Annotated in this window: 47 protein-coding genes and 3 pseudogenes; 40 read left to right on the top strand and 10 right to left on the bottom strand. The window is 71.0% G+C overall.

Features of this window, described 5'->3' with window-relative positions:
• The first annotated feature begins 201 nt into the window (after positions 1-201).
• From IE226_RS38840 to IE226_RS38825, 4 genes are all read left to right on the top strand, one after another.
• Positions 202-492 carry a hypothetical protein gene (locus tag IE226_RS38840; RefSeq protein WP_190086232.1) on the top strand — a complete coding sequence of 97 codons (291 nt, stop codon included), beginning with the start codon at positions 202-204 and terminating at the stop codon, positions 490-492.
• A 166-nt stretch (positions 493-658) separates the two neighbouring features.
• Complete coding sequence (locus IE226_RS38835) at positions 659-997, top strand: hypothetical protein (RefSeq protein WP_190086231.1); 339 nt, start codon at positions 659-661, stop codon at positions 995-997.
• Positions 998-1234: 237 nt separating this feature from the next.
• Entirely contained in the window at positions 1235-1513 is a 279-nt protein-coding gene (locus tag IE226_RS38830; RefSeq protein WP_190086230.1) for a hypothetical protein, read from the top strand.
• A gap of 109 nt (positions 1514-1622) precedes the next feature.
• The gene (locus tag IE226_RS38825) at positions 1623-2330 is read left to right on the top strand and encodes a DUF2637 domain-containing protein (protein WP_229871834.1); all 708 of its coding nucleotides are present in this window, start codon (positions 1623-1625) and stop codon (positions 2328-2330) included.
• A gap of 139 nt (positions 2331-2469) precedes the next feature.
• Here IE226_RS38825 and IE226_RS38820 read toward each other — a convergent pair.
• Both IE226_RS38820 and IE226_RS38815 read right to left on the bottom strand, forming a co-directional pair.
• Positions 2470-3798: pseudogene (locus IE226_RS38820) on the bottom strand (PP2C family protein-serine/threonine phosphatase); the annotation flags it as partial.
• A complete protein-coding gene (locus IE226_RS38815; RefSeq protein WP_190086227.1) occupies positions 3795-4349 on the bottom strand; it encodes an RNA polymerase sigma factor in 555 nt (184 codons plus the stop codon). The pseudogene IE226_RS38820 and the gene IE226_RS38815, both read right to left, overlap by 4 nt.
• 591 nt (positions 4350-4940) lie before the next feature.
• On the opposite strand from IE226_RS38815, the gene IE226_RS38810 reads away from it, so the two are divergent.
• The 9 genes from IE226_RS38810 to IE226_RS38770 all read left to right on the top strand — a co-directional run bounded on the left by IE226_RS38810 (position 4941) and on the right by IE226_RS38770 (position 12545).
• Positions 4941-5102 carry a hypothetical protein gene (locus IE226_RS38810; protein ID WP_190086226.1) on the top strand — a complete coding sequence of 54 codons (162 nt, stop codon included), beginning with the start codon at positions 4941-4943 and terminating at the stop codon, positions 5100-5102.
• Between the two features lie 182 nt (positions 5103-5284).
• Entirely contained in the window at positions 5285-6646 is a 1362-nt protein-coding gene (locus IE226_RS38805; protein ID WP_229871833.1) for a helix-turn-helix domain-containing protein, read from the top strand.
• Positions 6647-6748: 102 nt separating this feature from the next.
• Positions 6749-6913, top strand: coding sequence for a lysine biosynthesis protein LysW (locus IE226_RS38800; RefSeq protein ID WP_190086224.1), 165 nt, complete (start codon positions 6749-6751; stop codon positions 6911-6913).
• Positions 6910-7776: a RimK family alpha-L-glutamate ligase gene (locus tag IE226_RS38795; protein WP_190086236.1), complete on the top strand. Its 867-nt coding sequence runs from the start codon at positions 6910-6912 to the stop codon at positions 7774-7776. The genes IE226_RS38800 and IE226_RS38795 overlap by 4 nt, the downstream gene beginning before the upstream one ends.
• Positions 7764-8795 carry an N-acetyl-gamma-glutamyl-phosphate reductase gene (gene argC, locus IE226_RS38790; RefSeq protein ID WP_190086223.1) on the top strand — a complete coding sequence of 344 codons (1032 nt, stop codon included), beginning with the start codon at positions 7764-7766 and terminating at the stop codon, positions 8793-8795. Before IE226_RS38795 ends, argC begins: the two co-directional genes overlap by 13 nt.
• Before the next feature lie 30 nt (positions 8796-8825).
• The gene (locus IE226_RS38785; RefSeq protein ID WP_190086222.1) at positions 8826-9647 is read left to right on the top strand and encodes a [LysW]-aminoadipate kinase; all 822 of its coding nucleotides are present in this window, start codon (positions 8826-8828) and stop codon (positions 9645-9647) included.
• Positions 9644-10717 carry a M20/M25/M40 family metallo-hydrolase gene (locus IE226_RS38780; protein ID WP_190086221.1) on the top strand — a complete coding sequence of 358 codons (1074 nt, stop codon included), beginning with the start codon at positions 9644-9646 and terminating at the stop codon, positions 10715-10717. Before IE226_RS38785 ends, IE226_RS38780 begins: the two co-directional genes overlap by 4 nt.
• Positions 10714-11583, top strand: coding sequence for a transketolase (locus IE226_RS38775; RefSeq protein ID WP_190086220.1), 870 nt, complete (start codon positions 10714-10716; stop codon positions 11581-11583). Before IE226_RS38780 ends, IE226_RS38775 begins: the two co-directional genes overlap by 4 nt.
• Entirely contained in the window at positions 11580-12545 is a 966-nt protein-coding gene (locus tag IE226_RS38770) for a transketolase family protein (RefSeq protein ID WP_190086219.1), read from the top strand. The genes IE226_RS38775 and IE226_RS38770 overlap by 4 nt, the downstream gene beginning before the upstream one ends.
• A 109-nt stretch (positions 12546-12654) precedes the next feature.
• On the opposite strand, the gene IE226_RS38765 is transcribed toward IE226_RS38770, so the two are convergent.
• On the bottom strand, positions 12655-14004 hold the full coding sequence (locus tag IE226_RS38765; RefSeq protein ID WP_190086235.1) for a DegT/DnrJ/EryC1/StrS family aminotransferase: 1350 nt from the start codon (positions 14002-14004) through the stop codon (positions 12655-12657).
• A gap of 273 nt (positions 14005-14277) precedes the next feature.
• Here IE226_RS38765 and IE226_RS38760 point away from each other — a divergent pair, with 273 nt between their 5' ends.
• The 13 genes and pseudogenes from IE226_RS38760 (at position 14278) to IE226_RS38700 (ending at position 36725) form a co-directional block, all read left to right on the top strand.
• Positions 14278-16125 (top strand): condensation domain-containing protein, encoded by a 1848-nt coding sequence (locus IE226_RS38760; protein WP_229871831.1) that lies wholly within the window; start codon positions 14278-14280, stop codon positions 16123-16125.
• Between the two features lie 2 nt (positions 16126-16127).
• Complete coding sequence (locus tag IE226_RS38755) at positions 16128-24296, top strand: non-ribosomal peptide synthetase (RefSeq protein ID WP_190086217.1); 8169 nt, start codon at positions 16128-16130, stop codon at positions 24294-24296.
• Positions 24297-24581: 285 nt separating this feature from the next.
• Positions 24582-24758 (top strand): annotated as a pseudogene (locus tag IE226_RS45320) (response regulator transcription factor); the annotation flags it as partial.
• A gap of 77 nt (positions 24759-24835) precedes the next feature.
• Positions 24836-25048 (top strand): MbtH family protein, encoded by a 213-nt coding sequence (locus IE226_RS38745; RefSeq protein WP_190086216.1) that lies wholly within the window; start codon positions 24836-24838, stop codon positions 25046-25048.
• A 3-nt stretch (positions 25049-25051) separates the two neighbouring features.
• The gene (locus tag IE226_RS38740; RefSeq protein WP_190086215.1) at positions 25052-25828 is read left to right on the top strand and encodes a thioesterase II family protein; all 777 of its coding nucleotides are present in this window, start codon (positions 25052-25054) and stop codon (positions 25826-25828) included.
• Positions 25829-25838: 10 nt separating this feature from the next.
• Positions 25839-29912: a non-ribosomal peptide synthetase gene (locus IE226_RS38735; protein ID WP_229871829.1), complete on the top strand. Its 4074-nt coding sequence runs from the start codon at positions 25839-25841 to the stop codon at positions 29910-29912.
• Entirely contained in the window at positions 29909-31255 is a 1347-nt protein-coding gene (locus tag IE226_RS38730; RefSeq protein ID WP_190086214.1) for an MFS transporter, read from the top strand. The genes IE226_RS38735 and IE226_RS38730 overlap by 4 nt, the downstream gene beginning before the upstream one ends.
• Positions 31256-31374: 119 nt before the next feature.
• Positions 31375-32364, top strand: a complete 990-nt coding sequence (locus IE226_RS38725; protein ID WP_190086213.1) for an aspartyl/asparaginyl beta-hydroxylase domain-containing protein — start codon at positions 31375-31377, stop codon at positions 32362-32364.
• A 115-nt stretch (positions 32365-32479) separates the two neighbouring features.
• On the top strand, positions 32480-33256 hold the full coding sequence (locus IE226_RS38720; RefSeq protein ID WP_190086212.1) for a 2OG-Fe dioxygenase family protein: 777 nt from the start codon (positions 32480-32482) through the stop codon (positions 33254-33256).
• Positions 33257-33365: 109 nt separating this feature from the next.
• Positions 33366-34166 (top strand): phytanoyl-CoA dioxygenase family protein, encoded by an 801-nt coding sequence (locus IE226_RS38715; RefSeq protein WP_190086211.1) that lies wholly within the window; start codon positions 33366-33368, stop codon positions 34164-34166.
• Positions 34163-35665 carry an AMP-binding protein gene (locus tag IE226_RS38710; protein ID WP_190086210.1) on the top strand — a complete coding sequence of 501 codons (1503 nt, stop codon included), beginning with the start codon at positions 34163-34165 and terminating at the stop codon, positions 35663-35665. The genes IE226_RS38715 and IE226_RS38710 overlap by 4 nt, the downstream gene beginning before the upstream one ends.
• Before the next feature lie 191 nt (positions 35666-35856).
• Positions 35857-36015, top strand: coding sequence for a hypothetical protein (locus IE226_RS38705; protein ID WP_190086209.1), 159 nt, complete (start codon positions 35857-35859; stop codon positions 36013-36015).
• Between the two features lie 257 nt (positions 36016-36272).
• The gene (locus IE226_RS38700) at positions 36273-36725 is read left to right on the top strand and encodes a hypothetical protein (protein WP_229871828.1); all 453 of its coding nucleotides are present in this window, start codon (positions 36273-36275) and stop codon (positions 36723-36725) included.
• 27 nt (positions 36726-36752) lie between these two features.
• On the opposite strand, the gene IE226_RS38695 is transcribed toward IE226_RS38700, so the two are convergent.
• Entirely contained in the window at positions 36753-37835 is a 1083-nt protein-coding gene (locus IE226_RS38695; RefSeq protein ID WP_190086207.1) for a helix-turn-helix transcriptional regulator, read from the bottom strand.
• A 307-nt stretch (positions 37836-38142) separates the two neighbouring features.
• On the opposite strand from IE226_RS38695, the gene IE226_RS38690 reads away from it, so the two are divergent.
• Positions 38143-38478, top strand: coding sequence for an SH3 domain-containing protein (locus tag IE226_RS38690; RefSeq protein ID WP_190086206.1), 336 nt, complete (start codon positions 38143-38145; stop codon positions 38476-38478).
• A 434-nt stretch (positions 38479-38912) separates the two neighbouring features.
• Here the strand turns inward: IE226_RS38690 and IE226_RS38685 are convergent, their stop codons facing one another.
• The gene (locus tag IE226_RS38685; RefSeq protein WP_190086205.1) at positions 38913-39971 is read right to left on the bottom strand and encodes a hypothetical protein; all 1059 of its coding nucleotides are present in this window, start codon (positions 39969-39971) and stop codon (positions 38913-38915) included.
• A 259-nt stretch (positions 39972-40230) separates the two neighbouring features.
• Here IE226_RS38685 and IE226_RS38680 point away from each other — a divergent pair, with 259 nt between their 5' ends.
• From IE226_RS38680 to IE226_RS38670, 3 genes are all read left to right on the top strand, one after another.
• On the top strand, positions 40231-40419 hold the full coding sequence (locus IE226_RS38680) for a hypothetical protein (RefSeq protein WP_190086204.1): 189 nt from the start codon (positions 40231-40233) through the stop codon (positions 40417-40419).
• 831 nt (positions 40420-41250) lie between these two features.
• Entirely contained in the window at positions 41251-41874 is a 624-nt protein-coding gene (locus tag IE226_RS38675) for a DUF2975 domain-containing protein (RefSeq protein WP_190086203.1), read from the top strand.
• Positions 41874-42101 (top strand): helix-turn-helix domain-containing protein, encoded by a 228-nt coding sequence (locus tag IE226_RS38670; protein WP_190086202.1) that lies wholly within the window; start codon positions 41874-41876, stop codon positions 42099-42101. Before IE226_RS38675 ends, IE226_RS38670 begins: the two co-directional genes overlap by 1 nt.
• A 445-nt stretch (positions 42102-42546) precedes the next feature.
• Here the strand turns inward: IE226_RS38670 and IE226_RS45150 are convergent.
• Positions 42547-42975, bottom strand: a pseudogene (locus tag IE226_RS45150) (nucleotidyl transferase AbiEii/AbiGii toxin family protein); the annotation flags it as partial.
• 137 nt (positions 42976-43112) lie between these two features.
• Between IE226_RS45150 and IE226_RS38660 the strand changes: the two are divergent.
• Positions 43113-43682 carry an SMI1/KNR4 family protein gene (locus IE226_RS38660; RefSeq protein WP_229871826.1) on the top strand — a complete coding sequence of 190 codons (570 nt, stop codon included), beginning with the start codon at positions 43113-43115 and terminating at the stop codon, positions 43680-43682.
• Positions 43683-43776: 94 nt separating this feature from the next.
• Here IE226_RS38660 and alc read toward each other — a convergent pair whose 3' ends face one another.
• Both alc and IE226_RS38650 read right to left on the bottom strand, forming a co-directional pair.
• Positions 43777-44898, bottom strand: coding sequence for an allantoicase (alc, locus tag IE226_RS38655; RefSeq protein ID WP_190086200.1), 1122 nt, complete (start codon positions 44896-44898; stop codon positions 43777-43779).
• A gap of 821 nt (positions 44899-45719) precedes the next feature.
• The gene (locus IE226_RS38650; RefSeq protein WP_229871825.1) at positions 45720-46352 is read right to left on the bottom strand and encodes a ScbR family autoregulator-binding transcription factor; all 633 of its coding nucleotides are present in this window, start codon (positions 46350-46352) and stop codon (positions 45720-45722) included.
• A gap of 148 nt (positions 46353-46500) precedes the next feature.
• On the opposite strand from IE226_RS38650, the gene IE226_RS38645 reads away from it, so the two are divergent.
• The 3 genes from IE226_RS38645 to IE226_RS38635 all read left to right on the top strand — a co-directional run bounded on the left by IE226_RS38645 (position 46501) and on the right by IE226_RS38635 (position 48668).
• Positions 46501-47496, top strand: coding sequence for a ScbA/BarX family gamma-butyrolactone biosynthesis protein (locus IE226_RS38645; RefSeq protein WP_190086198.1), 996 nt, complete (start codon positions 46501-46503; stop codon positions 47494-47496).
• A 42-nt stretch (positions 47497-47538) separates the two neighbouring features.
• On the top strand, positions 47539-47865 hold the full coding sequence (locus tag IE226_RS38640) for a LysR family transcriptional regulator (RefSeq protein ID WP_190086197.1): 327 nt from the start codon (positions 47539-47541) through the stop codon (positions 47863-47865).
• A gap of 113 nt (positions 47866-47978) precedes the next feature.
• Complete coding sequence (locus IE226_RS38635; RefSeq protein ID WP_190086196.1) at positions 47979-48668, top strand: HAD family hydrolase; 690 nt, start codon at positions 47979-47981, stop codon at positions 48666-48668.
• A gap of 56 nt (positions 48669-48724) precedes the next feature.
• Here IE226_RS38635 and IE226_RS38630 read toward each other — a convergent pair whose 3' ends face one another.
• Complete coding sequence (locus IE226_RS38630; RefSeq protein ID WP_190086195.1) at positions 48725-49315, bottom strand: TetR family transcriptional regulator; 591 nt, start codon at positions 49313-49315, stop codon at positions 48725-48727.
• Positions 49316-49475: 160 nt separating this feature from the next.
• Here IE226_RS38630 and IE226_RS38625 point away from each other — a divergent pair, with 160 nt between their 5' ends.
• From IE226_RS38625 to IE226_RS38600, 6 genes are all read left to right on the top strand, one after another.
• Positions 49476-50606, top strand: a complete 1131-nt coding sequence (locus IE226_RS38625) for an acyl-CoA dehydrogenase family protein (RefSeq protein WP_190086194.1) — start codon at positions 49476-49478, stop codon at positions 50604-50606.
• Between the two features lie 261 nt (positions 50607-50867).
• The gene (locus IE226_RS38620) at positions 50868-51278 is read left to right on the top strand and encodes an SRPBCC family protein (RefSeq protein ID WP_190086193.1); all 411 of its coding nucleotides are present in this window, start codon (positions 50868-50870) and stop codon (positions 51276-51278) included.
• A gap of 312 nt (positions 51279-51590) precedes the next feature.
• Positions 51591-51839, top strand: coding sequence for a hypothetical protein (locus IE226_RS38615; RefSeq protein WP_190086192.1), 249 nt, complete (start codon positions 51591-51593; stop codon positions 51837-51839).
• Positions 51840-52322: 483 nt separating this feature from the next.
• Positions 52323-52739, top strand: a complete 417-nt coding sequence (locus IE226_RS38610) for a hypothetical protein (RefSeq protein WP_190086191.1) — start codon at positions 52323-52325, stop codon at positions 52737-52739.
• 133 nt (positions 52740-52872) lie between these two features.
• Positions 52873-53904 (top strand): DMT family transporter, encoded by a 1032-nt coding sequence (locus IE226_RS38605; protein WP_308429589.1) that lies wholly within the window; start codon positions 52873-52875, stop codon positions 53902-53904.
• Positions 53905-53974: 70 nt separating this feature from the next.
• Positions 53975-55156: a M20/M25/M40 family metallo-hydrolase gene (locus IE226_RS38600; protein WP_190086190.1), complete on the top strand. Its 1182-nt coding sequence runs from the start codon at positions 53975-53977 to the stop codon at positions 55154-55156.
• Between the two features lie 54 nt (positions 55157-55210).
• Here IE226_RS38600 and IE226_RS38595 read toward each other — a convergent pair whose 3' ends face one another.
• Positions 55211-56203 (bottom strand): helix-turn-helix transcriptional regulator, encoded by a 993-nt coding sequence (locus tag IE226_RS38595; RefSeq protein WP_190086189.1) that lies wholly within the window; start codon positions 56201-56203, stop codon positions 55211-55213.
• Positions 56204-56610: the final 407 nt, after the last annotated feature.

Below are 56610 nucleotides of genomic sequence, written 5' to 3'. Positions count from 1 at the left end.
CCTGAAGGGACGAAAGAGCTGGCCAGGCGAGCGCGAGGCCCGACTCGACGCGTTCAGATGGCTGCACCGCTACAACACCCGGCGCCGACACTCCCGCCTCGGACAACGATCACCGATCGCCTTCGAGAACGCCTTTCACCTCACACCAACTACGCTGACACCAGCCGCATAACCCGTGTTCAGGATTCGGGGTCAAGGCCCGTGCCATGGCTGACCCGTGATGAGGCCGGCCCCGAATCCGGTCACTGGGTGTCCGACGACGGGATGGGCTCCTGGGACCTGACCGAGCCGCCGGAAGGCCCGGCCCAGTTTCCGTCGATGGCCGGCTACTTCGACGAAGTGTTCTGCACCCTCACCGAGGGGCCGGCCGACCGGATGGGATCCGATGTGCCCGGTCTGGTGTGGGGCTGCCTGATCTGGGACGATCCGACGCGGCAGCAGCCGTTCCGGACTCTGGACGAGGCGTCCGCCCACTGGCGGCCGGTGCACTGAGCCCACGGTGGGGCGGCTTTGGCGAGACGGCGGCCGTCGCCAACCGAGTGGCAGCTCGGGCGGTAGCCGGCGACCATCATCCGGCTCTCCTCGGAGAAATGGCCCAAATCCGGCGAAAACTGGTTCTGTGGCCCATGGGTGCGCAGCGGGTCGTACGCTCAGAAGCATGGCAACGAAAGGCGCCGAGCTCGCCGATGAACCCGGGATCGTCCCCACTGCCCGTCTGCCGTACGCGGCCCTGTTCGGGGCGGTGCGGTGTCTCGGGCTCGCTCAGGGCACCCGTGGCGAGGCCGAGGAACTGCAAGGCACGCTGTGGCACTACATGCAAGCTGCCGAGGCCTCGGCCTCCCGGGAAGCGGTCGTGCCTTGCGACGTACTCCGGGCAGCCACGCTCTGCCTGCGCAAGTGGCGGGCTGTGACCGACACGACCTTGTGGGGCGACAGGGACGACGCCGAACTGACCATCGCCTGGAGAGAAGGCCTGAAAGCACGCCGTCCGAAGTAGGCCCTCAGTCGGCTGTCGCGTCGGCGCACAGAGCAGCCGACGACATGACTTTATGTATGGGTCATTGATGCGTGCACCCGGTTGTCCGCGAAGCTGATTAATCATTAGCCCGACAGACCCATCATGCGAAATGGCTGCCACCCATTCGCCGCGCATCTTACGTAATGCTCGCCCGTTGGACGGAGCATGACGAAAGCAAGGCCAGGGTTTCTTCCGGAGAACCTCTTGGTCCACAATATGAACAGTGGCACAAGCGCGGTCCACATGGGGGAATGGGTCTATACGCCGGCCGACGCCGCCGGTGGAGCGAAGGCGACCCTGCATGACCAGTACCAGTCCGTCGACCTGAGGTATTCGGCCGCTCTGCTCGAAGACTTCCTGGCGGAACTCGGCCGTATCGAGGCCACGTTCGCCTCTTCGGCCTCCGCCTCTTCGGTATTCGACCCTTCGGCATTCGGCCCCAGAGGGCGCGGCACTCGCTCGGGCGGGCTTCGTCGGCAGATCTCCTATGTATGAGACGCCGGGCCGCCACAGCCCTATGGAGCCGGCCGACCGGGGAAGCCAAGGGACAGTCGGCGACTCCGGTACGTGGGAGCAGCCTCTGGCGCCCCTTGACCCGCTGGACATGCACTGGGATCCGGAACAGGAACTCGTCCATCTGCTGCACGAGGCCGCCGAGAACGAGTGGGAGGGCGTTCCGGCCCCCGGCGGGCCGGTCGAAGCGCCGCTCGCCGAGTCACTGAGCCGCGAACCGCTCGCCGATGCACCGAGCCGCGAACCGCTGGACGAGCTGCGCCCGCTGCGCGCCGCGCCACCGCCTCGCAGACGCCGCGCGCGTTCACGTTCTCGTTCGCGTAAGCGCGGGGGCGGTGCCCTGCACAACATCAGCCTTTTCCTGGCGGGGCTGGCTGCCGTCGTCGTATCCATGGTCTGTGTCTTCGGCGGCATGGTCAGCTATGACCCGCTGAGCCACCTGGCGAGGTACCGGACCTCCGCCAACGCGGGCTGGTGGCCCCTTCTTGTCTACGGCCCCTGGCTGGTCGCCAGCCTGTCGATCCTGCGTGCTGCCCTCCACCGGCGCCGCGCCGCCCACTCCTGGGCGGTCGTCCTGGTGTTCTCCACCGTCTCCATGCTGCTGTGCGTCGCACAGGCCCCGCACACACTGATCGACGCGGCAGCGGCCGCACTCCCCACCCCGGCCGCACTTGCCTGTTTCCAGCAGCTCGTACGGCAGATCACTCTCACCCGCCCTCCGCGCCAGGCCAATCCACGCCACCGCACCCGCCCCCGGCCCGAGCCTCCGGCCCGCCCCGCAAACCCCAAAAAGGTGTAACCGAAATCGAACCCTGCCCGCCCCCTGCCCGCCTCCTGCCCGTCACCAAGGCGGGCAGCCACCAGGCAGGGAGCCACCAAGGCAGGCAGCCAGCAAGGCGGGCCGTCACCTACTGGTGAGGTGGCGCTGACGGGGCGGCGCTGTCCGTGCTCGTGCGCTGGAGGACCAGGATGGCCGCGTCGTCGTCGTTGTCGCCCGTGACGCCTGCCGCGCGGAGCAGCCGGTCGCAGATCACCTGGGGACCTGCACCCGCGCCGCTTTCCAGCGCCGGCGCCCGCGCCGTCGCCGTCGCCAGCGCCCGCGCCAGAGCGGTGATCGCCTCGTCCGGGTCCCGGTCGCGGTGGTTGGTCAGACCGTTGGTGTAGAGGACTGCCGTAGAGCCGGGGGCGAGGTCGAGCGAGCCGGCGGTGTACGTCCAGCCGCCCGTGCCCAGGGGCGGGCCCGTCGGTTCGTCGGCGCGCAGGACCATGCCGTTCTGGTCGCGGACCAGGATGGGCAGGTGGCCGGCCGAGGCGTAGACCAGGCCGCCCTGCTCGGGGTCGTGGACGGCGTACACACAGGTGGCGATGTGGTGGGGGTCGATTTCCGTGAGCAGGGCGTCCAGGAGCTGAAGGATCTTGGGCGGGGGCAGGTCCAGACTGGCGTAGGCGCGGACGGCGGTGCGGAGCTGTCCCATGACCGCTGCCGCGCGGATGCCGCGGCCCATGACGTCGCCGATGACCAGGGCGGTGCGGGCGCCGCCGAGGTTGATCACGTCGTACCAGTCGCCGCCGACCGCGGCCTCCGTGCCGCCCGGCTGGTAGGTGGCGGCGATGCGCAGGCCCTCGGGCTGTTCCAACTCCTGTGGGAGCAGCGAGCGTTGCAGGGTCATGGCCGTCTCGCGCTGGCGGCGCTCGCTGGCCCGCAGGCGTTCGGCCGCCTCGGCGTGGTCGGTGACGTCGGTGGCGAACACCATCACCTCATCGCCGCCTTCGGTCACCCGGGTGCAGGTGACGGTGTACCACCGGCCGCCTGCCGCCTTGCGGGACTTGACCGTGCGCGGCTTGCCGCTGCGCAGAACCTGGTCCAAAAGGGGCAGCAGGCCCAGTTCTTCCAGCTCGGGGAGTCCGTCCCGGGCCGGTACACCCGCAGGGCGTACGCCGAAGGCCTGTGTGTAGGCGTCGTTGGCGTATGCCAGACGGTGTTCGGGGCCCTGGACCAGGGCGACGAGAGCCGGGACACGGTCGAGGACGGTGGCCGCCGCCGGGGCAGGCTCCTGCTCCAGACGCTGCTTGAGGGCCGCCAGGGACTGTTCGACATCCACGATCGGTCCCAGCGCGTGATGGACCGCGTCCTCGGTGCTGCGGACCGTGTCGCGCAGGCGGGCGTCGTCGATGTCCTTCGCGCCCGCGCGATCGTCCGTGGCCGGGCGCCGCAGCCGGCCGGCCAGGCGGTGCCGGATGGTGGTGTGGTCCGAGCTGTCACTCATCGCGCCCCGCCTTCCCGCTGGTCGTCGAAGATCCCCAGGGAATCGAACTCCGCCCACAGGGGTCCCAACGTCTTGCGGGCTCTGCTCAGGTGAACGCGCACCGTCGGCGCCTCAACGCCCATCACTGCCCCCGCCCGCTTGGCATCGAGGTCCGCCATGCAGCACAGCGCGACAGCCGCACGCTGCTGCTCGCTTAACTGAGCGATCGCTCTGCACACCCGACGATACGCGTCCTTGAGATCCAGGTGTGCCGCCAACTCCGGCGTGGTGGCGGAGAAGTCGCGGCCTTCCAGGGGGAGGGTGCCCGGCAGGTGACGCAGGGCGGCCAGGCATTCGCGTACGACCACCGTGGACAGCCACGCATGCCAGTTCTCCACCGGCGGGCCGTGCGCATCCTGCATACGCCGCCAGCACCGGATGAAGGCTTCCTGCACCGCGTCCTGGGCCACGGCGGAGTTCCCGCCGCACACGACGATGCCCTTGGCGAGCATCCTGCGGTACGAGGCCCGGTAGAGCTGGTCGAAGGCGGGCCCGATGCTGTCACTCGACATGCCCGGCGTTTCTCACCCTCTGTACTCGGCCGTCCGCCGGGCATTCCGGCTGCTGCGCCCGCGACGCCCGCATGGTCCACGACCGGCCGTCCCGGTCGACGGAGTGGTCGACGGAGTGAGCGAATCCCCCCTGCTGGTCGAGGTGTTGGAGTACGGCGGTGATGGTCTTGCGTCTGCCCCGCTCCCGGATCCGGTAGGCGTACGCCCGCACCACAGCTGCTGCGCTGAAGCAGACCGCAGCAGAAGTCCAAGCCCACACAGTGTGCACCGTCTGCTCGTCCTCCTCCGTCAGACGCCGGGAACGCCCCGGCTACTCAAGGAGAGGGCGGGAGCCGCAAGAACGCTTACAGGGGCATCGCATTCCCGGTACCGGCGGTTCAGGACAGACGAACGGTCCGCATTGTCGCCGACTGGTGATGTATGGGCGTTTTGCTCACCCCCCAGCTTCGGTGTCGGGGAACTTGGTGAATGGCGCCTTCCATGGATTCCGGCAGGTGCACCCATGATCCTGGAAGAGCGGAAGGGAAACGGCCGGACAACGCCGGACGGGACTTTTCAAGCACAACTCGCCCTCGTATTCCGGGAGAAACCATGAAGTCTGTCCGCGCGTTCGTCGTCGCTGTTCTCTGCCTGCTGGCGGCCGGTACCACGGCCGGGACGGCCGCCGCGGAAACCAGCGGCGTCGCCGGCGCGGGCGCCACCGCCAGGGCGTCGTCCCCCGTCCTGCTCGACGGCGACAGCGGCTGGGGCTGAGCGGCCGGGGATGACCTGCACATTCGTACGGGGGAAGCGGAACGCGGGAACCGTACAGAGAAAGGGCGTCCGGAGGCGTGAGAGACACCATTCGGGAAACCGTCCGGAACATCAGTGACCGGGAAAGAGAACCGCTCGGACACGGCGGCCGCGGGGGAACTCACGGCCAGGTGACCCGGCACATGAAGGTCAGTACGCTCCATGAACGCGCTGCCGGCCAGCCGGTCCCGTTCGCCGAACTCCTGCGGCGCCACCGCGATCGGTCCGGGCTGACCCAGCAACAGCTCGCGGACTTCGCCACGTTGAGCGTCCGGGCGATACGGGACCTGGAGAGCGGCCGGGTGCGACGGCCCCGCCGGGACAGCGTGGGACTGCTCGCCGACGCGCTGCGCCTCGGCGAAGCCGAACGGCGGCAGCTGCACGCCGCCGGGGGGAGCCCGGTGGACCCGCGGGCGCCGCTCGCCGAACTACCCGAACCGCCCGCGCCGCCCGGCGCGCTGGTGGGCCGGGAAGCGGAGTTACAGGTGCTGCTCGACCAGGTCACCGTGCACGGGCACCGCCTGGTGACGGTGGTCGGGATCAGCGGCATCGGCAAGACGCATCTGGTGCTCGAAGCGGCCCGCGTGCTGCGCGCCCGCGGCTGGCGGGTCGGATGGCACGCCCCGGGCGGAGATCCGTGCCGCTGCGGTGCGACCCGCGCGACCCGTGAGACCCGTGAGACCCGTGCGACTCCCGCGGTCGGCTCCGGTTTCGGCGGCATGGCGGCGACCGGCGCAGACGTGACCGACGACCTCGCCAGGGCGATCGGCGACCGGCACGAGCTGCTTGTGATCGACGGTGACGACCCGCCGGGCATCGGCGGAGTGGACGTAGCAGAACTGCTGCGGCGCTGTCCGGGGCTGCGCGTCGTGGTGACCGGTCTGGCGCCGCGGCACCTGCCCGACGAGCGTGTCCTGCCGCTCACCGCGACCGCCGTGCCGGCCGAGGCACCGGACGTGGACCTGGACCTGGACCACGCTCGCCTGAGCGAGGTCCCGTCCGTGGCGCTGTTCCTGTCCCACATCCGCCGGTCACGGCCGGGATTCCGGCTCCGTGACGACAACGCGCAGGCGGTGCTGCGGTTGTGCCGCTGGCTCGACGGCGTCCCCAGGGCGCTGGAGTACGCGGCGGGCTGGTGTCTGGTGTATCCGCCCGAACTCCTCCTTGCCCGGGCCGGCCGCGACTCCTCACTCCTCTCGCCGCCGACGGGCTGCACCTGCCACAACCTGCTGCGTTCGCTGGCCCGCAGCGTGGACGGCCTCGCCGAGCGCCACCGCCACGTGCTCGCCGAGGTGGCCCACCGCCCGCACTGGACCCTCGCGGACCTCGCCCTCCTCGTCCCGGACCCGGCCGCCGCCCTGCACGCGCTGCTCGTCCAGGGCCTGGTGCGGCCGGTGGGAGCCCACCGGCCCGAGTGGTTCACGGTCCTCCAACTGGTGCGGCTCCTGCACCAGTCCGAGCGGACCGTGGCGGGGCCCCTGACGGCGGCAGGCCGGGCCGCCTGAGACTGCCGCCCGTTCTGCCGGTCGCGGCCCCGAACCGCCCTTACGTTTACCCGTGCCTTTCAACTCCCCGTGCCTTTCGGCGAACGATGAAAAGGACTGGACATGGTCACCTGCCCGGAATGCGAGAACTCGGTGGTCCCCGCGGGACCGCCGGTGATCGGTGAAATCGTGGAATGCGGTGAATGCGCGAGCGAATTGGAGATCCTCACCCTGGATCCGATACGGGCCGCGCTCGCCCCGGAGATCGAAGAGGACTGGGGCGAGTGAGTCGTACCGTGCCGTTCGCGGTCCTCGCATCCCGGGTGCGGACCGACGAGAAGGCCCTGTTCGCAGCCTTCGACCGCAGAGCGATCGGCTGTCAGCACATCGACAGCCGGGGGTGGTGGCACCAGCTCGGTGACCGCGGCCCCCGCCCGATCGTCCTGAACCGGGAGATCGGGCTCGCCCGTGCGACCTACGCGGCCCGGGCGCTGGAAGCGGCGGGCGCCACGGTGGTCAACTCGGCCCGGGCGACCGAACTGTGCGGCGACAAGTGGCGCACCTCCGCCGCCCTGGTCGAAGCCGGCATCCCGACCCCCCGCACGGCCCTGGCCCTGACCCCGGAAGCGGCGCTGACGGCACTGGACACGATCGGCTATCCGGCCGTCATCAAACCGCTGCACGGATCGTGGGGGCGGCTGATCGCCGCGCTGCCGGACCGGCCGACCGCGGAAACCATCCTGGAGTACGCCGCCGCGCTGCCCGCACCGCAGGCACGGATCGTCTACGTACAGGAGTGGATCGCCAAACCGGGGCGGGACATCCGGGTCGTCGTGGTGGGCGGCGAGGCGGTGGCGGCGACCTACCGGCGCGCCGAGGACTGGCGGACCAACGTGGCGCGGGGCGCCGTGAGCGAACTGTGCCCCCTGACACCGGACCTCGCCAAGCTCGCGGTGCTCGCCGCGCAGGCCGTGGCGGCCGACATCGCCGGAGTCGACCTGATCGAGGACGAGACAGGTGAACTCCTGGTCCTCGAGGTCAACCACGGCGTCGAGTTCTCCGGACTGCAACAGGCCCTCGGCGACACGGTCAGCGTCGCCGACCGGATCGTCGACCACCTCGTGGACGGGGCCCGCTCATGCTGCGCGTAGCGATCGTCGGGGCCTCCGGCTACATCGGCGGCGAGCTGCTGCGGCTGCTGCACGGCCATCCGCGGGTCACCGTCGTGGCCGCCACCTCCGACCGCCTCGCCGGGCGCCGCGTCGACGGCCCCCACCCCAACCTGCGCGGCCTCACGGACCTGTGCTTCATCGGCCACGACGCGCTGGAGAGCGTCGACGCCGACGTGCTCTTCCTGGCCGCACCGCACCGGGAGACGATGGGAAGGATGGCCGGCTTCCTCGAACTGGCCGGGACCGTCATCGACCTGTCCGGCGACTTCCGCCTGCAAGACCCCGAGATCTACGCGTCCTACTACGGCGTCCCGCACAGCGCGCCGCAGCTGATCCCCGAGTTCACCACCGGCCTGCCGGAATGGCACCGAGACCGGCTCACCGCCAGCGACCGGATCGCCGTCCCCGGCTGCATGGCCACCGCCGGCATCCTCGCGGTCCGCCCGATGGCCGACGCGGGCCTGATCGAGGGCACCGTCCACGTGGACGCCCGCACCGGCTCCAGCGGGTCGGGGGTCTCCGGCGGGCCCGCCGCGGCCCACGCCGAACGCAGCGGCGCCCTCAGGGTGTTCGCGCCCTCCCGGCACCGCCACGAGGCCGAGATCGCCCAGGCAACCCGGCACACCGTGCGGATGAGCGCCACCGGCGTCGAGGCCGTCCGCGGCGTCCAGGTGCTGTGCCGCGCGACGCTGGCGCCCGGCGTGAGCGAGCGGGACGTACGGTCCGCGTTCCGCAAGGCGTACGCGGATGAGCCGTTCGTCCGGGTCATCGCCCAGCGCCAGGGCCTCTACCGGCTGCCCGAGCCGAAGATCCTGACCGGCTCCAACTTCTGCGACGTCGGCTTCGCGGTGTCCGCGGACGACGGCACCGTGCTCCTGATCGGCGCCCTGGACAACCTCGTCAAGGGCGGCGCGGGCGGCGCCGTGCAATGCCTGAACGTCCGCTTCGGCTGGCCGGAGCGCACAGGCCTCGAATTCCCCGGACTGCACCCGAACTGAAACCCGAACTGACGTGAGGCTGATCAAGCGATGCGGGACATACTTGTGGTCAAGTGCGGCGGCAACGCCGCCGTACGGGCGGAGGCGATCTGCGCCGACGTCGCCGCCGTCCACCGCGGCGGCACACCGGTGATCCTCGCCCACGGCGGCTCGGCGGACATCGACTCCCTCGCCGAACGTCTCGGCGTGCCCTCCCGCCGGCTCGTCGCCCCGGACGGCGTGTCGACCCGGTACACCGACGCGCCGACCCTCGAAGTGGTGCAGCTGGCCCTCGCCGGATCCGTCAAACCCCGCCTCCTGTCCGCCCTGCGCACCCACGGCGTGAACGCCGTCGGTCTGACCGGCCTGGACGCCGGACTCCTCGTGGCCGCCCGCAAGTCGGCGCACCGCGCACTCGTCGACGGACGGCGGATCATCGTCCGCGACGACCACAGCGGACGCATCATCGAGGTCAACGACGACCTCCTGTCCACGCTGCTCGCCTCCGGGCTGCTGCCCGTCGTGTCGCCCCCGGCCGTCGCCGAGGACGGCGGCGCGGTCAACGCCGACGCCGACCGCGCCGCCGCCGCCGTCGCGGGCGCCCTGCGGGCGAGCACCCTGCTGCTGCTCACCGGGGCGAGCGGCGTCCTCGCCGACCGGCACGACGAACGGTCGGTGCTCCCCGTCTGCCGGGTGCCACGCCAGGGCGCCCCGCCCGTGGTCACCGGCGGCATGGGCATCAAGCTCATCGCGGCCCGCGAGGCACTCATCGCCGGCGCCGGGCGCGTCCTGATCGGGGACGGCCGCCGCCCGCATCCCGTCCGGGACGCCCTGGCGGGCGCGTGCACCGAAGTTATTTTGGAGGAAGAGTGAGCGGGTTCTCCGACACGGCCGCCGTCGACCTGCTTCACGGCATGCTGCGCATCCCCTCCCCGTCCTACGCGGAGGCGGAGGTGGCCGCGTACGTCGTGGACGCCATGCGCACGGCGGGCTTCACCGCCGGGATCGACGCCGCGGGCAACGCCGTCGGGGAGATCCGGCGCGGCCCCGGACCGACGGTGATGCTGCTCGGGCACATGGACACCGTGCCGGGGGACATCCCGGTGCGGCGGGTGGGCGAGCGCCTGTACGGCAGGGGCGCCGTCGACGCCAAGGGGCCGCTGGCCGCCATGATCTGCGCGGCCGCCGCGAGCAGCGGGTTCAGCGGGTTCAGCGGCCGGATCGTGGTCGTGGGCGCGGTGGAGGAGGAGACCGCGCTCTCGCGCGGCGCGGTGGAGATCCGCCGCACGCACGAGCCACCCGACGCGCTGGTCATCGGCGAGCCCAGCGGCTGCGACACGGTCGTCCTCGGCTACAAGGGCAAGCTCGATCTGCGCTACGAGGTGCGGTGCGAGGCGACCCACCCCAGCAACGTCGTGCCCAAGGCCTCCGAGCTCGCGGCGCGGGCGTGGGGCGAACTCCTGGCGCTGCTCGGCCCGGACGCGAGCCATGCCCGGTTCGACACCCCAGGCCCGACCCTGACGTCCATCAACGGCGAACTGGCCATCGCAACCGCCGAGTTCAGCATCCGTACCCCTCCCGGCTTCGACGGCGAGCGCCTGGTGAAGGAGCTGTCCGCGCGCCTCGACGCGGGCACGCTCCAAGTCGTCAACGCGGTGGACGCCTGCCGCGTCGGCCGCAACGACCCCGTGGTACGGGCCCTTTCGGTCGCCATCCGCGCCGAGGGCGGCACCCCGCGGGCGAAGGTGAAGACCGGCACCTCCGACATGAACACCCTCGCCCAGGAATGGACGGTGCCCATGGCCACGTACGGCCCCGGAGACAGCGCCTTGGACCACTCCGACCACGAACACATCGAACTGCCGCAGTACCTGTTCGGCATCCGGGTGCTCACCCGCGCCCTGGCCGCACTGGACACGCACCTCAGCCGGGAGACCCGATGAGCGAGGACCACGCGCGCAGGGCACGGGAACTGATCGTGCAGATGTGCGCCAACCCCGAAGGCGGCCACCTCGGCGGCTCCATGTCCCTCGTCGAGATCCTGGTGACGCTCTACCGGGACGTCATGCGCATCGACCCGCGGCGGCCGAGCGACCCGGACCGCGACATCCTGCTCCTGAGCAAGGGCCACGGCGCGATCGGCCTGTACGCCGCCCTGGCGGAACGGGGCTTCTTCCCCGAGGAACTCCTGGCGAGCTACGGCGCCCCGGACAGCATGTTCACCGCCCACCCGAACCCGGCCGTCCCCGGCGTCGAGATGCCCACCGGTTCGCTCGGTCACGGGCTGCCGCTGGGCGTCGGCTTCGCGCTCGCCGCCCGCCTGGACGGCAGCGACCGGCGCTGCTTCGTCGTACTCGGCGACGGCGAACTCCAGGAGGGCTCGGTCTGGGAGGCCGCGATGGCCGCCGGAGCCAAGGGACTCGACCGCCTGGTGGCGATCGTGGACCGCAACGGGCTGCAGATCAGCGGCGACACGGAAGACACGGTGGGCCTGGAGCCGCTCGCCAACCGCTGGCGCGCCTTCGGGTGGACGGTCCGTGAGGTCGACGGCCATGACACGAGCCAACTGCGCGAGGCCCTGTCGGACGTTCCGCACACCCCGGGCAGGCCGACCGTGCTCCTGGCCCGCACGGTCAAGGGCAAGGGACTGCCGTACATCGAGGGCCAGGCCCGCAGCCACTACGTCAAGCTCACCGAACGCGGGCACAGGCGCGCCCGCGCGGCGCTGCTGCGCGGCGAACGTAACAGCGGCGAGCAAACCAGCGGCGAGCGGACCCGCGGCGAACGAACCCGAACGGAGACCACATGAGCGTCGTGACAGCCGAACCCCCCGTCGCGCAGGAAGAGCGCGCGGCCCGGGAGGTCTACCGGGACGTGCTGGTCGAGCTGGCCGCCGCCGACGAACGCTATGTGTGCCTGGACAGCGACACCGGCCTGTTCTCCGGCACAGCGTGGGGCTCGGCCGCGCCGCGCTACCTCAACCTCGGCATCGCGGAACAGAACCTGATGGGCGTGGCCGCGGGCCTCGCCCGCTCCGGCCGCATCCCGTTCGTCAACACCATGGCCACCTTCGCCGCGACGCGCGCACTGGAGGCGGTGAAACTCGACATCGCCTGGAACGACCTTCCGGTACGGATCGTCGCCACCCACGGCGGCCTCTCGGCGGGCCATCTCGGCTCCACCCACCACGCGTTGGAAGACCTCGCCGTCATGCGGATGCTGCCGAACATGACAGTCCTCGTGCCCGCGGACGCCGCCGCCACCGAGCACCTTCTCCGCGCGTCCGCACGGCTGCCCGGACCGGTCTACCTGCGCCTGGGGCGCGGCGCGACGCCGGCCCTGCCGCCGGGAGCGGAGCCGGTACGGATCGGGGCCGCGCAGTGTCTGCGCCGCGGCGACGACGCGACGCTGATCGCCACCGGACCGCACCCCGTACTGACCGCGCTGGACGCCGCAGACGAACTGGCCGCCGCCGGGATCGAGGCGTCCGTACTCAACATGCATACGATCAAGCCGCTCGACCGGCAGGCGATCGTCACCGCCGCGGCGCGCACGCGCGGCATCGTCACCGTCGAGGAGCACTGGGCCGCCGGGGGCCTCGGCTCCGCCGTCGCCGAGGTGGTGGCCGAGCAGGGGGTCGCCTGTCCGGTGCGGCGGGTGGCGGTGGCCGACCGGTTCGCCGCCGGTACCGGCGGACACCGGCACCTGCTGGAGCGCAACGGCATCCGCGCGGCCACGGTGATCGAGCACGTACGACGGCTGCTCGCCTGAAACGCTGCTTGCCCGAAACGCCTGCTCACCTGAAACGCCTGCTGACGGCGAAGGGGCCGCGGACCGCCACCAGGGCGGACCGCGGCCCCTTCGCCGTGAACCAGTTCGGTCACCGAGTACCGAACGCCGCCTCCCACTCGGCGTCGCCGATCTGCGACGCCCGCTCCCAGTGCGGCGTGTGGGCGGTGCGCGCGGCGACGGCGGCCAGGGCGTCGCGGTGCTCCCAGACCTTCTCGAACGCGTCGGCGTACCGGTCGAGCAGCGGCCCCGCCTCCGGGTGCAGGTGCGCCTTCTGCACCGTGAAGGAGTCGTCCAGGACCCGCAGCACGGCCGGGAAGTCCTCGGCGCGGTAGGGGCGCGGCACGACGCCGGGCAGCGCCCACGGGTAGCCGCCGAACCCGCGCCGCTCGGCGAACACCCGCTGCGCCGGCAGCGGCTGGAGCTGGTAGGGCGCGGCGGGCACCCCTTCGGCGCGCAGCGCCCGCTGGACGACGGCGCGCAGCGGGCCCGCGAACGCGTCGGCGAGGCCGAAGGCGGCGGGCCGCACCCGGAAGCGCAGGATGTGCCAGGCGTGCGTACGGTCTGCCGGCACCTCGGGCACCAGGAAGCCCGGCAGCTCCGCGAGCCGCCCGAGGAGCCGCCGGACGTTCCGGTCGCGCACGGCAGCCTCCGCGTCGAAGTGCGTGAGGCGGCTGCGGGTGAAGGCCGCCTGGATCGCGTTCGGCTTGCAGTTCCAGCCGAGGAGATGCGCGACGTAGCTGCGCTCGCCGCTCGCCGGGATGAGTTCGCCGAACTGGCGCAACATGGTGGCCCGCATCGCCACGTCCGCGTCATCGGTGGTGATCAGGCCGCCCTCGCCGCACGTGGCGAGGTTCTTGCTGACGTTGAGGCTGAAGGTGTTCACCGCGCCGATCGAGCCCACGGCGCGGCCCCGGTAGCGGGCGCCGTGCGCCTGCGCGGCGTCCTCGACGACGGTGATCCCGTGCCGGTCGGCGATCGCGGTGATCCGGTCCAGGTCGGCGGGCAGGCCGTGCAGGTGGACCACGACGATCGCCTTGGTCCGGCCGGTGATCGCGGCTTCGAGCGCCGCGGGGTCCAGATTGAACGTGACGGGGTCGATGTCGACGAACACCGGCACGGCCATGAGGTGCAGCGGGGCGGTGGCGCTGCCGATGAAGCTCAGGGCGGGCACGATCACCTCGTCGCCGGGCTCCACGCCCGCGGCACTCAGCGCCACCGACAGCGCGGCGGTGCCGTTGCTCACCGCCACGCAGTGCTCGGTGCCGACGTGCCGCGCCCACTCCCGCTCCAGACCCGCGATCTCCTCCTCGCCCGCGGAGGCGGAGGTGAACCGGCCGGAGCGAAGCACCCGTTGAACGGCCTGCTCGTCCTGCTCGGTCACCATCGGCCACGCCCTGATCCGCAAATTCCGGGGCACGGCCCGGCCACCGCCGAACATCGCGAGGTCGGCCGATGGCGTGACCGATGGCGTGGCCGATGGCTTGACCGCTGGCTTGATTGGCACCGCTGGCCTCTTCCCGATGGAGTACGTCCGGACATCGCGCCTGTCAGTGTCGGCGCGCGGCATCGCGCCCGGCGGCAATCGCACCGGCAATTGCCCTGCGGGCCCTCGCGTACGCCGCTCGAACTGCCGCTGGGACTGCCGCTGTTGGCGGTCACCGCTGGCTAACTTCGGTTCCGATTCCAGACCGGACTCGGAATGAGGGATGACGTGACCAGCCCTTTCGATGAAGCGCATGCGGGTGCGGATGCGGGTGTGAATGCGGGTGCGGGTGCTGCCGGGCGGAATCCGGTCGCCCGGCGCCAAAGCGTGCTGTGCGCCCTGGTCGCCGACGTGCTCAAGGTGAGCGACGTCGGGGCCGACGACGGCTTCGTGGCGCTCGGCGGCGACAGCATCATCGCCATGCAGCTCGTCAGCCGGGCACGGAAGGCCGGTCTGCGGATCACCGTCGGCGACGTGCTCGCCCACCGCGACATCGCGGCCCTGGCGGAGAGCGCCACCGAGGTGCACCGGGAGCCGGCCCCCGTCGCGGACAGCGGGGTCGGCCCTGTCGCCACCACGCCGATCACACGTTGGTTCCAGGAACGCGGCGGCGGGGTCGACACCTACCACCAGCTCGCGGTCCTGCGTACGCCGCTCGGGCTGACGCAGGCGCACCTGCACGCGATGACACAGGTGCTGCTCGACCACCACGACGTACTGCGGCTGCGGCTGTCCGTGCCCGAGGGCGGGGACGGCGGGGACGGCGGGCAGGAATGGGCGCTCGACGTGCTGCCCACCGGGGCCATCGACGCGGCATCGGCGCTCCGGCGGATCGACGTGGCGGGGCTTCCTGATGCCGACGTGGCCGCGCTGGTGCGCCGGGAGTCGGACGCCGCGCGCGACCGGCTCCGCCCGCGCGAGGGCAAGGTCTTCCAGGCCGTGTGGTTCGACGCCGGACCCGATCGCCAGGGCCTGCTCGCACTGGTCGTCCATCATCTGGCCGTCGACTCGATCTCCTGGCGCGTCCTGGCCGCCGACCTCGCGACGGCCTGGCGGGCGGTCGACGCGGGCACCGTGATCGCGCTCGAACCGGTACCGACCTCCTTCCGCCGCTGGTCCCGCCTGCTCGGCGAGCAGGCACACGCACCGGCCGCCGTCGCCGAACTTCCGTACTGGCTAGCCGAGTTGCGGCCCGGCGCCGCCCGCTTCGGCGACTTGCCCCGGGTGCCGGGCCAGGACCTGGAGAGCCGGGACCGGCGTTTCACTGAGTCCCTGCCCGCCGAGTTCACCCGCGAACTGCTCACCAGCGTGCCGGCGGCGTTCAACGCCGGCGTCAACGACGTCCTGCTCGCCGCGCTCGCCCTTGCCCTCGGCGACTGGCACCGCGCACGCGGCACGGCGGGCGACGGAACATCCCTCCTGCACCTGGAAGGCCACGGCAGGGAAAGCGCGCTCGCCGACGTGGACCTCTCCCGGACCGTCGGCTGGTTCACCAGCCTCTTCCCCGTCCGGCTCGACCCGGGCGAACTCGACTGGGCCGAGGTACGCGCCGCGGGACCCGCGGTGGGCAGCGCCGTCAAACGGATCAAGGAGCAACTGCGCGCCGTCCCCGACAAGGGCGTCCGCTACGGCCTCCTGCGCTATCTGAACCCCGACACCGGCGCACCTCTCGCGCAGGCCGCCCAGCCGGAGTTCGTCTTCAACTACCTGGGCCGCTTCGAGGCGTCGGACACCGCCGACTGGTCGCTCGTACCGGAGTACGGGACCGGCCTGGACGGCACCGGCCCCGGCATGCCCATGGCCCACAGCATCGAGGTCAACGCGGCCACCGTGGACCGGGCGGACGGCCCGGTCCTTGACGCCACCTGGAGCTGGGCCGACAGCGTCGTGAGCGAGGCGGACACCCGCGAACTCGCACGGACGTGGTTCTCGATGCTGCGGACGCTGGTCGCGCACGCCCGCGAACCGGGAGCGGGCGGACTCACCCCCTCTGACCTGACCCTGAGCTCGCTCAGCCAGCACGAACTCGAAGAAATCGAATCCGAACTGCGGGCGGCCCGGGGAAGGGGACTCTGAAGATGAGTCAATCAGCAGTCGAGGACATTCTTCCCCTGTCGCCGTTGCAGGAAGGCCTGCTCTTCCACGCGCAGTTCGACCGGGAGAAGCGCGGCTCGTACATCGCGCAATTCGCGGTCGATCTCGAAGGCCCGCTGGATTCCGCGCTCCTGAGGTCGGCCGCCGAGACCGTGATACGGCGCCACGCCGCCCTGCGGTCCGGATTCCGGTACCGCAAGAACGGCGAGCCGATACGGGTGGTGCACCGCGAGGCCCCGCTGGACTGGCGCGAGGCCGATCTCACCGATCTCACCGTCGTCACTGATCTCACGGACGTCACCAACCTCGCCGAGGAGGACGCGGCGGCCGGGTTCGCCGACCTGACCGTGCGGGACTGGGCCGAGGGCATCGATGTCGCCGCCACGCCGCTGATCCGCTTCACCCTCGCCCGGCACACGACCAGCCGCCACCGCCTCCTGGTGACCGCCCACCATCTCCTCCTCGACGGCTGGTCCTTCGGCCTGCTGTTCCAGGAGCTGTTCGCGGTGTACTCCCGGGCGGGCGGCACCGATGGCCTGCCGGCGGTGCGCCCCTACCGCGACTACCTGGCCTGGCTGTCACAGCAGGACCGGGCGGGCGCCGAGCGGCACTGGGCGGCCGTCCTGGAGGGGGTCGAGCAGCCCACCTTCGTCGCGGCCGCCGACTCCCGCACAGGCCCGCCGCCCGAGGAGGTGGAGGTGTTCCTGTCGCCGGAGACGACGGCGCGGCTGACCGCGCACGCCCGGCGGGACCACGTCACGCTCAGCACCCTGGTCCAGGGCGTCTGGGCCGTCCTGGTCGGCTCGCTCACCGGACGCGACGACGTGGTGTTCGGCTCCACGGTCAGCGGCCGCCCCGCTGAGCTGACCGGCGCGGACTCGATGATCGGCATGCTCATCAACACCGTCCCGGTACGGGTGCGCCTGGACCGGGCGGCATCGGTGAGCGCGCTGTTCGCGCAGATCCAGGCAGAGCGCACCGCGGCGCTCGACCACGACCACCTGGGCCTGACGGACATCCAGCGTCTTACCGGGCTCTCCACCGCGCTCTTCGACACGAACGTGGTCGTCGACAACTTCCCCATGCACGACTACAAGGTCGACGCGCCCGACGGCGACCTCCACGTGCGCGTCACCTTCCGCGACAGCGCCCACTTCCCGCTGACCCTCGCCGTCGAACCCGGCGAGCGCCTCGCCCTGCGCCTGCACTACCGCCCGGACCTGTTCACCGCCGCCGCGGCCACCGAACTCGCCGAACGGCTCACGCTGCTCATGGAACAGGTGGCGGCGGACCCGGACCGGCCGCTCGCCGGTCTCGCCCTCATGCCACCCGCCCAGCACCACCAGGTCGTACGACAGTGGAACGACACCGCGTGCGAGCGGCCCGCGACGACGCTCGCCGAGCTGTGGTCGCGGCAGGTGCGGCGCACGCCCGACGCGCCGGCCCTGGTCGGGCCCGACGGCAGCCGGCTCAGCTACGCACAACTCGACGCGCGGGTACGGCGGTTGGCGCTGCGGCTCGCCCGTGAGGGCGCGGGCCCGGAGCGGGTCGTGGCCGTGGCGCTGCCCCGTTCAACGGACCTGGTGGTGGCGATCCTCGCCGTCGTCACCGCGGGCGCGGCCTACCTTCCGGTGGACCCCGATCACCCCGCCGGACGCATCGCCGCGACGATCGCGGACGCCGGTCCGATGCTCGCCCTGACGGACACGCAAAGCGCCGCGGTGCTCCCCGAGTCCCTGCCCGGGCTGCTGCTCGACAAGCCGGTCGCGCCCCTCGCCGCCCGCCCCGTACCGCCGCGTCCGGAGCACCCGGCGTACGTCATCTTCACCTCCGGGTCCACCGGTCGCCCCAAGGGCGTGCTGGTCCCGCACGCGGCCGTCGTCAACCGGCTGCTTTGGATGCAGGAGCAGTACCGCCTCACCGCCGAGGACCGGGTCCTCCAGAAGACCCCGGCCGGTTTCGACGTGTCGGTGTGGGAGTTCTTCTGGCCGCTGATCTCCGGCGCGACCCTGGTGATCGCGCGGCCAGGCGGACACCGCGACCCCGCCTGCCTCGCCGAGCTCATCCGGCGCGAGTCGGTGACCGTCACGCACTTCGTGCCCTCCATGCTGCAGGCCTTCATCCAGGAGCCCGGCGCCGCCGGCTGCACGGGCCTGCGCCGCATCATCTGCAGCGGCGAGGCCCTGCCCGCCCGGACCCAGCGCGACCTGTTCGCCACGCTGGCCGACACCGAACTGCACAACCTCTACGGGCCGACCGAGGCCGCCGTCGACGTGACCTACTGGCAGTGCCGCCGCGACGACCAGTCCGGCACGGTGCCGATCGGCAGGCCGCTGGCCAACGTGTCCGCGTACGTTCTGGACGGCAGCCTGCGGCCGGTGCCGCCGGGTGTGACGGGCGAGCTGTACCTCGGCGGCATCCAGCTGGCCAGGGGCTATGCCGGGCGCCCCGGCCTGACCGCCGAGCGATTCGTGGCCTGCCCGTTCGCGGCGGGGGAGCGGATGTACCGGACCGGCGACCTGGTCCGGTGGAGCGCGGGCGGGCAGCTGGAGTTCGTCGGCCGCGCGGACGCGCAGGTGAAGATCCGGGGCGTGCGCGTGGAGCCCGGTGAGGTCGAGGCCGTACTCGCGGCCCACGCCCGGGTGCGGCAGTGCGCGGTCGTCCTGCGCGAGGACCGGCCGGGCGACCCGCGCCTGGTCGCCTACGCCGTCGCCCGGACCGCGGGTTTGACGGGCGAAGAACTGCGCCGGTACGCGGCCGACAGTCTGCCCGAGGCCATGGTGCCCGCCGCGGTAGTCCTGCTCGACACCCTGCCGACGACGGCGAACGGAAAACTCGACCGGGCCGCCCTGCCGGAGCCCGACCGGGCCGCCGCGGCCGTACGCAGCACACGAAGCCCGCGCAGCCCGCGCGAGGAGATCCTGTGCGAACTCTTCGCGGAAGTGCTCGGGATGCCCCGCGTGGGCATCGACGAGCACTTCTTCGACCTGGGCGGCAACTCCCTGCTCGCGCTGCGACTGCTGTCCCGCATCCGCTCGGCGCTGGGGGAGGGCTTCGAGATCCGGGACCTGTTCGACGCCCCCACGGTGGCCGGCCTCGCCCGCCTTACCGGCACCGCCCGTCCCGCGCTCACCGCCAGGGGGGCGGGGGCCGGGGACGCGCCGCTGTCTTACGCCCAGCAACGCCTGTGGTTCCTCAACCGGATGGAACGCGGCGGGGGAACGTACAACGTGCCCGTCGCGGTCCGGCTCGCCGGGACGGTCGACCGGGACGCCCTGGCGGCGGCGTACGCAGATGTGGCGGAGCGGCACGAGAGCCTGCGCACCGTCTTCCCCGAGGCGGGCGGCGAGCCGCGCCCGGTGGTCCTGGACGCGGTGCCCGGCATCGAGTGCGTCGAGGTAGCGTCGGCCGACCTCGCGGACGCCATGGCGCTGCGGGTCGGGCACCGCTTCGACCTCACGGTGGACGCGCCCGTCAAGGCCACGCTGTTCCAACTAGGCCAGGAACAGCAGGTGTTGCTCCTGGTCGTCCAGCACATCGCCGCCGACGGCTGGTCCCTGCGTCCGCTGCTGCACGACCTAGCCCTCGCCTACAGCGCCCGGTGCGCGGGGAGCGCCCCCGACTGGCAGCAGCAGCCGGTGCGTTACGCCGACTACACGCTGTGGCAGCGGGAACTGCTCGGCGAAGCCGACGAGCAGGACAGCCTGATGCGGCGTCAGCTCGCTTACTGGCGGCAGCAGTTGGACGCTCTGCCGGCTGAACTGGCGCTGCCCGCCGACCGGCCGCGCCCCGCGGTGGCGGCGCAGTCCGGCGGGATCGTAACCGTCCAGTGGGAGCCGGAGCTGCACCGCAGGCTGCTCGAACTCGCCAGGGCCGCCGACTGCACGCTGTTCATGGTGGTGCAGGCGGGTCTCGCGGCCCTGCTGACCCGCATGGGCGCCGGCAGCGACATCCCCCTCGGCACGCCGGTGGCGGGCCGCTCCGACAGCGCGCTCGACGAACTGGTCGGGTTCTTCGTCAACACCCTGGTCCTGCGTACCGACACCGCGGGGGACCCCGGCTTCACCGAACTACTGCGCCGGGTACGGGCCACCGACCTGGACGCCTTCGCCCACCAGGACGTCCCCTTCGAGCGTGTCGTCGAGGACGTACGCCCCGAACGCTCGCTGTCCCAGAACCCCCTGTTCCAGGTCCTGCTCCAGGTCCAGCAGGCGGCGGACGCCGTTCCGGACTTCGCCGGACTCGACAGCGAACACGCCCCGGTGACCTGGGACGTCGCGAAGTTCGACCTCAGCCTCGAACTGGTCGAGGAGCGCGACGCGCAGGGCGCACCGGCCGGGCTCACCGGCTACCTCGAGTACGCCGACGAACTGTTCGACCGCAGCACCGCCGAGCAGCTCGTGGCGCGCCTGCGCCGACTCCTGGAACAGGTGCTCGCCGCCCCGGACCGGCCGATCAGCACGGTCGACGTGCTCACGGACGCGGAGCGCCGGCGCTACCTCCCCGAGCAGTCCCAGCAGTCCCAGCAGCCCGAGCGGCCCGAGCAGTCCGAAGGGACTCTGCCCGCGCCGCCGACCGTGTTCCTGCCCGCCGCCTTCCAGGCGCAGGCCGCCCGCACACCGGATCTGACGGCGCTGGTCTTCGAGGACACCGCGCTCACCTACGCCGAGCTCGACGCACGCGCCACCCGGCTCGCCCACCGCCTCGTACGCCGGGGCGCGGGCCCCGACCAGGTCGTGGCGGTGGCCCTGCCCCGGTCCGCGGACCTGATGGTCGCGCTCCTGGCCGTCCTGAAGTCGGGCGCCGCGTTCCTCTTCGTCGACCCCGACTATCCGGACCGCCGGATCGCCTATCTCCTGGAGGACTCCGCACCGGCCCTGCTCGTCACCGACAGCGGGACTGCCGCGTCGATGCCCGTAAGTGAGATGTCCGTACGCGAACCGGTCCTCGTCGATGACCCCGAGCTCGACGACGAACCGTCGCACGCGCCCGGCATCGCGGCGGTCACCGCCGACCACCCCGCCTACGTCGTCTACACCTCGGGCTCGACCGGCCGGCCCAAGGGCGTGATCGTCACCCACGGCGGCCTCGCCAACCTCCTCGCCTTCTACCGCACGGAGGTCATCGCCACCGCCGAGCGCAACCGCGGCGCGCGGCGCTGCCGCATGGCGCTGACGGCGTCCCTCGCCTTCGACACCTCGGTCGTCGGCCTGCTGTGGCAGGCCTCCGGCCACGAACTCCACCTGATCAGCGACGACACCCGCCGCGACCCCGCCGCCATGGCCCGCTACCTGGACCGCCGCGGCATCGACGCCCTCGACGTGATGCCCAGCTACGCCGAGGAGCTGATCCACCAGGGGATGCTCGACCCGGACCGCACTCCGCCCGCGGTGGTGATGACCGGCGCGGAAACGGTCGGCGAGAAGCTGTGGGCGCGCATCCGGGAGACCGAGGGCAGCACCGTCTACAACATCTACGGCCAGACCGAGACCACCGTGGACACGCTCTTCTGGTCCTCGGACGAGAGCGACCGCCCCCTGGTCGGCAGGCCGATCCACGGCGTCGAGGTGTTCGTGCTCGACCCGGCACTGCGCCCCGTCCCCTCCCGCGTCGTCGGCGAACTGTACGTCGCGGGAGCCCAGTTGGCGCGCGGCTACGTGAACCGTCCCGGCCTGACCGCCGAGCGGTTCGTCGCGAACCCCTACCGGCCGGGACAGCGCATGTACCGCACGGGTGACCTGGTGCGGTGGACCGACGACGGCGCCCTGGAATTCCTCGGCCGCGCCGACGACCAGGTCAAGATCCGCGGATTCCGGGTCGAACTCGGCGAGGTGGAGGCGGCGTTGGCCCGCCACGAAGGCGTCGCCCACGCGGCGGCGGTCCTTCGCGAGGACCGGCCCGGAGACAAACGCCTCGTCGGCTACGTCCTCGCCCGGGACACCGGACTCGACGCGAAGCGGCTGCGCGACTTCGCGCGGCAGAACCTGCCCGACTACATGGTGCCCGCCGCGATCGTGGTGCTCGACGAGCTGCCGCTGACCCCGAACGGCAAACTCGACACCGCCGCACTGCCCGAGCCGGCCTACCCCACCACCGGCGAACGGCGCGCGCCGCGCACGCTGCGCGAGGAGCTGCTGTGCGAGCTGTTCGCGGAGATCCTCGGCCGCGACACCGTCGGCATCGACGACAGCTTCTTCGACCTCGGCGGCCACTCCCTGCTCGCCGTGCGGCTGAGCGGCAGAGCGCGCTCCGTCCTCGGCGTGGAACTGCCCGCCCGCCAGGTGTTCGGCACCCCGACCGTGGCCGGACTCGCGGACAGCCTCGACGACACCCTGCCCGGCAGGCCGCCGCTGCGGGCCGGGCAACGCCCGGACGTGCTGCCGCTGTCGTACGCCCAGCAGCGGCTGTGGTTCATCAGCAGGTGGGAGGAGACCGGGGCCGGCTACAACCTTCCCCTCGCGCTGAGACTGTCCGGACCGCTGGACCGGGCGGCCCTGGAACAGGCGCTGTGCGATGTCACCGACCGGCACGAGAGCCTGCGCACGGTCTTCGCCGAACGGGACGACCAGCCGGTGCAGACGGTGCTCGCGCCCGAGGCCGGCCGGCCGCGACTGCTGTACCGCGAGGTGCCCGAGGCCGGGATCGGCGCGGCGATCCGGGCGGCGGCCGACCACCGGTTCGACCTGTCCGCCCACCCTCCCCTGCTCGCCCACCTGTTCCGCACGGACGAGGGCCGGACGGGCGGGGGCCGGACGGGCGAGGGCCGGACGGGCGAGGAGGAGCACGTCCTGCTGCTCGTCTTCCACCACATCGTCTGCGACGGCTGGTCGCTGGGACCCCTCCTGCGCGACCTGTCCACCGCCTACGCAGCCCGCACCCGCGGCGCCGACCCCGCCATGGACGAACTGCCGGTGCAATACGCCGACTACGCCCTGTGGCAACGCGACCTGCTGGGCAGCGCCGACGACCCGACCAGCATGCTGTCCCGCCAACTGGACCACTGGCGCACCCGCCTTGCCGATCTGCCGGTCGAACTGACCCTGCCCACAGACCGGCCACGACCCGAGAGAAGCGACTACGCGGGCGGAGCGGTGGACCTCGACTGGGACGCCGACCTGCATCGAAAACTGCTCGCGATCGCCAGAGAGCACGGCTGCACCGTGTTCATGGTGCTCCAGGCCGCCTGCGCCGCCCTGCTCAGCAGACTGGGCGCGGGCACGGACATCCCCCTCGGCACCCCGGTGGCCGGCCGGACAGACGACGCGGTCGACGACGTCGTCGGGTTCTTCGTCAACACCGTGGTCCTGCGCACCGACGTCTCGGCGGACCCCACCTTCGCGGAGCTGCTGCGCCGCGTCCGGGCCACCGACCTGGCCGCCTACGAGCACCAGGAGGTGCCGTTCGAGCGCCTCGTCGAAGAGGTCAACCCACCGCGCTCGCCCGGCCGCCACCCCCTCTTCCAGGTCATGGTCCAGCTCCAGCACGCGAGTGCCGGCCCGCGCTTTGCCGGTCTGCGGACGACGGAACTGGAGGTCGCGTCGACGGCCGCCAAGTGTGACCTGGTCATCGACGTGGAGGAGCGGCTCGATGCCGGGGGAGCACCGGCCGGTCTGGCCGGAGCCCTGACGTACTCGACCGCGCTGTTCGACGCCGCGACGGGCGAGCGGCTCGCCGAGGGCCTGCACAGTCTGCTCACGCAGGCGGCCGAGGACCCGGACCGGCGGATCGCCGACTTCGACGTACGACCTGTAGGCGTACGACCTGGCGATGTACGACCTGTCGATGTACGGCCGGTCGACGTAGGGCCGGTCGGCGAGCAGGGGTCTGTCGCGAGCCCCGCGTCCCCGGTTCCGGTTCCGTCGCAGGACGCGGCAGCGGCTGCCACCGGCCCGCGGACGGCGAACGAGGAGCTGTTGAGCGAGCTGTTCGCCGAGCTGCTGGGCCGGGACGCGGTCGGCGTCGACGACAACTTCTTTGCCCTGGGCGGGCATTCACTGCTCGCGACGCAGCTGATCTCCCGCGTGCGATCGGCCCTGCGGCTCGAACTGCCAGTCCGCGCGTTCTTCACCGCCCCCACCGTCGCCGGAGTCGCCGCGTACCTGGAGACGGCGGCGCCCGCGCGGCCCGCCCTCCGCCCTGCCACGGCCCGCTGACAGGGGGCCTGCACAGGCCCCGACCACCACACCCGGGAGACGGACCTCATGCTGACCTTGTCCGAACTGGAAGCCGCCGCGCCCGCGTCGGCCGTGGAAGCCGCGTCGGCCATCGAGGAGATCGCCGACCAGCTGGCCGGCCAGCACGAGGAGCTGCTGCGTCGCCAGCGGCGGCTCGCCGAGACCCACGCCGAGGCCCTGCGCCTGCTCAGGTCCCGCACATCGGGCCCGCCGGACCAGGTCCTCCAAGCCGAGCAGCTGACCGGCGGAGACAGCCTGAGCAGCACCGAACGGGCGCTGCTCAGGCTGGCGGCCGAGGGCTGCACCGACGCCGCCGCCGCGAGCCGGCTGCACGTGTCGCACCGCACCGCGCGCCGCATGATGGCCGCGCTGATGGAGCGCCTCGGGGCGCGCAGCCGCTTCGAGGCCGGTGTGAAGGCCACCCGCCTCGGCTGGCTCTGACCGGTCTGCTCTGAGCGGGCCGGCCCCCTCCCCCTGCATCGCCACTCCGAATCGACCACCCCGAAAGGAACAGCTCCGTGAACAACCCCTTCGACGACGCAGAAGGCTCCTATCTCGTCCTGGCCAACGCCGAGCACCAGCACTCGCTGTGGCCCGCGTTCATCGACGTACCCGCCGGATGGTCCGCCGTGTTCGGCGCCGGTCCGCGCACCGCGTGCCTGGACTACGTCGAGGAGCACTGGACGGACCTGCGCCCCGCCAGCCTCGTGGCCGCGATGGACGGGGCCTGAGCGATGGCGGTACGCAACACCACGCTGGTGCCCCTGCACCGCACGCCCGGCGCCCGGCGGACGCTGGTCGGCCTGAGCTTCTTCGGCGGCGGCACGGCCCCGTACCAGTCCTGGGCCGCTGCCCTGCCCGCCGGAACGGACCTGGCCGTGCTCTGCTATCCCGGCCGGGAGGGCAGGTTCGCCGAGCCCTTCGCCCGCGACTGGGACGAACTGGCCACCGACGTCACGCGAACACTGCGCGAGGCCGCGTCCGACGACCTCGGACCGTACGTCCTGTTCGGGCACAGCATGAGCGGCTGGATGGCCTTCGACGTGGCCGCCCGGCTCGACGGCGACGCGGCGCACAGGCCCGAAGCGCTCGTCCTGTCCTCCTGCAACGCCCCGGACCGCGGCCTCACCGACAACGAACGCCGCCCCCTGCCCGGGGACGCGGACGAACGCATGCTGCGGTGGCTGGAGACCCACGGCCTGCTGCCCCCGCACGTGCGCGAGAACCCCGGCCTGACCGAACTGGCCCTGGAGCTGATGCGGGCCGACATCGCCGTACGGGACACCTACGCCTACGACGGCGCCGAAGTGAGCGTGCCGCTGCACGTGCTCACCGGCGCCGACGATCCGCTGATCAGCGCCGACGTGAGCGCCCGGTGGCGGCGCCTGGCCCGCGGCCCGCACCGGCACGACGTGCTCGGCGGCGGCCACTTCTACACCCCGGAGATCTGGCGCACCCTCCCGAGCCGCATCGCACCGCTCCATGCCACCGCAACCGGCTCTGCCCCCTGAGGAGTGACCCGTGTCCCCCGTGTCCCCTGCGTCCCCCGTGTCCTATGCCCAGCGCAGGCTGTGGTTCCTGAACCGCGTGAACGGCGCCTCGGCGGTCTACAACTGCCCGCTCGTGATCCGGGTACGCGGCGACCTTGACCGCACCGCCTTGGCCGCGGCGCTCGCCGACCTGGCCGACCGGCACGACGTGCTGCGCACGGTGTACCCAGGCGTCGAGGGCGAACCCGTACCGCAGCTGGTCGACCGGCGGCCCGGGCTCGACGTGGTCGCATGCGAGGAGAGCGAGCTCGCCGACGCGCTGACCGCCGTCCTGGATAGCGGCTTCGACCTGACGGACGAACTCCCGCTCCGCGCAGCGGCGTTCGCGCTCACACCGCAGGAACACGTGCTGGCGCTGGTGCTCCACCACATCGCCTGCGACGAGGGATCCTGGCAGCCGCTGCTCACCGACCTGGCGACGGCGTACCGCGCCAGGACCGCGGGCGAGGCACCGCAGTGGGCGCCGCTGCCGGTCAGTTACGCGGACTACGCGGTGTGGCAGCGGGACCTGCTCGGCGAGGAGGGCCAACCGTCGCGCCTGCTCGGCGAGGAGGGCCAACCGTCGGGCCTGCTTGCCACGCAACTGTCGTACTGGCGAGAGCAACTGGCGGGACTACCAGCTGAGTTGGACCTGCCCTTCGACCGGCCGCGCCCCGCGATCGCCGACCACCGCGGCGACTGCGTACCCCTGAAGCTCGACGGCGAACTGCACCGCCGTCTGCTCGCGGTCGCCGCCGACCACGGCTGCACCACCTTCATGGTGCTGCAAGCCGGTCTCGCGGTGCTGCTTTCGCGGCTCGGCGCGGGTACGGACATCCCGATCGGCACCGCGGTGGCCGGACGCCTGGACGACGCGCTGGAAGGCGTGGTCGGCTTCTTCGTGAACACCCTGGTCCTGCGCAGCGACGTATCGGGTGATCCGACCTTCGGCGAGCTGCTGCACCGGGTGCGGGACACCGACCTCGCCGCCTACGACCACCAGGACGTTCCCTTCGAGCGTCTGGTCGAGGAGCTGAACCCGGAGCGGTCCCTGGCCCGCCATCCGCTCTTCCAGGTCATGCTGACCCTGTCCAGGGCAGAGCAGGGGACCCTCGTCCTGCCGGGCCTGACCTGCACCGAGGAGCAATCGGACCACGGCATAGCCAAGTTCGACCTGACCGCCGACTTCCGCGAGCACCGCACACCCGACGGCGAGGCCGCCGGCATCGACGGCACCCTGGAGTACGCCACCGGCCTGTTCGACCGGGCCACCGCCGACCACATCGCCGACGCCCTGCCCCGGCTGCTCAGGCAGCTCGTGACCGACCCGGAGCGGCCCATCAGCGCGGCCGACCCGCTCTCCGCCGAACACCGCCACCAAGCCCTGGTCGCCTGGAACGACACCGCGGCACCCGCCTCACCGGACACCATCCCCCAGCTGTTCGCGGCACAGGCCGCGCGCACGCCACAGGCGACGGCCCTGGTGTGCGGGGCGGCGCGGCTCACCTTCGCCGAACTCGACGCGCGCGCCGACCTGCTCGCGCGCCGCCTGCGCGCCCTGGGCGCCGAGGCGGAGCAGGTGGTCGCGCTCGCCCTGCCCCGCTCGGCCGAGTCCGTCGTCGCGATGCTGGCCGTCCTCAGGACGGGCGCGGCCTATCTGCACCTCGACCTGGAATACCCGCCGGAGCGGATCGCGCACATGCTGCGCGACGCCGCACCGGTCGCGGTCGTCACGGACACCGCGACTGCGGCTACGCACCAACTCGGCGAGCTGCCAACGGTGTTCGCCGACCGGGAAGAGACACCCTCCGGCCCCCTGCCCGACCTGCCGCGCCGCATACGCCCGGACAGCGCCGCATACGTCATCTACACCTCCGGATCCACCGGCCGCCCCAAGGGCGTGGTGACACCGCACGCCGCCCTGAGCAACCTGTACGCCTTCCACCGCGCGGGCCTGATCGCGCGCACCGAGGCAGCCACGGCGGACACGGCGGACCGGCGCCTGCGGTCCGCCGTCACCGCCTCGCTGTCCTTCGACACCTCCTGGGAGGCCCTGTTCTGGATGCTGGTGGGCCATGAACTCCACGTCATCGGCGACGAGACCCGGCGCGACGCCGCCGCCCTGACCGCCTACGTCAAGACTGCCCGGATCGACGTCCTCGACGTCACCCCCACCTACGCCGAGCACCTCCTCGACGAAGGCCTGCTGACCGCGCCGGGCGTGCCACGCGTGCTGCTGCTCGGCGGGGAAGCCGCCGGACAGCAGCTGTGGACCCGCGTACGCCAGGCGGCGCCCGGCACTCTCTGCTACAACCTCTACGGCCCCACGGAATGCACCCTGGACGCGCTGTGGTGGGACGCTGCGGACAGCCCGCACCCGTTGATCGGCCGGCCGATCGGCAACACCCGGGTCTTCGTGCTCGACGAGCGGCTGCGCCCCGTCGCGCCGGGCGTGCCGGGCGAGCTGTACGTGGCGGGGCCCGGCGTAGCCCGCGGCTATCTGGGCCGCCCGACGGTCACCGCCGAACGGTTCGTCGCCTGCCCCTGGCCCGCGGCCGGGGAGACGGGGACCCGCATGTACCGCACCGGTGACCTGGTCCGCTGGGACCGCCAAGGCAGGCTCGACTACCTGGGCCGCGTCGACGACCAGGTCAAGCTGCGGGGTTTTCGTATCGAACTCGGCGAGGTGGAGGCCGCGCTGACCCGCTGCCCGGGCGTGGCGCAGGCCGCCGTGGCCGTACGCGCGACCGCCGGGGGAGACAAGCGCCTGGTGGGATACGTGCAGCCGACCTCGGAAGAGGCCGAGGCCCCGGACGCACGCGAGCTGCGCGGCCACCTCGCCTCGGTCCTGCCCGACCACATGATCCCATCGTTCTTCCAGACGGTGGAGCGGCTGCCGATGACACCCAACGGCAAACTCGACCGGGACGCGCTGCCGGCCCCGGACCTCGATCAGCGCCCCGCCTCCCGCGGCCCGCGCGGACCCTACGAAGAGATCCTGTGCGACCTGTTCGCGCAGGTCCTCGGGCTGAGCCGGGTCGGGGCCGAGGAGAGCTTCTTCGACCTGGGCGGCCACTCCCTGCTGGCCACCAGACTGCTCTCCCGGGTGCGCACAGTGCTCGGCGGCGAGCTGACCATCCTGGACCTGTTCCAGGCGCCGACCGTCGCCGGCCTCGCGGACCGCCTGACCGCAGGCACGCGGCACGACCCGCTGGCGCCCCTGCTGCCCCTGCGCACGGGCGGCGAGAGGCCGCCCCTCTTCTGTGTGCACCCGGCCGCCGGGATCAGCTGGAGCTACGCGGGCCTGCTCGGCCACATCGACGCCGACTACCCCGTATACGGGTTGCAGGCCAGAGGGCTCACCGACGCGGAGGCGTGCGGGGGCTCCTGGCGCGACATGGTCGAGGACTACGCGCGGCAGATCCGCTCCGTACAGCCCGAAGGCCCCTACCGACTGATCGGCTGGTCCTTCGGCGCCGTCATCGCCCACCTCCTGGCCACCGAACTCCAGGCAGCCGGAGCCGAGGTCGACCTGCTCGCCCTCCTCGACGGCTACCCGCCCGCGTCGGTCCCGGACTACCGGCCCCTCGACGAAGGAAGCCCGGAGACGTTCACCGAGCTCCTGGACTCCCTGGGATACGACCTATCCGCGTCCGGCGAGCAACCGCTGAACTTCGAGGCCTACGAGCGGACGGTCCGCCGGCCGGGCAGCACCCTCGAATGGCTGACGCGGGAGGAGGCCGCGGCCCTGGCCCGGGTGTTCGTCGACAACGACCGGATCTACGAGGACTTGCGGCCCCGTACGTACGAGGGGGACGCGGTGTTCTTCTCCGCCACGGAGGGGAAATCGCAGGACGCGCCCGTACCGGAGGCGTGGCGCGCACACGTCACCGGACGCTTCGAGGTGCACGAGATCGCCTGCGGCCACGGCGAGATCACCGGGCGGGAACCGATCGCGCGCATCGGCTCGGTCCTCGCCGGGAAACTCGCCGTGCTGGACGCATCGCGGCCTGCGATGCCCGAGGTGCCCGAGGCGCCCGAGGTGCCTGCGGCGGGGCAGCGATGAGCGAGGTGACCCCACCGGGCCCGGCGCCCGACCAAGGCCCGGCGCCCGACCAGGGCACGGCACCCGGCCCCGGCCCGGTGGCCGGGCGTGACTTCCGTTTGTTCTGGTTCGGGGAGACGACCAGTCTGCTCGGCAACTCGATCGCCGTGGTGGCGCTGCCGCTGGTCGCCGTCCTCACCCTGGACGCGAGCACCTTCGTCGTCGGCCTGCTGACCTCCGTCGCGTATTTGCCCTGGCTGATCCTGGGCCTGCCCGCGGGCGCCTGGGTGGACCGACTGCCCCGCCGGCCGGTGATGCTGGTCGCCGACGTCGTCGCCTTCGTCGCGTTCGTGAGTGTTCCTGTCGCCGCCTGGGCAGGCGTCCTCACCATCGCGCAGCTGCTCGCGGCCGCGTTCGTCGGCGGGTGCGCCAACGTCTTCTTCACCACCGCGCAACGCGCCTATCTGCCGGTCCTGGTCCGCGACGAGGAACTCCTGGCGGGCAACGCGCGGTTACAGGGAAGCGAGTCGACCACCGAGGTCATCGGCCCCGGCCTGGCCGGCATGCTCGTCCAGGCCTTCGGCGCGGTGACCGGCCTGGTCGCCAACGCGCTGAGCTTCCTGGTGTCCTGGCTGTGTCTGCGCGCGGTCCGGACGCCCGAACCCGCGCCTCCGGCCGTCGAGCGGCGCCGGCTGCGCACCGAAGTCGGCGACGGCCTGAGATTCCTGTTCCGGGACCCGGTACTGCGCTCCCTCGCCGTCTTCAGCGCGGTGTCCAACATCGCGTTGACCGGCCTGGGCTCCATCGAAGTGGCGTTCCTGGTACGGACGGTCGGCGCGGGCGAGGCGGCGACCGGCGCGGTCCTCACACTGTGCGGTCTCGGCGGCATCCTCGGCGTCCTGCTGTCCCCCCGGGTATCCGCGCGTTTCGGAACCGCGCGGGCCGTGCTGATCTGCCACGCGGGCGCGGCGCCCTTCACGCTGCTTTTCCCGCTGACCGACTCGGGAGCCGGCCTCGCGTTCTTCGTGGTCGGCGGCGTCGGCTGCGGCGCCGGCGTGGTCGCGGCATGCGTCATCACCGACACCTTCCGCCAGCGCTACTGTCCGCCGGACCTGATCGGGCGCGTCAGTGCCAGCGCGGCCGTGACCAGCTTCGGCGCCATCGCGGTGGGCGGACTGCTCGGCGGGACGCTCGGCGCGTTGTCCGGGGTCCGGGAAACGATGTGGATGCTGGGCGGCCTCCAAGTAATGGCGACAGCAATTCTGTTTTGCGGCCCGATACGACGCATGCGTGATTTCCCGGAATCCGCGCACACGATGACGCGCACAATTACCGCGGCGGATACCGAAAAAGCCCTGTCCTAAAGCGTCCTGGCCGTTTCCGCCCCCTGCCCGAGGCTTTTCCCGATGCGCCGCACACGTAAGAATTCAATAGCAAGGGAAAAGCGAGAAGAGCAAGAAAAGCTCATCGAAGCGAGGTCTTCATGCACGAGAGCAGTTCCCTGGAAAGCCTTCCGGCCACCGTCATGCTGCGAAACGACCTGGACGTCGACCGGCTCGCCGCGGATCTCGCGGAACTGAGCGGTTCCGAATTCTGGGCGTTGCAGCGGTCCTTCGAGGACGGCGCCGTCGGAGAGGAGTCCGATGTGGACTGGAAGGTCCTCTCCCTGCGCGCGCCGGGCGGAGACCTCACGCGTACCGATCCCGGCGGCCCCGGCCGCGACGGATTCGCCGACACGCCGCTGATGGCGAAGGCGCCCTACCTGCGCCAGGTCCTGTCCGAGCTCGGCACCGAACTGCGCAGCGTCCGCCTGATGGCGCTGGCCCCCGGCGTTTCCGTCGAGGAGCACTCGGACACCCCGCTCGGCCTCCCCTACGGCTACGTACGCCTGCACATCCCGCTGGTCACCAACCCCGGCGCGGTCATGGTCCTGGACGGCGTCGAGCAGCGCTGGCAGCCGGGAACCCTCTGGTACGCCGACTTCGAACGCCCGCACTCCCTGCGCAACACCGGGGAGCGCACCAGGATCCACCTGGTCGCCGACTGTGCCACCAACGACAGCCTGCTCGCCCTGTTCCCGGACAGCTTCCGCGCCCAGCTCCCGGCCAGCGACATCGCGTACTACCGCCCCGTCCTGCCGCTCACCGCGCGCGAACTCACCGAGTTCAGCTGCGGCTTCGCGGTGCCGTTCTCCTTCATGGAGTGGGGCGAGCCCGTGGTCGACGACCAGGACAGCGACCTCGCCGCCGAAGTGATCGCCGAGGACGACGGGCTCGTCCTGCGCGTCGAGGGGCGCGCGCCGGTGGAACTGCTGCACCTGGGCGCCGGCGAATTCCGGCTGCTCGGCTGGAGCGAGGAACGCCTGCTGCGCCTCGACCTCTTCGACGAAAAGCCCCGCGTCGAGCTGTCCACCCGGCGCGGACGCCGCCGCCAGGTGGTCATCCGCCAGGCGCGCACGCTCGCCGCGGTCTAGACGGCCCGGCCGCGCACGCTCGCCACGGTCTGACGGCCCGGCCGCCGCCCGCCCCCACCTATCCCCATCCACCCCCACCCACCAATTTCACGACCACCGCTTGGGACAAACAATCATGCAGACGCTGACCGAAACGCCCGCACTCGTCGAGCACGGATTCGCCCGCTGGGACCTCGCCAAGATATTCGGGATCACCGAATCCGACCCGGCCTTCCAGAACCTGCGCGCCGAATTCGTCGACCTCCCGCCGGACCCCTACGCGACCGAGGCGGGACGCAACCGCCGCTACGCCCGCGGCATCTTCCTGCCGTGGTCGCGGGAGTTCAGTTGGATCCCCGACTCGCACTTCGGTGACGAGGGCTGGATGAACGGCTACTGGCAGGCGGACCACAACCCCGAATACGTCGGCGTGCTGCGCAAGCTGCCCGCCATGAGTGAAGCCGCCCGCAACAACCCGATCATCCGCGAGATCGTCGACTTCGACTTCGAGCAGACACGCTGGTCGCGCAGCGACCTGGCGTTCCCGCTGCACGTCGGCGTCCACCTCATCAAGCTGGCCGTGGACGACGACGGCCACGAGGCCATCTCCTCGCCCAACGAGCTCCACCAGGACGGCGAGCCGTTCGTCTTCGCGCACCTGGTCTACCGCAGCAACGTCGACGGCGGCGTGAACGTCATCGCACCGCCGCAGTACCGGGGCAAGCAGCCCGCGGACGTCCCGGCCGGCGAGGTGCTCGCCGAGTTCGAACTGACCAAGCCGCTGGAGTCGTACGGCGTGACCGACGAGAAGGTCAGCCACTACGTGTCCCCCATCAAGCGCGGCGCCGGGACCGAGCCGGGCGAACGCGCGGTCATCCTCACGGACTTCACCCCGATGCGGCAGCACATCTGAGGTCGCCGTGGCCGGACGGGCGCCGCCCCCGCCGCCCGCCGTGACCCACTCACTCCACCACCACGCGCACCACACGCACCACGCGACATCGCAGAGAGGTCATCGAGCCATGCTCACCGAAAGTCAGATATCGGAATACCGGTCCGAGGGATTCCTGCTCCTGGACGACGTCTTCGACGCCGACGACATCGCCGCTCTGCGACGTGAGGTGGCCGACCTCTACGCGACCGAGCACCCCGGCCGGATCTTCGAGGAGGACGGCACCACGGTGCGCGGCATCCACGGCTGCCACACCACCGGCGCCCTCTTCTCCCGCCTGGTACGCCTGCCCCAGCTGCTCTCCGCCGCCGAGGCACTCCTGGAGAGCAAGGTCCACGTCTTCCAGTGCAAGGTCAACGCCAAGCAGGCGCTGCGCGGCGAGGTGTGGCAGTGGCACCAGGACTACAGCGTCTGGGGCAACAAGGACGGCATGCCGGAGCCGCGCGCCGTCAATGTCGCGGTCCTGCTGGACGACGCGACCGAGCACAACGGCCCGCTCCTGGTCGTGCCCGGTTCGCACCGCAACGGCGAGATCGCCCCCTGGCACCCCGAGTCCGCGGGCACCTCGCAGTGGGAGGCCGACCTGTCGGCGAAGCTGAAGTTCGCCCTGGACGCCGAGCAGATGGCCAAGGTGACGGCGGAGTCGGAGATCCGCTCCATCGTCGGCCGCGCCGGAAGCCTGCTGTTCTTCGACCCCTGCATCGCGCACGGTTCCGGCGCCAACATGTCGCCGACCAGCCGCACCATGGCGTTCGTCAGCTACAACAGCGTCGACAACGAACTGCGCGACGTACCCCACCCGCGCCCGGAGTTCGTCGCCTCGCGCGACTACCGGCCGCTGGAACTCGTCGACGGAGGCCTGATCGCATGAGCGACGTCGAAGGTTCACTGATCCAGCAACTGGCCGCCGCCCTCACCCGGCACCGGGACGCGGTGGCGGTCATCGACGGCGGCGTCCCGCACACCTACGCCGAACTCGACGCACTGTCGGCCGAGATCGCGGGCGGCCTGACCGCACACGGCATCGGCCCCGGCGACGTCGTCGACGTCCACGCCACGCGTTCCTGGTCCCGCAGCGCGGCGGTCCTCGGCGTCTGGCGCGTCGGCGCCGGAGTGCTGTCCATCGACCCGGCCATGCCGCCCGCCTGGACCACCAAACTCGTACGCAGCGCCGGCTGCGCCATGATCCTGCGCGACGAGGCGTGCCCACCGGTCGACTCGCCCGTCCCGCAGCACACCTTCACCACGATCCGCGGCACACGGCGCGACGAACTGGCGACCGGACCGATCTGCTACGTCATCCCCACCTCAGGCTCCACCGGCGACCCCAAGGCCGTCACGGTGCCCCCGGTGGTCCTCGCGGACCTGGGCAACTGGCACGTCGCGCGATGGAGCCACGACCGCCCCCCGAACACCCTGCACATGTCCTCCATCGGCTTCGACATGGTCTACGAGGACACCGTGGCGACCTGGCTGGCCGGCGCGACCCTGATCGTGGTGAACGACCACGACCGCCTCGACCCCTTCACGCTGCTCGACATCATCAGCGAGCACCAGGCCGCCCGCCTCTTCCAGCCCGTCGTCGGACTGCACGGCCTGGCCGCCGCCGCATGCGTCGCGGGCATCGAGACACCCAGCCTGCGGGAGATCTCGGTGGCGGGCGAGCAGTTGGTCATCAACGACGAGGTACGCAAGTTCTGCGCCGCCGGTGACCTGACCCTGGTGAACCAGTACGGGCCCAGCGAAACCCACGTCGTCACCCAGTACCGGCTCACCGGCGAGGTCACCGACTGGCCCGACCGCCCGCCCATCGGAACGGCGGTAGTCGACGCGGAGCTGCTGTGCGAGGTGGACGGTGTGCTACGCCCGTTCACGCCCGGCGAGACCCGGGAACTGGTCATAGCGGGGAACTGCGTCGGGCTCGGATACGCCGGCGACGAGGAGCTCACCGCCCGCAAATTCCGGCAGGTCGAGCACAGGGACGGCCGCATGCGCCGCTGCTACTTCAGCGGGGACCTGGTCACCTTCGACGGCACTCAGTTCCACTTCGTCTCCCGGCTCGACGACCAGCTCAAGGTCAACGGCTACCGGGTCGAGCCGGGCGAGGTGGAGTCCGTGCTCGCCGGAGTGCCCGGCGTACGCCGCGCCGCGGTCGTCGGCGTCAAGGTCGCCGCCTCCACCCAACTGGCCGCGTTCTACACGAGCGTGACCGGCGCAAGGGTCAACGAGCATGACCTGAAAGCCGCCTGCGCCACCCGCCTGCCCCGATTCATGGTCCCCCGGCACTTCACCGAACTGAGCGCTCTGCCCTCGACGCGGAACGGAAAGATCGACCGGCCGAAGCTCCGCGAAACGTTTTCCGCCGATTGAGGCGAGATGGGCGACTCGTGCACCCTTCCGCTTCCGTACGGGACAACTTGGTGAACGGGGCGGTCCATGGTTTCAGGGCGGGCCGCCCACCATCCTGGAAGAGCGAGAGAGCGCGGCCGCACCACCAGCGGCCGGGCCGGGACGCTCGCAGCGTTGCCACCCCCCGGATTCCAGGAAGCACAGGAGAAACCATGAAGTCTGCCCGCGTGTTCGTGCTCGGCGTCCTCTGCCTGCTGACGGTCGGCGCGACGGTCGGAACAGCCGCCGCCGAGACGGGCCACCCCCGCACCCAGGCGACATCCTCGGTCACGTTCGACAACGGCGACAGCGGCTGGGGCCGCCTTCCGTAATGACCTGTGTGCACCCGCAGGGACGGCGCCGCAGCGCTCCGACCACCCGCACCGGAGCAAGCCTGACCGCGCCCTGACCCACCCCGCTCACTCCACTCACCCCACCCACCCCCGCATCGACCGGACGTGCGGCAGATCGGAGAAGCATGCCCGGACAAGGAGAAGGACAGGGAGAAGGACAGGGAGAAGGACAGGGAGAACGACAAGGAGCTCTGAGCCGGCCGATCCAGTCGTACGTCGAAGAGCTGGCCCTGTGCGTGGAGGCCAACGGCACCAAGGGCCCCGCCCTGCTGTGGCCCGAGGAACCCGCCACTCTCCCGGCCCTCGTCCAGTTGCCCCGGCCGGACCACCCGGAACCGGACGCCGCTGCTCCCGTGCCGGGCGGACCGGACACCGAGCCACTGGCGGCGGAACTCGGCCGCAGACTGCGGCTGCGGGTGCGCCCCTTCTACCGCTTCCTGCCCGTCGACGCCCCCGCCACGAAGGGCGAGCCGAGCGGCAGCGGCTCCACCGTCACGGTCCTGGAGGGCGCCTGCCGCTGCGACCTGACGCGCGCCGGCGAAGCCCCGGCCCCCGGACCCCCGCACCCACTGGGCATGCGCCTGCGCTCCGGCGGCACCCTGTTCGTCCCCCCGGACCACACCTACCTCCTGTCGGAGATCCACACCCCGACGACGCTCCTTGAACTGCACTTGGACGAAGCGGACTGATCTTCCGCGCATCAGCCGGCCTTCCGCTCAGGCCCGCCCGGTCGAGGCGGAGGCGTCCGCCTCCCCGCCCCCGCCCCCGTTCCCGTTCCCGTCACCGTCGTCGTCCAAGAGCCCTCCCGTGCCCACCGCCACCCCGGCCTGGAAGCGGCTCTCGGCGCCGAGCGCCTGCATCATGTCGGAGATGTGCTTGCGGGTGGTGCGCAGCGACATGCCGAGCCGCCGGGCGATCGTCTCGTCCTTCAACCCCGTCGCGAGCAGCCGCAGAATGGTGCGGTCCAGATCCTTGGCGACCGCCTCCAGGCCGTCGGCGGCCGCGTCGGAGAAGGGCTGCGCCTGCGACCAGGTCTGCTCGAAGACCTCGTACAGGTACTGCACGACCGACGGCTCCCGCACCACCACCGCCCCGAGCCGGTTGTCGTGGTCGGTCATGAACGCCAGCTCCCGGTCGAAGATGATCAACCGACCAGCCAGTTGGTGGGCGGTCCGGTACTCCCCGCCAAGCGCGCTCATACGGGCCACGTACGCCTGACTGGGACCGTTGAACCGGGCGGTGTGATGGTAGAGCGTCCGCATCCGCACCCCCCTGGCCAGCATCTGGCTGTCCCGGTGCAGCGCGTCCTGGAGCACCTCGGGGGGACGGGTGCCGCCGGGCTGCACGGTGACCATGTCCTCGCGGCAGTTCGCCGCGGCCCGCGTCAGCGCGTCCCGCACCTGCGTGAGCCCGGGAATGCGTTCCACGTCGGTGGCGACACTGTGCCGGCCCTCTTCGTAGTCGGCGGCCAGCTGAGAGAACTGATCGCGCAGCACATGCAGTCGGGCCTGCTGCTGAGCGATGGCCCGCTCCATCGGCGCGGTCGCCACGGCGGCAACGCGCGCCGGGTCGACGGCGCGCAGCCGCCCGTCGCCCGCCTCGCCCCGCTGCACCAGACCGATCCGCAGCAGATGGCCCACCGCACCGCTCACGACCGTCTCGTCGAGCCCGGTCTCCTCGGCTATCCGGACCGGGTCGAGCTGACCGTGCAGGGCCAGCCACCGGTAGACGGCGACGTTCTCAGCACTGAGTGTGTCCTCCACGCCGATAACGTTGTCGCCGATCTCCTGATACACCATCAGACCTCCGCTCCGATGCCGACATTGCCGACATGAACACTTGCGGCTTCAGCATCACACGCAGGCCACCTGACCTCCGCATAGAACATGCGGAAGGAACGCTCCCGCCCGGGCACCCGGGCGGCGTTCCCGCCAGGCCCTTGTGGGGCCGGTACACAAAAGTGTGATCACGCCCGAAACCCCGTAATCGAGCGTAGTCGTGTACCTACTCTCAGTTATCGCAGGGCTGCGGTCGCACCCCATAGGGCGGGGCGCGACCGTCACTTGAGCGGCCCGGCACACGAAACGATCACTAAGGGGAAGCCCGATGTTCCACGCATCTCGCACTCTGGCGGCGGCAGCCGTTGCCGCCGCAGCGGTACTCGGCCTCACTGGCGGCACCGCGGTGTCTGCGGCTGCCCACAGCGACTCCCAGGCCGCTCCCGCATCACAGAACCAGCCTGCGAAGCGGGCCGCCGTGTGCACGGTCAACGACAACGGAGTCAACTTCCGAGGGGGCCCGGGCTCCCAATACCCGGTCCTGGGCCAGGTGAACAGGGGCCAGAAGCTCAACGCGCATGGCCGGGAGGGCTCCTGGATCAAGGGAGACCTGTGGGGCGGCCGCACGGGAGTGTGGATCCACGTCGCGTACCTGGACTGCTAGCGGGCGTTGCCGTGGCCGTGGCAGAGCATCGGTAGGCGAGATTCTCCTGTAGTGCGGAGAGTCTTACCTCTTGGCGGCGGCGTTGGCGGTCTGAAGCGGTGGCGTCGTGCCCGACGGCCGCCTCGGTGACCCGGCACGGTCGGGCCACGCACTTTCGCGGAGCAGCTATTCAAACCTGCAGCGCGGTCCTGCGTGGCCCTGTGGCGCGCTCAAGTGCCCTTTTGTGGCTGGCTGTTCGTGCTGCGCCTGATCGGCGCTCCTGGGGGCCTTCAGGGCCTTCCTCAGGGGTCCCCTGTGTGACAGGTGAGGTTTCCGCGGAAGGGAGCGGGCAGGCCCAGCGCCGGCTCCTCGCCATCCACGCCTACCGGGCCCACCTTGAGCGGGCCTGCGGACGCTGCTGGAAGCGGAAAGTGCGCCGCCGTGACGGCCGCAAGTCACTCCCGGTTCTTCTGGCGCCGCTCCAGGGCGTGCTTGCGGATGATCAGCTCCTTCGTCGTCTTGTCCAGCGCGTCTGCGGCGAGCCCCTCGTCGATCATCTGATAGCGGCACGGCTTGTACAGAAACGAGAGCTTCGACGTGCTGTCCGAAGTTCCGACAGACACCTCGACGGGGCCCTTGTCCGTGACCACCACGCGGGTCTGCGGCACTTCACGGATCAGGCCGAGGGCCTCCAGTGTGTTGCACGAGTCCTCGTAGGAGTCGCGGAGCAGGCCGAACTGCTCCTTGCGCCGCTTCGCGTAGAGGTAGACCCCTGATTCTTCGTGCCGAGCGGGATAGGTCTGGCTGAGCTCTTGCAGCGCGAGCCAGGTGGCCATCTCGGCCGGACTGAGCACGTGCGCCCACCCGCGCAAGAAGAAGTCGGGCGGGATCGCGATCGCATCGTCGCCGGGCCGTGGAACGCTGTAGAGATTCGGCGTATGCAGGGGACCGCGCCCGCTCTCCCCCATCAGCCGGAAGTCTTCGTAGTCCCGGCCCCGCCCGTTCGCTTTCTTCGGCACCTCCACGAGGGCCTGCACCCGCTTGACGCCGACGTCCTCCAGGGTGCGCAGCGCTCCCTGGAGTTGGCGCAGGCGACTGGTCTCCGCGTCCCGTTCCTGCTTGGTCTCGCGCAGGTAGGTGCCCGTCACGCTGCTGAAGGCGGCATCGACCGCCACGAAGTTGGTCCACCCCTGCAGGCCCTGGAGGCGGCGCGTCCCGGCCCAGCGTTTCCCCGGAGCAAGCCGGCAGTGTGCCTCGAAGACGGCGATCAGATAGAACCTCAGCGCGATGCCCCTGGGGTTGAGCAGCTGTGTCACCGGCGGCGGAACCGGCTCGGCGGCCGGAACGGGCCTTGCGGAAGAGACCAGTTCAGGACGCAGGCGAATCGCGGACGGCTTGAGGCCGCTGTTCCAGGCGAGTTGCAGGGCCGCATTCGCTTTCTCGACCTCCTGCGAGTCCTTGAGCCGCTTGAGGCGACGATGCCGCCGCTCGACCGCTGCCAGGTCCCCCGCCATGCACGTCACCGTCCCGCTCATTCATCGCGCTTTGATCTCAACGTTTTGAGCCGCCCATAAGACTCTCTACTACTACTAGGTAAGTCAGGGGCGGATCAAAGCGTAGCCAGGCGCCCATGACGACCCCCCAGGAGCGCCCGACAATGGAGGTAGGCCCGGGAACCGGGCCAAGCGGCTGAGCCGTTCGCCGAAAACGCGAACGGCCCCGGGGGCAACCGGGGCCGCTTCAGCTCACAGACGCAGATACGAGGTATCCGCTTTGACCAATGTACGACGCAACTCCTCAAACAACACCCCCGACTCCCGGGAGCCGCTGCCGCTCCGCTGGGGCGTCATCCTCACCGCGGCCGCTCTCGCGGCCGCGGTGACCTTCGTCGTGGGCGGCCCCCTGGCCGCTCTCGGCGCAGTCAGCGTGGTGGTCAGCACCCTGCACACCGTGATGGCGTAGCCGTCCCTCTGTTCCCGGCGCACAGTGCGCCGGGAACAGAGGTCACTCCAAAGAGACACCGCCCTGGCCCGATGACCGACCGCGGTCACACCCACTACGCCAAGGGCCCCACGGCAGCCGATCCGTCCTGGCTCGCCTTCTGTGCCCGAGCTCGCGAGGCCTGGAGTGCCTGGCCCGCGCCGACCTGGGCGAGCACGGACTCGCCGCCTCCTGCGCAGGGCAGGCCATCGTTCCTTCTGCGCGGTGACGCCTTCGCCCACAATCGCGCCGTATCACCACCGCCACTAAAGGTGGACGAGCGTGAGCAGCCGCGCCGCCGCCGGTGCGCCCGATTCAGCTACCTGCTCATCGTGCGATGGGCACACACGCCCTTGCGGGCGCTGTCAGCGGGCCCTTCTCCATCCGCGCTTGTGGTGGGCGCGCCCGTGTCGTGCCGGCGGGCGTTCTCGTACGCGGTTTTGCAGGCCGCGGTGGGCATGTGGTGGTCGGTATCAGCCGTGGGTGAGGGGCAGAGCGCCCGGCACCGGTCGACGACGGCGCGGCCTCGCCGCCTCCCGGGACTTCAACTCCTCTACCAACGGACCCAGTTGCGGGCCCTGGCCAGTCCGTCAGGGGGCCGATGGTCCCGAGGAGGGCGACTGGGCTTGCCTGCTGGTCGGTTGAGTACAGCGGACCGGTAGGGCCGGGGTCGACGGTTGGCTGAAGCTCGATGGTCAGGAGGTTGGCAACTCCACCAGTTCAGTTATATCGTTTATCGATAACATCGATAAACGATATAGAGCTGGCGTGGGGGGATCTGTGATGGCGACAACGCGTAGTCCGCTGGGGCCGATGTCGATAGCGGTCAAGTCGATCGTGACGCTGATGGCGGTACTCATGATCGGAGGTCTGGTCGGCCTTCTCTTCGCCGACAACGTGTCCGTCCTCGGCGTCGGCGAGCAGTCCGTGTGCGTCACGGATACGACCACACAAACCAGTACGGGAAACGGCGGCCCGGATGCGGACATCAAGGCCGCGCCCGGGGCCGCGCTTGTCCTGGACGCTCATCCGCGATACTGCACGGAGGACGCACCCGGCACGATGCAGAGCCTGCTCAACATCCAGTCCAAGCTGGCGCCCTTCGCCTTCTCCGTCGGAGCGCTGCTGCTCGTCCTGCGGCTGATCAGAGGTGCGGAACGCGACGGCCTCTACACCACACGAACCGCGGGGCGGCTGCGCGGATTGGGCTGGTGGATGCTGGCCGGTAGCGTGCTCGCCGCGATCCTCACATCCGTCGCCGAGCGGGCACTGGTCGCCTCGCTGAGCGCCGGCAACTTGAGCTCCGACGCCTGGTCCGGACTTCTGCTCTGGGACATCCCCTACATGGCGATCCTCACCGGCCTCGGCGTCCTCTCCTTCGCCCGGATCATGCGCATCGGCATCAGCATGCGCGAAGACCTCGACGGAACAGTCTGATGCCTGAGGAGAAGGACGAGCACGCCATCGAGGTGCACCTCGACCGGCTGCTCGAAGAGCGCGGAATGACGCTGACCGAACTCGCTGACCGAGTCGGCGTCACCCATGCGAACCTTTCCATCCTCAAGAACGGCAGGGCACGGGCCATCCGGTTCACCACCCTGACCCGTCTGTGTGAAGCCCTTGGCTGCCAGCCCGGCGACCTGCTCAGCCACCGAGCCCGCTGAGCACGCCGCCGACAGGCTCCATAAGACAACGCTCGGTGGCACGCAGGGTCCCGCCGGCTCAACCGGTCCCCCAGCCAACGATGACGAGCACGGCGCTGGATCCAGGTGTGCTGTTGGGGCTGTCCAATCAACGTTGATTGGACAGCCCCCGGTCGGCGCGCGGTTTTAGCTCGCTGGTCACGGTTGCTCTTGTTTGGGTCGGCGGCGATCGCGCAGGGCCGGCCGGCTCATTGTCGGTGCGCTGCTACTCGCCTCAGCGCGCCGGGACTTCCATGGAACGGCAGGCATACGACTCTGCGCGGCGCCGCTGCACGAAAGCCGCGATGCCGCGCTGTGGAGGGCGGTCCTTGCGGTGCTCTGCGCGCACAGAGTCAAGCGTCGTCCGGGTCCGCGCCGGCAGAAAGCCGGGAATCGAGGTCGCCCGCCCGGTCCATCGACCACGGACGGCGCCGGTGAGGCGGTCGCGCAGTTCGTGGAGACTGCACTCGAAGCGGGCGTGACGGCGGCCGAGCATTTCGAGATCGGCGGTGGGGCGTTGCTGTGAGGCGGCGTGCACGTCGATGAGGTCGCGGACGGCCCCGCGCTCGGCGAGCGCGCGGACCTTGGTGCCGATCACATCGTCGAGGGCGAGGACCGGTCCGTGCTCGGTCGTGGCGGGCGGGCGGGGACCAGACGGCCTCCTCGATGATGTCGACCTCGCACTCCTCGCCCGTGTGCGGGTCGGCGGCGATGAGACGGCCGGAGAGCGGGCTGGTCTCGATCTGCCGGACATTTCAGCCGCGCCGGATCAGGCCCTTGCTGGCCGTGCGGACGATCTCGTCCATGGGAGCGGGATCTCGGTGGCCACATCGAGGTCCTGGCTGAGGCGGTCGACATGCTCCCGCTCCCAGCACGACGGAGTACCGCCAGGCTGCCCGGACGCCAAAGGGCCCATGTTGCTCGAGGCGTCGTCGGTCGTGAACGTCGAAGGTCGGGGAAGGCTCGCGATCCGTGCTCTGGCACGCTGTCCCGGTGGACGCTCTCATCGGCACTCAAGCACCTCGTCAGCGACTGACTGACCCGGCCGCGACGGTCGCTGCTCTGGAGCGGGCCGTCCCCGGCCTCGCCCTCCTTCGACGTACGGTTCCAGCCGGCATCGACTGGGCAACGGTCGAGGAGTGCCTGACCACTGAGCTGCCTTCCGACTACAAGCTGCTTGCCGACAGCTACCCGCCCTTGGCTTTCGGAGACTTCCTTTGCGTCGGCTTCCCGGACCCCGGGCAGGAGCAGGCATGGTCAGAGGACCCCGAAGAGCTTGAGATCCTCGCTGAGTGGTGTGCGGACGCGGAGATGTGCGTTCCTCTGTACCCCTTTCCTGCCCCCGGGGGCCTGCTGCCCTGGGCGACGTCGAACCAGGGCGACTACTTCCTCTGGAACACCACAGGGACTGGTCCCGACGAGTGGACTGTCACGGTGGCCTCACGCAATGGCGGCTGGTGGCACTACAACGGAGGCGCGGTGCAGTTCCTCGCCGACCTGATCGGCGGAGCTCTGGAACTCTGGGAGCTGCCGTCGGTACAGCCTCAGGTCCAGGCCTTCTGAGCGACGAACGATGGCTTAGCGACTGGCTCGTGTTCACCGTGTCGTCCCACACGAAGACGACAGCCCGACACCGGAGACCGCCGGACGTAGCGAACTACCGGTAGTTGGTGAGAACCGTATAGCGGTCCGTGAGTTCGGTCAGGCCCTGTCGGGTGAAGGTGCCGTGCAGGCGCAGACGGGAGATGCCGCCGTCGGGGAAGACGTCGAGGCGTATCTCGGTGGCGGTGGCCGGGGCAGTCAGGGGCAGCTGGTGCAGGGAGTCGGGTTCCAGCTTGGTGCGGGGGACGATCTCGGTCCATGCGCCGTCCTGGCCGTCGCGTGAGGACAGGGCGATCCAGCCGGCAGCGTTGCCCTTGAGGTAGGCGGTGTCGATCTCGACGGCGCGGATCTCGCCCTGGGCGGCCAGGCGGTAGGCGATCCAGTCGTTGCCCTTGTCGCGGCGGCGCCGGGTCTCCCAGCCGTCGTCCATTTTGCGGGACCGGTCGGGCATGATCGTGTTGCCGGGGGAGGAGTAGAAGCCGTCGGAGGCTTCGGTGACGGTGCAGCCGTTGAGGACGCTGGCCAGGTCAACGGTGCCCAGGAGGTCGAGCCATGCGGGGTTGGGGGCGACGTCGCCGTGGATGCGGAGCCGGGCGACGCCGCCGTCGGGGTGCTGGTTGAGCCGCACGTGGGTGAAGCGGCGCTCGATGGACACCTCGAAGCCGTTGGCGGCATGCCCGCGCACGGCGGTGCGCGGCACGATCTCTTCCCACTTCGCCGTGTCGGAGAGCAGTTGCTGCGGGGTGGGCGTGCCTTCGACGCAGGTTCCCTGGATGCTGATCTGCTGCGGGTAGTTGGCGCGGAAGTGGGCGGTGTCGACGATGATGCCGCGGATTACGCCGGGGGCGCCGAGGCGGATCAGGGCCCAGTCGTGGTCGTCGGTGTCCGGGTGGGGGTTCTGGGTGGAGGCGCCGCGGCGGCGCCGGGTCTCCCATCCGTCCATGACCTTGCCCTTGTGGTCGAAGGCGTGCGGGTCGAACTCGGCGCGCTGGGGCAGCAGCAGGTTTTCCCGGTCGGCGAAGAACTCGTCGTTCGCCGCGACGACGCCGGCGCCGAAGCGGCGGTCGGCGAGATCGGGCAGCTGGGTGAAGGCGAAGTCGGCGTCCCGGTAGTCGGCGTAGGGATCTCCGCCGCCATAGGGGTTGGCGTCGTTGGTGCGGGACGAGTCGAGAGCCATCGAGTTCTCCTGGTGGGGTGCGGTTGCTGGGGTGCTGCTGACTCTCACACTTGACGACCAGTTAGGTCTACCGAAAGTTTTCGAATGATTCTTTAAGTTGAATGGGAAGGTTGGTTGGGGGGGCGGCTCCGCGGCGCGGGAGCTGCCGGCAGGGCGGGCGTGCAGGGCCTGCATCCGACAGCGTGTGCACATCCCGCCGGTGGAGGGCGCGTTGCGTCCGCAGGGCGTCGCGTCCCAGCCCGGGCAGGCCGCGGGCGCGGAGGGGGGTGGGCTTGGCGCGGTAGGGGGCGGAGGGCAGGGCTGCCTGCCGGCCGGGGCGGCAGCGCGGGGAGGGGGGTCGCTATCGGCTCGCGTGGCCGCGAACCCCCAGGCGTACCAGCGGCGTTCGGCGCGCTCGGCGAGCTGGGTCCAGGTGCGCTGGGCCGGCGCGACGAGCACGGCCTGGCGCAGCGGGCGGGGTCTGCGGGCCGGAAGCAGGTCGCGCAGTTCTGCGGGTAGTGCCGCCTCGATGCGGCGCAGGTCCTCACGCCGGGCCCGGGTGAGGGTGCTGGTCTGGGGCGGCGGCGCGTGCGCATCTCACCGGAGGTCGGACGGTGCTGCATGGCGGTCCCTTGCTGTGCGGGCCGCGAGCAGGGCAGCCGGCGGGGCGCCATTGGCGGATACGCCAACATGCGCTCCGGTCGCTTAGGCTTAGCGACGAGCGTGGTCGTTTCCGCGTACATGCTCGCGACTCTGTATCCCGTGCCGGGTGGAGTCGTGGTACCGATCGAGTGGCCGTACCTGTTCCCGCAGGGCGGCCATTCGCCTTTGTGCAGGCCTGTTCAGGCGGTGGTGACGCCCTTGAAGATGGCGTCGCGTACCTCGGTGTAGCGCTCGATGAGATCCTCGCGCCCGGTGAGCATGTCGGAGATGTGCTGCATGCCGAAGAACGCCGCGACGATGACCCGGGCCAGGGCGTGCGGGTTGGTGTCGGCGCGCAGCTGGCCGGCCGTCTTGGCCTCGGTGGCCAGGCCCGCCAGCAGCTCCTGCCAGCCCACATAGGGGCGCGGCAGGTCGGTGCCGATCAGTGAGCGCTCGATCTGCAGCCGCGCCCCGGCCTGGACCATGGTGTCGGAGCGGAAGGCTTCCGCGGTGGCGTCCAGGACGGCCAGCATCGTTTCCAGCGGTGGCAGTTGCCGCGCGCGGACCTCTGCCACGAGGGGCTGCCAGCGGCCGTAGTGCTCGTGCACGACAGCGACGGCCAGGGCCTCTTTGTTGGCGTAGTGGTGGTAGACGGCGCCCTTGGTCATCGAGGCGCGGTCGGCGACATCTTGCAGGGATACCGCCGGATAGCCGTTCTGGGCGAAGACCTCGGCCGCGACCTGCAGGATCTGTGCGCGGGTGCGGCGCGCTCGTTCCTGCTTGGGCTCCCTGGTCGGCTGGCGGGCGGCATGCGGCTGGCTTGTGCTCGGCACCGGCTCGTCCCCTTTCCTGTGCGTTCTGCGTGCTCGCCGAAGGGTGTTCCGGCGGTGATCCCTTGCAATATACATTCGGGAAGGTTTATTTTCATTCCACCAATCGGATGACGCATTCCACTATGTGGAATCGTGAGGGGGCTCCATCATGTCGATCAGCACGCTGCCCGCCCGCACCACGTTCACCAACACCGCGCCGTACTCCTTGGACTTCGACCAGACCGTGCCGCGCCAACTGGTCCACCGGGCGGGGGTGACCGAGGTGTTCCTGACCGACGGAGTCCAGATCCAGGGGGAGAGCCGGCGCGTGCGGATCGCGGCACAGTGGCCGCGCCACCATGCGCTGTACCAGCCCGACGCGCAGCGCTTCAGCGACCCGATGCTGCTCGTCGAGACCCTGCGCCAGGCCGCGATCTACACCGCGCACCGCTTTCACGGCGTGCCCCAGCACCACCGCTTCATCTTCTGCGACCTCGACTTCCGCATCGAAGAACCCGCCCTGCTGCGCATCGGCGGCGCCCCGCTGCGGGTCATCTTCGACGGCCGGTTCACCCCCGAGACCGGCCGCACCGACACCCGGCTCGCCGCCCGTTTCGACGCGGCGGTGGAGGTGGACGGACGCCGCTGCGGCCAGGGATCGGTGCGGCTGCTCGCCGTGGGCGATCGGCTCTACACCGCCCTGCGCCGCCGCCGGGACGCCCCCTTCGGCGCGCCCGTCCACCCGGTGCCCCGCACGCTGCTGCCGGCCTCCGAGGTGGGCCAGGCCCGGCCGGAGAACGTGCTGCTGAGCCGCGGCACCACGCCGGGCACCTATGCCATGCACCTGGACACCAGCCACCCCGGCTACTTCGAGCATGCCTGCGACCACGTCCCCGGGATGGCCCTCATCGAGGCCTTCCGGCAGGCGGGCCACCAGTTGCTGCGCCACTCCGCACGCTCGGACACCCACGTGATGACGGCCTGCGCCGTCTCCTTCGACGCCTTCGGTGAACTGGATGCACCCGTCACCATCCACGCGGACGAAGGGCCCAAGGAGGCCCGCTCCGGAGAGCGCCTGGTGCGGGTGAGCGCCGCCCAGGGGGAGCGCACCCTGGCCCGTGCCACCTCCGTCTACCTGCCCCACCGCACGGCAGCTTCCCGCTGATCCGGCCACCCCGTCCCGACACCCGAGAACAAGGGGGATTCGATGGAACTCCAGCACCTGCGCGTCTTTCGTGAAGTGGCAAAGGAGTTGAGCTTCACCCGGGCGGCCAGGAACCTGCACTGCGCGCAGTCCACCGTCACCGGCCAGATCAAGAGCCTCGAGGCCTCGTTGAACGCCACCCTCTTCCTGCGGCGCGGGCGCTGCCCCATCGAACTGACCGAGGCCGGCGTGGTGCTGCAGGCCCGGGCCGAGCAGATCCTCCAGGTGGTCGACACCACCAGCCGCGAAGTGCGCGGCGCCGCAGCCCCCCGCCGCGCCCCCGCCTGGCGAGGCACCGGTGGCCGGCCCGGCCTGCTGCTGCGCGCCTGACGCGCCTGACGCCCCTTCACGGGCACCACGGGCCGCGCCGGATCAACCCTCCGGCGCGGCCCGGCGTCTGCCCCCGGACGATGCCGCCCGCATGGGCGACGAGAAGGACTTGCATGCACTCCGCCCCCCGCGCCGTCGCCTTCTTCGACGTGGACGAGACACTGATCAAGGTCAAGAGCATGGCCCGCTTCCTCGCCTTCTACTGGGCCCGCACCGGCCAGGACCCGGCCCGCTTCGAGGACGCCCGCACCGCCCACCTGCGCCGACAGGCCGCCGGGATGCCGCGCGCCCAGCTCAACCGGGCCTTCTACCGCAACTTCCGAGGAGCACAGGGGGCCGAGCTGACCGCGGCCGGCCGGGCCTGGTTCGCTGCCGAGCAAACCCACCAGGACCTCTTCAACCAGCAGGTCCTGGACGCCCTGCATGCCCATCGCCGCACCGGTCGCCTCATCGCCCTGGTCTCGGGCTCCTTCCTGCCCTGCCTGGCACCGGTCGCCGAGGCCGTGCACGCCGACGTCGTGCTGTGCACCACGGCCGAGGAACGCGACGGGATCCTGACCGGTGAGACCGGCATCCCGGTGATCGGGCCGCGCAAGGCCGTCCTGGCCCGGCGGACGATGCGCGCACACAGCTGCGATCCGCGCGACTGCTGGGCCTACGGCGACCACGACAGCGACGCCGAACTGCTGAGCGCCGTCGCCCATCCCGTCGTGGTCGGCGACAACCCGCTGCTCCGTTCCCTCGCCGACCGCCACGGATGGCAGCGTCTGCTGACTGCCGCCCCGCTGTCACCGGCCCGTTGAGCGCCCCGCACACCATGCCGGCCAGGCGTCTGCCCGCCGGTGCGCCGGCGCTCTGCTCAGGGGGCGGGGTGGCGCATGGCCGGCAGCAGAAGCCCCCACAGCTGCTGAGTCCGGTCCGCCTCCGGCTCCGCGGGGGCGGCGGCGACGGTGTGCTGCAGCCCGAAGACCACGGCCGTCATCAACTGGGCCAGCAACTCGGGCCGGTGGCCCGCGTCGATCTCGCCCTCGCGCTGGGCCAGCGCCACCAGGTGCACCAGCAGCACCCGCAACCGGTCCACGAAGACCGGCCGGACGCCCTCGGATCGGGCCTTCTCGCTCACCAGTCGCAGCCCCGCCCCGAAGCGCGCATCGTGCTGCGCGCGGTCGGCCAACTGCGTCAACAGCACGTCGAGCACCTGCAGCGGGGTGGAGGCCGAGCCCTCGGCCGCCGTGAGCAGGCCCTGCCAGCTCTCCTCGAACTGCCGGGTCAGCTCGGCGGCCAATTCGGCCTTGGAGGCGAAGTGGCCGTAGAGCGCCCCCTTGGTCAGACCGGTGCGCCGGGCCACCACCTGCAAGTTGGTGGCGGCGAATCCCTGTGCGGCGAACTCGGCGGCGGCCGCGTCCAAGACCAGCGCGTGCGTACGCCGTGCCCTGTCCTGCTTCACCATCACCGCGTACCTCCGCGTCGCGCCATCGGCGCCCAGTAAAAAATACCTTCTCAACCGAATCTTTTCGTACGGGGGCACGGAGATACAAGTCAGCCCGGAAATCCCGATGACAAACCATCCCGCAAAGCAATATTCCGCACCTCAGGAAGGGGCAGGGTTGATGCCCGCCGACACCCAGACCACCACCCCCGGCGCCGACTGGGCGCGCGACGCCGCCGTCCAAGCAGCCCTGCACGCAACGGAATCGGAACACGGCCGCACCCTGCACCCGCCCGTCGCCCAAGCTCTGACCGACGCCGGCTTCGCCCGCTACTTCGTCCCCGCCCGGTTCGGCGGGACCAGTGGCACCTTCGGTGAACTCATCGACGCCATAGCCCTGGTGGGGGAGGGGTGCACCTCCTCCGCCTGGTGCGCCGCCCTGCAGGCCGCCCACGGCCGCCTCGCCGCGCATCTGCCGCCCCGGGGGCAGGCCGACCTGTGGCAGGACGGCCCGGACACCCCCATCGCCGCCGCCCTGGTGCCCCCCGCCGGGACGCTGACCCCGGCCGGCGGCGGCTACCGGCTGAGCGGGCGCTGGAACCTCGCCAGCGGCGTCATGAGCGCCCACTGGATCCTGCTCGCCACCGCCGACCCCGCCGCCCCCCGGGTCCGCCAGCTGATCCTCGCGATCCCCCGCGGCGACATCACCGTCCACGACACCTGGCACAACAGCGGCCTGCGCGGCACCGGAAGCCACAGCCTCTCGGTCGACGACGCCTTCGTACCCGCCCACCGCACCATGCCCCGCGACGCGCTGGCGGCCGGGCGCCAGGATGACGGCGCGGCCCGCTGCCACCGCATCCCCTACACCCTGGTCGCCTCCCTCATGTTCGCCGCACCCGCCCTCGGCGCCGCACGCGGAGCCCTGCGGGCATGGACCCGGCTGACGGCCACCCGCCCGGCCGGCCTGAGCGACCCCACCGCCCAGCAAGTCCTTGCCCGCTCCTCCGCCGAGACCGACGCCGCCCACCTGCTGCTCGTACGCGCGGCCCGGCGCGCCGACCACGCCCCGCCGGACGAGCTGCCCACAGCCCTCAACCAGCGCGATGCGGCCGTGGCGGTGGAGATGCTGGTGGCCGCCGTCGAACGGCTCTTTCGCCACGGCGGCGCCCGCGCCCAGAGCGAGGCCGAGCCGCTGCAGCGCCTCTGGCGCGACATCCACGCCCTGGCCGGACACGGAGCCCTGCAGCTGCCGGCCGCCGCGGCCGTCTACAGCCAGTGGGTGGACTCGGAGCAGGCCCACACGCCCTGAACTCAGGCGCACGCCCAGCCCGCCGACGGCCCCCGACAAGGGGGCCGTCGGCGTTTTCGTGAGACCCCGGGGCGGGTGTCCCGTGCCACCGAACCTGGATTGTCTGCCATCGAAGTTGGACGAGCGGTGGCTTCGTGACAGGGAAGTTGGACCAAGCCGGCTGAGATTCCACGCGGTCGCTACGCGAGGACCTGTCCGGCGCCTCATGCATGTCCGATTCGTTCAAGAGGAAGGTAGCCGCGGCCCATTACCGTCACCGCCATGAACAACATCGGCGAGGAATCACTTCATCTCAGTACTTATGTTGACCGCACCGCCAACGATGTATACGACTACGCCTCGGACGCGGCCAACCTGCCCGCGTGGGCCCACGGCCTGGGAGAATCCATCGAAAAGATCGCAGACCATTGGGTCGCAGCGTTCTCCCCCATGGGGCGGGTCGTGATCACCTTCGCGCCGCGTAACGAGCTGGGCGTGCTCGACCACGACGTCACGCTGCCCTCCGGGGAGACCGTCTACAACCCGGTCCGCGTGATCGTCAGCGGCGCCGGGAGCGAAGTGGTGTTCACCCTCCGTCGTCGGCCGGAGATGAGCGACGCCGAGTTCGAGCGTGACGCCGGCATGGTCGCCGCCGACCTGGCCCGTCTCAAGGACCTGATGGAGTCCGGATGAGGCCCTCTTCCGGTAGCGGCTCCGCGTGATCGCCTCGGAACCGGATGGTCGGCAGCTCATGGGCGGGGAGAGCTGACGTGTGACGCTATCTGGAGTACTCAATACCGAACACCGTCGTCCAACTTCGGTGGCAAACGGTCCAAATTCGATGGCACAGGACAGCGGGGTCCGGGCAAGAGCCGGGGTGTTATCGAGATCCCCGATCAAATTTGAAACCTTCGCGAAGGAATGATTCTCTCGCTGGAGATCAACACCCCTCAACCTCCCTGTCGGGGCCGGGGCCGGGGTTTGCCAGCCACCCAAGGAGAGCCGATGCAGTCCTCGAAGACCGTCGCGATCGTCGACCCGGTGTCCACCGGCGCCCACGACGCCCCGGAGTTCGCCCGGCGCGGCTGGCGCACCGTCGCCGTCCTGAGCAGCGGCAAGATCCCCGACGCCTGCGCCAAGGGATTCAGGCCCGGCGACTTCACCGACGCCATCACCCACACCGGCGACACCGAGCAGACGCTGACCCGCCTGGCCGCCCTGCATCCGCGCCCGCCCCACCGCCCCGGACGGTGACGTGCCCCGCACCCGCACCCCCACCCGCACTCCAGGACCCCAAGCAGCAGCTCCCCACGGGCTGCCGGCCGCTGAAGACGCCCCCGGGCCTCTTCAGCGGCCGGCAGCCCGCTGCGCATTCACCACCAGGAATCACACCGCCAGGCAGCAAAATGCCACACACACTTCCTGCCACCAAAATCGCTTCCCCCCACCCGGGCCGGCAGGAAAGATAGACATCAACGAAGCACGGGGAAGCCCACGAAGAAGTGAAGGCGAAATCCCCGCAACGGAATTGACTCGGAATCACCGAGAGCATTCCACCCAGGTGAGACTTCACCCCTTCCACACCTCTTGGAGGACCCCGATGACCATGCCCCAGCCGCACCCCCGCACCGCCGCCGCCCGCCCCCCGGCCTGCAGCGCCTCCGGCAACGGCGCCGGCTGGGACTGACCCGGCCAGCCCCGCCGGCCGGACCGTGCCCCCGCACCCAAGGACAGCCGATGCACATGATCACGGCGACCTACATCGCCACCGGTGAACAGCCCGCACAACACCTCGAGCCAGGAACCGTCGCCGACATCCTGTGGAGCACCGCCGTCCCCGCTGACGGACTCGAGCACATCTACGCCACGACCGGCCGGCAAGAGATCTCCCTCGTCCTCTTCCACCGCTCCGCACACGCCGCCCACGCCGTCGCGGCCACCGACCGCATCTGCCGGTCCGCCCTCGAACAGGCACCGGCCCTCACCGGCTACCGGCTGCTGAGCCCCACCCGCACACGCCACCCCGACGACGCCCCGTTCAGCGACCGCCGCCATCTCATGGGCCACGCGAAAACCGCCCGGACAAAGCGCTGCGCGACCTCCGCCGCCCTACGCACCGCCTGCACACCCAAGGCGCCGGCGCAAAGACGCTGAACTCCCCCCTGCAGTAACGAAAACGAAAACGGATGACGGGCACAGCCACGGGAAAAACCGGCTGGAATTCCCACCGCGTCACCCCTGTGAAGAACACCAGCCGATTCCCGTACCCCACCCCGAAAGGAAACTTGTGAGCATCGACAGGCACGCCGTCATCGACGCCCGGGCCCCCCTCGACACCCCCGACCCCCGAGAGCCGGCCTCTTCCCGGCCCCCGCGCACCGGCCTGTTCAGCCCCCGCACCATGGCCCTGTGGCTCGGCCCATTCCTCGCCACCGCCGCCACCCTCATCTGGTCCGGCAACTTCGTCATAGCCCGCGCCCTGCACGAATCCGTCGCCCCCGTACAGACCGCCTTCTGGCGATGGATCATCGCCCTGCTCGCCGTCGCCCCCTTCGCCCTCAAGCAGGTCTGGCAGCAGCGCGCCCTCATCCGCCGGCACCTGGGCTTTCTCACCCTGGCCGCCCTGCTCGGCGTCACCCTCTTCAACACCCTGATCTACCAGGCCGGCCAGACCACCTCAGCCACCAACCTCGCCCTCATCGCCGCCACCTCACCCATCATGATCGTCGGCTTCGGACTCATCGGCGGCGCCGAACGCGTCACCAAGCGCCGCGCCACCGGACTGTTCATCGCGCTCTTCGGCGTCATCGCCCTCGTCAGCAAGGCATCCCCCGCCGTCCTGTTCGGCCTCGACTTCTCCTCCGGCGACCTGTGGATGCTCCTGGCCACCGCCACCTTCGCCGGCTACAGCGCGATGCTGCGCCGCAAGCCCGCAGGCATCTCGGGCGTCTCCCTGCTGTTCACCACCTTCGTCATCGGCACCGCGATGCTGGCCCCGGCCTACCTCGTCAGCCTCACCGTCCAGGGCGGCTTCGCCCCCACCACCGGCAACGTCGGCGCCCTGCTCTACATCGGCGTGTTCTCCTCCGCCCTGGCCTTCTTCACCTGGAACAAGGCCATCGACCTCATCGGCGCCACCCGCGCAGGAGTCATCTACTACCTGCAGCCCGTGTTCGTGGCCGTCGTCTCCTACTTCGCCCTCGGCGAGCCGACCACACCCATCCAGCTGCTGTGCATGGGCCTGATCATCGTCGGCATCGCCCTGGCCGCCCGCAGCGCCGCACCCAAAAACCCCGCCGCACCGGCCGGCACGGCCTGACACCACACGACCTCGGCACCACGTCACATCACACCCACCCGCACACCCCGCACACACCCAAGGAACAGACATGACCATCCCCTCCATCAACGCCGAGCGCCTGCTGACCGACCTCACCTACCTCGGACAGATCGGAGCCGGCGCCGACGGCAGCATCTACCGAGTCGCAGGATCGACCGCAGACCTGGCCGGGCGGGACTGGATCGACAAGACCATGCGCGTGGCAGGCCTGCACACCTACCGCGACGAGACCGGCAACGTCTTCAGCCGCCGGCAGGACAGCGAAGGCCCCTGGCTGCTCATCGGCTCCCACGCCGACACCGTGCCCGGCGGCGGCTACCTCGACGGCGCCTACGGCGTCATCGCCGCCATGGAAGTCCTGCGCACCCTCCACGAGGCGGACCACCCCGCCGCCGCCCACCTGGAGACCGTCGCCTTCTGGGACGAGGAGGGCGTCACCCCGCAGTCCAACGGCGGGCTCGTCGGCTCCACCGCGCTGAGCAACCACCCCCACATCCAGGACGTGCACGGCTACCTCGAACTCCATGTCGAGCAGGGGCCCCGGATGGAACGCGCCGGCCTCGATCTGAGCGCCGTCACCGGCATCGTCGGCGTACGCCGCTTCCTGGTCCAGGTCCGCGGCCAGGAAAACCACGCCGGCACCACGCCGTTCGCGCTGCGGGCCGACGCCGGACGCGTCGCCACCCGCTTCAGCGCCGCGCTGCGCGACATCTGCCAGGGCGTGGACGAGGCCTCCATCGGCAACATCGGCTCCATCGCCCTGGAGCCCGACGCACCTAACGTCGTACCCGGAGCCGCCAAGGTCCAGGTCGAGATCCGCGCCGGCTCGGAGAAGTCCCTCGACGGCATCGAGGAGATGCTGCGCGAAACCCTGCAGACCATCGCCGCCGAGGAACAGTGCACGGCGCAGATGCAGACCACTTCCGCCAAGCCGGTCGCCGACTTCGACACCCGGCTCGTCGACGCGGTGGAGGAAGTCTGCCTGCACCGCTCCAGCAAGGCCGAGCGCATGCTCAGCTACGCCGGGCACGACGCCAGCGTCATGAGTACCCGCGTCCCCACAGCCATGATCTTCGTGCCCAGCACGGGCGGCTACAGCCACTCCAACCTCGAACACACGCCGGACGAGCAGCTGGTCCTGGGCACCCAGGCCCTGCTCGAAAGCGTCGTCGCGGTCTCCAACATCATGCTCACCCAGGACGTCGACTCCGAGCACAGCCTGGCAGCCTGACCTGCCGCGCACCAAGGCCCTGGCCGCCACCGGCCAGGGCCTTGGCCTGCCTCGTCAGCTGACCCAGTTGCGGCGGGCGGCGCGAACCCCCGCCTCGAAGCGGCTGCGCGCCTCGAGCCGCGACATCAGCTCCGACATCATCCGCCGCACGGTCCGTACGCCAAGACCCAGGCGCCGAGCGGCGATGTCATCGGTCAACCCCTGCCCCAGCAGCCCCAGCAGGGCGGCCTCCTGCTCACTTGGCCCGCCGGCGCCGGCCTCCCGGCCGCGGGCCGTACCGAACGGCGCCGCGCGCGCCCACACCAGTTCAAACAGCTGGGCCAGGGGAGCGATCAGTCCGGGCCCGGACACCTGGATCGCGCCCGCCCGGCTGTTGTCGGGGTCCAGCGGCAACAACGCGGTCTGCCGGTCGAACATGACCATACGGCTCGGCAGTACCGCCGCCGTGCGCACACCGCCCCCCAGCTCCGTCAGCCACTGCGCGTAGCGCAAGGTCGCAGAGTCATTGCGCACACTGTCCTGATACAAGGTCAGAACCTCGACCCCGCGCCCCAACAGCGCCCCGTCCAGAGGCCGGCTGGCCTCCAGGCTCGAGGCCGACTGAGCGCCGCCCGGCATGAAGGACAGACACTCGCCCGAGCAGCCGCGCGCCAGCTCCTCCAGACGCAGCTGAATGGCATCCAGCCCGTCCAGCACCTCCACACCATGCACGGCTTCATCCGCCAGCGGGTCGGCGAACTCATCGGCCAGCCGCAAGATCGCCTCCTGGCTCTCGGCCAGCTCCAGCTGCCGACGCAGCAAGGCATCCTCCTGCTGCTGCAACAACAGCCCAAGCCCCACCTTCGGACTGACCGCCCGCAACGAGCCCGGCGCCTGTCCGCCGTCCCGAAGCAGCCGCAACTCGGCCAGTTGGTCGAGCGCCTCGCGCACTTCCCCCTGCGCCATCCCCAGGTGCTCCGCGTACTCGGCAACGCCCCAATCCCGGCGGGTCAACAGCAGCCGGTACACCGCCTCGGTCCGATCGTCGATCCCCAGCGCAGCCAGCACTCCAACCACCCTCGTCCTGCTCGTCCTTGACACGTTCAGCAGGCCAACACAATCAAAACCTTCGCGAAGGTTTCAATTGGCATCGGAAATCACGATGCCGCCCCGGCATCTCTTCCTGTCCGACCCCTTGATCCCTCGCCAATCACGCGCCGACCGCTCCGGCGCCGGCCGCGTCAGCCGACGAGGCGCACGAGGCGCACGAGGCGCACGAGGCAATGATCGGCGCGCAGTTCGCAAACCGACGGCAGGCGCTGTTGACGGCCCGGCCGTCCGGTGTGCTGCCGCAGCGCGGCACTGCCGGGCTTTCCCGGACGGGGAGCTGGTCTCAGGCGTCCGGGCCTGTTCCCGTGAGGCGGCGTGCCAGTTCGTCGATGAGTTGGTCGGCGGAGTGCGGCGCGAGGAGGTCG

Origin of the sequence: Streptomyces longisporoflavus (assembly GCF_014649775.1) — a bacterium.
Taxonomy (GTDB): domain Bacteria; phylum Actinomycetota; class Actinomycetes; order Streptomycetales; family Streptomycetaceae; genus Streptomyces; species Streptomyces longisporoflavus.
This window is presented reverse-complemented; position numbering and strand designations above follow the sequence as displayed.

Coding starts and splice junctions, on each gene's coding strand:
- IE226_RS38770 (WP_190086219.1), top strand. CDS start 11,580: ATGAGCGTCGTGACAGCCGAACCCCCCGTCGCGCAGGAAGAGCGCGCG.
- IE226_RS38720 (WP_190086212.1), top strand. CDS start 32,480: ATGCAGACGCTGACCGAAACGCCCGCACTCGTCGAGCACGGATTCGCC.
- IE226_RS38705 (WP_190086209.1), top strand. CDS start 35,857: ATGAAGTCTGCCCGCGTGTTCGTGCTCGGCGTCCTCTGCCTGCTGACG.
- IE226_RS38690 (WP_190086206.1), top strand. CDS start 38,143: ATGTTCCACGCATCTCGCACTCTGGCGGCGGCAGCCGTTGCCGCCGCA.
- IE226_RS38730 (WP_190086214.1), top strand. CDS start 29,909: ATGAGCGAGGTGACCCCACCGGGCCCGGCGCCCGACCAAGGCCCGGCG.
- IE226_RS38835 (WP_190086231.1), top strand. CDS start 659: ATGGCAACGAAAGGCGCCGAGCTCGCCGATGAACCCGGGATCGTCCCC.
- IE226_RS38740 (WP_190086215.1), top strand. CDS start 25,052: ATGGCGGTACGCAACACCACGCTGGTGCCCCTGCACCGCACGCCCGGC.
- IE226_RS38600 (WP_190086190.1), top strand. CDS start 53,975: ATGACCATCCCCTCCATCAACGCCGAGCGCCTGCTGACCGACCTCACC.
- IE226_RS38785 (WP_190086222.1), top strand. CDS start 8,826: ATGCGGGACATACTTGTGGTCAAGTGCGGCGGCAACGCCGCCGTACGG.
- IE226_RS38810 (WP_190086226.1), top strand. CDS start 4,941: ATGAAGTCTGTCCGCGCGTTCGTCGTCGCTGTTCTCTGCCTGCTGGCG.
- IE226_RS38800 (WP_190086224.1), top strand. CDS start 6,749: ATGGTCACCTGCCCGGAATGCGAGAACTCGGTGGTCCCCGCGGGACCG.
- IE226_RS38670 (WP_190086202.1), top strand. CDS start 41,874: ATGCCTGAGGAGAAGGACGAGCACGCCATCGAGGTGCACCTCGACCGG.
- alc (WP_190086200.1), bottom strand. CDS start 44,898: ATGGCTCTCGACTCGTCCCGCACCAACGACGCCAACCCCTATGGCGGC.
- IE226_RS38675 (WP_190086203.1), top strand. CDS start 41,251: ATGTCGATAGCGGTCAAGTCGATCGTGACGCTGATGGCGGTACTCATG.
- IE226_RS38775 (WP_190086220.1), top strand. CDS start 10,714: ATGAGCGAGGACCACGCGCGCAGGGCACGGGAACTGATCGTGCAGATG.
- IE226_RS38805 (WP_229871833.1), top strand. CDS start 5,285: ATGAAGGTCAGTACGCTCCATGAACGCGCTGCCGGCCAGCCGGTCCCG.
- IE226_RS38755 (WP_190086217.1), top strand. CDS start 16,128: ATGAGTCAATCAGCAGTCGAGGACATTCTTCCCCTGTCGCCGTTGCAG.
- IE226_RS38635 (WP_190086196.1), top strand. CDS start 47,979: ATGCACTCCGCCCCCCGCGCCGTCGCCTTCTTCGACGTGGACGAGACA.
- IE226_RS38645 (WP_190086198.1), top strand. CDS start 46,501: ATGTCGATCAGCACGCTGCCCGCCCGCACCACGTTCACCAACACCGCG.
- IE226_RS38610 (WP_190086191.1), top strand. CDS start 52,323: ATGCACATGATCACGGCGACCTACATCGCCACCGGTGAACAGCCCGCA.
- IE226_RS38830 (WP_190086230.1), top strand. CDS start 1,235: ATGAACAGTGGCACAAGCGCGGTCCACATGGGGGAATGGGTCTATACG.
- IE226_RS38825 (WP_229871834.1), top strand. CDS start 1,623: ATGCACTGGGATCCGGAACAGGAACTCGTCCATCTGCTGCACGAGGCC.
- argC (WP_190086223.1), top strand. CDS start 7,764: ATGCTGCGCGTAGCGATCGTCGGGGCCTCCGGCTACATCGGCGGCGAG.
- IE226_RS38725 (WP_190086213.1), top strand. CDS start 31,375: ATGCACGAGAGCAGTTCCCTGGAAAGCCTTCCGGCCACCGTCATGCTG.
- IE226_RS38625 (WP_190086194.1), top strand. CDS start 49,476: ATGCCCGCCGACACCCAGACCACCACCCCCGGCGCCGACTGGGCGCGC.
- IE226_RS38630 (WP_190086195.1), bottom strand. CDS start 49,315: ATGGTGAAGCAGGACAGGGCACGGCGTACGCACGCGCTGGTCTTGGAC.
- IE226_RS38765 (WP_190086235.1), bottom strand. CDS start 14,004: ATGTTCGGCGGTGGCCGGGCCGTGCCCCGGAATTTGCGGATCAGGGCG.
- IE226_RS38695 (WP_190086207.1), bottom strand. CDS start 37,835: ATGGTGTATCAGGAGATCGGCGACAACGTTATCGGCGTGGAGGACACA.
- IE226_RS38815 (WP_190086227.1), bottom strand. CDS start 4,349: ATGTCGAGTGACAGCATCGGGCCCGCCTTCGACCAGCTCTACCGGGCC.
- IE226_RS38685 (WP_190086205.1), bottom strand. CDS start 39,971: ATGGCGGGGGACCTGGCAGCGGTCGAGCGGCGGCATCGTCGCCTCAAG.
- IE226_RS38640 (WP_190086197.1), top strand. CDS start 47,539: ATGGAACTCCAGCACCTGCGCGTCTTTCGTGAAGTGGCAAAGGAGTTG.
- IE226_RS38615 (WP_190086192.1), top strand. CDS start 51,591: ATGCAGTCCTCGAAGACCGTCGCGATCGTCGACCCGGTGTCCACCGGC.
- IE226_RS38710 (WP_190086210.1), top strand. CDS start 34,163: ATGAGCGACGTCGAAGGTTCACTGATCCAGCAACTGGCCGCCGCCCTC.
- IE226_RS38715 (WP_190086211.1), top strand. CDS start 33,366: ATGCTCACCGAAAGTCAGATATCGGAATACCGGTCCGAGGGATTCCTG.
- IE226_RS38620 (WP_190086193.1), top strand. CDS start 50,868: ATGAACAACATCGGCGAGGAATCACTTCATCTCAGTACTTATGTTGAC.